Source organism: Streptomyces sp. NPDC088553, assembly GCF_044752965.1.
Classification (GTDB): domain Bacteria; phylum Actinomycetota; class Actinomycetes; order Streptomycetales; family Streptomycetaceae; genus Streptomyces.
In genome coordinates this window covers 57,537-114,610 of the sequence record NZ_JBIVMG010000016.1, presented here as the reverse complement: position 1 = coordinate 114,610, position 57,074 = coordinate 57,537, and the positions used below count along the sequence as shown (strand labels likewise).

General features: G+C 72.5%; 48 protein-coding genes (2 of these 48 cut by a window edge). 12 read left to right on the top strand and 36 right to left on the bottom strand.

Translation table 11 applies throughout. From position 1 onward, the window contains the following. Together ACIP8Z_RS36430 and ACIP8Z_RS36425 are read right to left on the bottom strand one after the other, a co-directional pair. Positions 1-438 carry the 5' portion of a histidine phosphatase family protein gene (locus ACIP8Z_RS36430; protein ID WP_402091075.1) on the bottom strand. Its footprint begins 222 nt before the window's first position, so the window shows 438 of its 660 coding nt (coding positions 1-438); its start codon is at positions 436-438; the stop codon falls past the left edge of the window. 33 nt (positions 439-471) lie between these two features. Next, a complete protein-coding gene (locus ACIP8Z_RS36425) occupies positions 472-2,082 on the bottom strand; it encodes an ABC-F family ATP-binding cassette domain-containing protein (protein WP_402091073.1) in 1,611 nt (536 codons plus the stop codon). 92 nt (positions 2,083-2,174) lie between these two features. On the opposite strand from ACIP8Z_RS36425, the gene ACIP8Z_RS36420 reads away from it, so the two are divergent. Continuing rightward, positions 2,175-2,804 (top strand): TetR/AcrR family transcriptional regulator, encoded by a 630-nt coding sequence (locus ACIP8Z_RS36420; RefSeq protein ID WP_402091071.1) that lies wholly within the window; start codon positions 2,175-2,177, stop codon positions 2,802-2,804. 40 nt (positions 2,805-2,844) lie between these two features. On the opposite strand, the gene ACIP8Z_RS36415 is transcribed toward ACIP8Z_RS36420, so the two are convergent. Both ACIP8Z_RS36415 and ACIP8Z_RS36410 read right to left on the bottom strand, forming a co-directional pair. Further along, entirely contained in the window at positions 2,845-3,450 is a 606-nt protein-coding gene (locus ACIP8Z_RS36415) for a YdbC family protein (RefSeq protein ID WP_319320523.1), read from the bottom strand. Positions 3,451-3,492: 42 nt separating this feature from the next. Further along, the gene (locus ACIP8Z_RS36410) at positions 3,493-4,353 is read right to left on the bottom strand and encodes an arylamine N-acetyltransferase (RefSeq protein ID WP_402091069.1); all 861 of its coding nucleotides are present in this window, start codon (positions 4,351-4,353) and stop codon (positions 3,493-3,495) included. Positions 4,354-4,465: 112 nt separating this feature from the next. On the opposite strand from ACIP8Z_RS36410, the gene ACIP8Z_RS36405 reads away from it, so the two are divergent. Then, positions 4,466-4,996, top strand: a complete 531-nt coding sequence (locus tag ACIP8Z_RS36405) for a TerD family protein (RefSeq protein WP_402091067.1) — start codon at positions 4,466-4,468, stop codon at positions 4,994-4,996. Between the two features lie 93 nt (positions 4,997-5,089). On the opposite strand, the gene ACIP8Z_RS36400 is transcribed toward ACIP8Z_RS36405, so the two are convergent. Together ACIP8Z_RS36400 and nrdR are read right to left on the bottom strand one after the other, a co-directional pair. After that, the gene (locus tag ACIP8Z_RS36400) at positions 5,090-7,984 is read right to left on the bottom strand and encodes a vitamin B12-dependent ribonucleotide reductase (RefSeq protein ID WP_402091065.1); all 2,895 of its coding nucleotides are present in this window, start codon (positions 7,982-7,984) and stop codon (positions 5,090-5,092) included. Positions 7,985-8,153: 169 nt separating this feature from the next. Further along, the gene (gene nrdR, locus ACIP8Z_RS36395) at positions 8,154-8,663 is read right to left on the bottom strand and encodes a transcriptional regulator NrdR (protein WP_030325324.1); all 510 of its coding nucleotides are present in this window, start codon (positions 8,661-8,663) and stop codon (positions 8,154-8,156) included. A gap of 434 nt (positions 8,664-9,097) precedes the next feature. Here nrdR and lexA point away from each other — a divergent pair, with 434 nt between their 5' ends. Further along, the gene (gene lexA, locus ACIP8Z_RS36390) at positions 9,098-9,886 is read left to right on the top strand and encodes a transcriptional repressor LexA (protein ID WP_402091063.1); all 789 of its coding nucleotides are present in this window, start codon (positions 9,098-9,100) and stop codon (positions 9,884-9,886) included. A 106-nt stretch (positions 9,887-9,992) separates the two neighbouring features. On the opposite strand, the gene ACIP8Z_RS36385 is transcribed toward lexA, so the two are convergent. The 5 genes from ACIP8Z_RS36385 to ACIP8Z_RS36365 form a co-directional block, all read right to left on the bottom strand. Further along, complete coding sequence (locus ACIP8Z_RS36385) at positions 9,993-11,966, bottom strand: ATP-dependent DNA helicase (RefSeq protein ID WP_319320506.1); 1,974 nt, start codon at positions 11,964-11,966, stop codon at positions 9,993-9,995. A 50-nt stretch (positions 11,967-12,016) separates the two neighbouring features. After that, the gene (locus tag ACIP8Z_RS36380) at positions 12,017-13,933 is read right to left on the bottom strand and encodes an IucA/IucC family protein (protein ID WP_402091061.1); all 1,917 of its coding nucleotides are present in this window, start codon (positions 13,931-13,933) and stop codon (positions 12,017-12,019) included. Positions 13,934-14,000: 67 nt separating this feature from the next. Next, positions 14,001-14,687 (bottom strand): GNAT family N-acetyltransferase, encoded by a 687-nt coding sequence (locus ACIP8Z_RS36375; RefSeq protein ID WP_402091059.1) that lies wholly within the window; start codon positions 14,685-14,687, stop codon positions 14,001-14,003. A gap of 55 nt (positions 14,688-14,742) precedes the next feature. Further along, positions 14,743-16,995: an IucA/IucC family protein gene (locus tag ACIP8Z_RS36370; RefSeq protein ID WP_402091057.1), complete on the bottom strand. Its 2,253-nt coding sequence runs from the start codon at positions 16,993-16,995 to the stop codon at positions 14,743-14,745. 38 nt (positions 16,996-17,033) lie between these two features. Next, entirely contained in the window at positions 17,034-18,632 is a 1,599-nt protein-coding gene (locus tag ACIP8Z_RS36365) for a diaminobutyrate--2-oxoglutarate transaminase family protein (RefSeq protein ID WP_402091055.1), read from the bottom strand. 316 nt (positions 18,633-18,948) lie between these two features. Here ACIP8Z_RS36365 and ACIP8Z_RS36360 point away from each other — a divergent pair, with 316 nt between their 5' ends. After that, positions 18,949-20,127, top strand: coding sequence for a trypsin-like serine peptidase (locus tag ACIP8Z_RS36360; protein WP_402091053.1), 1,179 nt, complete (start codon positions 18,949-18,951; stop codon positions 20,125-20,127). 230 nt (positions 20,128-20,357) lie between these two features. Next, positions 20,358-21,539 carry a trypsin-like serine peptidase gene (locus ACIP8Z_RS36355; RefSeq protein ID WP_402091051.1) on the top strand — a complete coding sequence of 394 codons (1,182 nt, stop codon included), beginning with the start codon at positions 20,358-20,360 and terminating at the stop codon, positions 21,537-21,539. Between the two features lie 138 nt (positions 21,540-21,677). Here the strand turns inward: ACIP8Z_RS36355 and hflX are convergent, their stop codons facing one another. From hflX to miaA, 6 genes are all read right to left on the bottom strand, one after another. Beyond that, positions 21,678-23,171 carry a GTPase HflX gene (hflX, locus tag ACIP8Z_RS36350; RefSeq protein ID WP_383864312.1) on the bottom strand — a complete coding sequence of 498 codons (1,494 nt, stop codon included), beginning with the start codon at positions 23,169-23,171 and terminating at the stop codon, positions 21,678-21,680. 203 nt (positions 23,172-23,374) lie between these two features. Then, a complete protein-coding gene (locus tag ACIP8Z_RS36345; RefSeq protein ID WP_402091049.1) occupies positions 23,375-24,865 on the bottom strand; it encodes a M1 family metallopeptidase in 1,491 nt (496 codons plus the stop codon). A 167-nt stretch (positions 24,866-25,032) separates the two neighbouring features. After that, positions 25,033-27,456 carry a RelA/SpoT family protein gene (locus tag ACIP8Z_RS36340; protein ID WP_402091047.1) on the bottom strand — a complete coding sequence of 808 codons (2,424 nt, stop codon included), beginning with the start codon at positions 27,454-27,456 and terminating at the stop codon, positions 25,033-25,035. 202 nt (positions 27,457-27,658) lie between these two features. After that, positions 27,659-28,537, bottom strand: coding sequence for a diaminopimelate epimerase (gene dapF / locus ACIP8Z_RS36335; RefSeq protein ID WP_402091045.1), 879 nt, complete (start codon positions 28,535-28,537; stop codon positions 27,659-27,661). A gap of 149 nt (positions 28,538-28,686) precedes the next feature. Continuing rightward, the gene (locus ACIP8Z_RS36330) at positions 28,687-29,187 is read right to left on the bottom strand and encodes a hypothetical protein (protein WP_402091159.1); all 501 of its coding nucleotides are present in this window, start codon (positions 29,185-29,187) and stop codon (positions 28,687-28,689) included. 108 nt (positions 29,188-29,295) lie between these two features. Beyond that, positions 29,296-30,234 carry a tRNA (adenosine(37)-N6)-dimethylallyltransferase MiaA gene (gene miaA / locus ACIP8Z_RS36325; protein WP_402091043.1) on the bottom strand — a complete coding sequence of 313 codons (939 nt, stop codon included), beginning with the start codon at positions 30,232-30,234 and terminating at the stop codon, positions 29,296-29,298. Between the two features lie 139 nt (positions 30,235-30,373). Here miaA and ACIP8Z_RS36320 point away from each other — a divergent pair, with 139 nt between their 5' ends. Together ACIP8Z_RS36320 and ACIP8Z_RS36315 are read left to right on the top strand one after the other, a co-directional pair. Then, entirely contained in the window at positions 30,374-30,691 is a 318-nt protein-coding gene (locus tag ACIP8Z_RS36320) for a hypothetical protein (RefSeq protein WP_402091041.1), read from the top strand. Positions 30,692-30,742: 51 nt separating this feature from the next. Next, positions 30,743-31,093, top strand: a complete 351-nt coding sequence (locus tag ACIP8Z_RS36315; RefSeq protein ID WP_402091039.1) for an antitoxin — start codon at positions 30,743-30,745, stop codon at positions 31,091-31,093. 103 nt (positions 31,094-31,196) lie between these two features. On the opposite strand, the gene ACIP8Z_RS36310 is transcribed toward ACIP8Z_RS36315, so the two are convergent. From ACIP8Z_RS36310 to miaB, 3 genes are all read right to left on the bottom strand, one after another. After that, the gene (locus tag ACIP8Z_RS36310; RefSeq protein WP_402091037.1) at positions 31,197-31,967 is read right to left on the bottom strand and encodes a class III extradiol dioxygenase subunit B-like domain-containing protein; all 771 of its coding nucleotides are present in this window, start codon (positions 31,965-31,967) and stop codon (positions 31,197-31,199) included. Between the two features lie 78 nt (positions 31,968-32,045). Further along, on the bottom strand, positions 32,046-32,324 hold the full coding sequence (locus ACIP8Z_RS36305) for a hypothetical protein (protein WP_402091035.1): 279 nt from the start codon (positions 32,322-32,324) through the stop codon (positions 32,046-32,048). A gap of 28 nt (positions 32,325-32,352) precedes the next feature. Continuing rightward, positions 32,353-33,882, bottom strand: coding sequence for a tRNA (N6-isopentenyl adenosine(37)-C2)-methylthiotransferase MiaB (miaB, locus tag ACIP8Z_RS36300; protein WP_319320469.1), 1,530 nt, complete (start codon positions 33,880-33,882; stop codon positions 32,353-32,355). 248 nt (positions 33,883-34,130) lie between these two features. On the opposite strand from miaB, the gene ACIP8Z_RS36295 reads away from it, so the two are divergent. The 3 genes from ACIP8Z_RS36295 to ACIP8Z_RS36285 all read left to right on the top strand — a co-directional run bounded on the left by ACIP8Z_RS36295 (position 34,131) and on the right by ACIP8Z_RS36285 (position 36,729). After that, positions 34,131-34,802: a DedA family protein gene (locus ACIP8Z_RS36295; RefSeq protein ID WP_402091033.1), complete on the top strand. Its 672-nt coding sequence runs from the start codon at positions 34,131-34,133 to the stop codon at positions 34,800-34,802. A 92-nt stretch (positions 34,803-34,894) separates the two neighbouring features. After that, a complete protein-coding gene (locus ACIP8Z_RS36290; protein WP_402091031.1) occupies positions 34,895-36,094 on the top strand; it encodes a sensor histidine kinase in 1,200 nt (399 codons plus the stop codon). Then, complete coding sequence (locus tag ACIP8Z_RS36285; protein ID WP_402091029.1) at positions 36,085-36,729, top strand: response regulator; 645 nt, start codon at positions 36,085-36,087, stop codon at positions 36,727-36,729. Before ACIP8Z_RS36290 ends, ACIP8Z_RS36285 begins: the two co-directional genes overlap by 10 nt. 57 nt (positions 36,730-36,786) lie before the next feature. Here ACIP8Z_RS36285 and ACIP8Z_RS36280 read toward each other — a convergent pair whose 3' ends face one another. Continuing rightward, positions 36,787-37,875, bottom strand: a complete 1,089-nt coding sequence (locus ACIP8Z_RS36280) for a CaiB/BaiF CoA transferase family protein (protein WP_402091027.1) — start codon at positions 37,873-37,875, stop codon at positions 36,787-36,789. Positions 37,876-38,027: 152 nt separating this feature from the next. On the opposite strand from ACIP8Z_RS36280, the gene ACIP8Z_RS36275 reads away from it, so the two are divergent. Further along, on the top strand, positions 38,028-38,444 hold the full coding sequence (locus ACIP8Z_RS36275) for an organic hydroperoxide resistance protein (RefSeq protein ID WP_402091025.1): 417 nt from the start codon (positions 38,028-38,030) through the stop codon (positions 38,442-38,444). A 122-nt stretch (positions 38,445-38,566) separates the two neighbouring features. Here the strand turns inward: ACIP8Z_RS36275 and hemL are convergent, their stop codons facing one another. The 13 genes from hemL to ACIP8Z_RS36210 all read right to left on the bottom strand — a co-directional run bounded on the left by hemL (position 38,567) and on the right by ACIP8Z_RS36210 (position 53,286). After that, positions 38,567-39,868 carry a glutamate-1-semialdehyde 2,1-aminomutase gene (gene hemL, locus ACIP8Z_RS36270; protein WP_402091023.1) on the bottom strand — a complete coding sequence of 434 codons (1,302 nt, stop codon included), beginning with the start codon at positions 39,866-39,868 and terminating at the stop codon, positions 38,567-38,569. Next, a complete protein-coding gene (locus ACIP8Z_RS36265) occupies positions 39,865-41,928 on the bottom strand; it encodes an acetate--CoA ligase family protein (RefSeq protein ID WP_402091021.1) in 2,064 nt (687 codons plus the stop codon). The genes hemL and ACIP8Z_RS36265 overlap by 4 nt, the downstream gene beginning before the upstream one ends. Continuing rightward, positions 41,925-43,400, bottom strand: coding sequence for a glutamyl-tRNA reductase (gene hemA, locus ACIP8Z_RS36260; RefSeq protein ID WP_402091019.1), 1,476 nt, complete (start codon positions 43,398-43,400; stop codon positions 41,925-41,927). Before hemA ends, ACIP8Z_RS36265 begins: the two co-directional genes overlap by 4 nt. Positions 43,401-43,404: 4 nt before the next feature. Beyond that, on the bottom strand, positions 43,405-44,424 hold the full coding sequence (gene hemB, locus ACIP8Z_RS36255) for a porphobilinogen synthase (protein ID WP_402091017.1): 1,020 nt from the start codon (positions 44,422-44,424) through the stop codon (positions 43,405-43,407). A 205-nt stretch (positions 44,425-44,629) separates the two neighbouring features. Beyond that, positions 44,630-45,430, bottom strand: a complete 801-nt coding sequence (locus ACIP8Z_RS36250) for an aspartate/glutamate racemase family protein (protein ID WP_055599433.1) — start codon at positions 45,428-45,430, stop codon at positions 44,630-44,632. Then, positions 45,399-46,661, bottom strand: a complete 1,263-nt coding sequence (locus ACIP8Z_RS36245; RefSeq protein ID WP_402091015.1) for an FAD-dependent oxidoreductase — start codon at positions 46,659-46,661, stop codon at positions 45,399-45,401. The genes ACIP8Z_RS36250 and ACIP8Z_RS36245 overlap by 32 nt, the downstream gene beginning before the upstream one ends. Beyond that, entirely contained in the window at positions 46,658-47,485 is an 828-nt protein-coding gene (locus tag ACIP8Z_RS36240; RefSeq protein WP_402091013.1) for an arylmalonate decarboxylase, read from the bottom strand. The genes ACIP8Z_RS36245 and ACIP8Z_RS36240 overlap by 4 nt, the downstream gene beginning before the upstream one ends. A gap of 198 nt (positions 47,486-47,683) precedes the next feature. Then, the gene (locus tag ACIP8Z_RS36235) at positions 47,684-48,103 is read right to left on the bottom strand and encodes a hypothetical protein (protein WP_402091011.1); all 420 of its coding nucleotides are present in this window, start codon (positions 48,101-48,103) and stop codon (positions 47,684-47,686) included. Positions 48,104-48,169: 66 nt separating this feature from the next. Next, positions 48,170-48,784, bottom strand: coding sequence for a LuxR C-terminal-related transcriptional regulator (locus ACIP8Z_RS36230; protein ID WP_319320433.1), 615 nt, complete (start codon positions 48,782-48,784; stop codon positions 48,170-48,172). A 105-nt stretch (positions 48,785-48,889) separates the two neighbouring features. Beyond that, positions 48,890-49,819 carry a DMT family transporter gene (locus ACIP8Z_RS36225; protein ID WP_402091009.1) on the bottom strand — a complete coding sequence of 310 codons (930 nt, stop codon included), beginning with the start codon at positions 49,817-49,819 and terminating at the stop codon, positions 48,890-48,892. Positions 49,820-50,036: 217 nt separating this feature from the next. Next, positions 50,037-51,104, bottom strand: a complete 1,068-nt coding sequence (locus ACIP8Z_RS36220; protein WP_402091007.1) for a LysR family transcriptional regulator — start codon at positions 51,102-51,104, stop codon at positions 50,037-50,039. Between the two features lie 32 nt (positions 51,105-51,136). Beyond that, complete coding sequence (locus ACIP8Z_RS36215) at positions 51,137-52,054, bottom strand: TIGR03619 family F420-dependent LLM class oxidoreductase (protein WP_402091005.1); 918 nt, start codon at positions 52,052-52,054, stop codon at positions 51,137-51,139. Then, the gene (locus tag ACIP8Z_RS36210) at positions 52,051-53,286 is read right to left on the bottom strand and encodes an MFS transporter (protein WP_402091003.1); all 1,236 of its coding nucleotides are present in this window, start codon (positions 53,284-53,286) and stop codon (positions 52,051-52,053) included. Before ACIP8Z_RS36210 ends, ACIP8Z_RS36215 begins: the two co-directional genes overlap by 4 nt. A gap of 196 nt (positions 53,287-53,482) precedes the next feature. On the opposite strand from ACIP8Z_RS36210, the gene ACIP8Z_RS36205 reads away from it, so the two are divergent. Next, on the top strand, positions 53,483-55,189 hold the full coding sequence (locus tag ACIP8Z_RS36205; RefSeq protein ID WP_402091001.1) for a glutamate--tRNA ligase: 1,707 nt from the start codon (positions 53,483-53,485) through the stop codon (positions 55,187-55,189). A gap of 46 nt (positions 55,190-55,235) precedes the next feature. Here the strand turns inward: ACIP8Z_RS36205 and ACIP8Z_RS36200 are convergent, their stop codons facing one another. Beyond that, the gene (locus ACIP8Z_RS36200) at positions 55,236-56,621 is read right to left on the bottom strand and encodes a hypothetical protein (protein WP_402090999.1); all 1,386 of its coding nucleotides are present in this window, start codon (positions 56,619-56,621) and stop codon (positions 55,236-55,238) included. Between the two features lie 18 nt (positions 56,622-56,639). Next, positions 56,640-57,074 carry the end of a hypothetical protein gene (locus tag ACIP8Z_RS36195; RefSeq protein WP_402090997.1) on the bottom strand. The gene runs 576 nt beyond the window's last position, so 435 of the gene's 1,011 nt are visible here — the last part of the coding sequence; its start codon lies beyond the right edge, outside the window — the gene reads right to left on this strand; it ends in the stop codon at positions 56,640-56,642.

Genomic DNA, 57,074 nt, shown 5'->3' with positions numbered 1-57,074 from the left:
CTCGAAGCTGCGGTAGAGGCTCTCCAGGAACGAGCCGACCCTGTCGTACACGTCCGCCCCCGACTCGCCCTGCGCGAAGCGGTAGAAGAAGTGCCCGTACGCGTCCCGATAGGCCTTCTGCAGGCGTACGTCCTCCCGCTCCTGCCAGTTGCCCCAGTCCTGCTCCCGCAGCCGGGGCTCCTCCCGCACCCTGACCTGCTCGGGAGGCAGCCGGAAGGCCCGGAGGGTCTCGTGGGTGCGGCGGTACGGCGAGACGTAGACGCTCACCGCCTCGTCCCCGAAGAGTTCCCGCAGCCGCTCCCCCGTCTCCTCCGCCTGCCGCCGCCCGGTCTCCGTGAGCCGCAGGGCATGGTCGGGCTCCCGTTCGTACACCGTGTCATCGACATTGCCCTCGGACTCTCCGTGCCGTACGAGAACGATGCGCCGCGGTCGTGCCATACCCCGACCCTAGATCGCCGGTCCTGGGCGGGCTCAACCGAGGAGGCGTCCGGAGTCCATCCGGCGTATGTGTCCGGTGAAGCGGCGGCGCAGCGCACGGTCGTGCGAGACCACCACAAGGGCTCCGGTCCACTGCTCCAGCGCCGCTTCCAGCTCCTCCACGAGCCCCAGGGCCAGGTGGTTGCCCGGCTCGTCGAGCAGCAGGAGGTCGGCGGGCCTGGCAAGCAGCCGGGCGAGCGCCAGCCGACGGAGCTGGCCCGCGGAGAGACCGCCGACCGGGACACTCAGGTCGGCCGGGCGGAACAGTCCGTACGACAGGAGCAGTTCGGCCCGCTCGTCCTCGGCGAGGGCGAGCCCGCGTCCGAAACAGGCCAGCAGCCGCTCCTCCGGGCGCCGCACCGTGACGTCCTGGGCCAGGTACCCGATCCGTCCGGCACGCCGGACGTCCCCGGCGTCGGGGTCGACCGCTCCTGCCATGACCCGCAGCAGTGTGGACTTCCCCGCGCCGTTGCCGCCGTGGACGAGCAGCCGCTCCCCGGCCCGCACGGTGAGCGTGTCCACGGAGAGCCGGTCCGCGACCCGAACACCGGTCAGGGTGACGAGCGCTCCCTCAGCTCCGCCGGCCAGGGGCCGGGCGGAGAAGGACAAGGGCGGAGGCGGCGGGGGCACGGGCTCCGCACGGAGTCGTCTCAGTCGCTCCCGCGCGTTGCGGACGCGCCCCGAGACCGAGGCCTGGACGCGGCCCGCAGCCCGGTCGAAGGCCATTTTGTTGTTGTCCTTCATCTCCCTCCCGGACGCGACCCCGTGCGCCGTGGTCGCGGCGTAGGCCTCCAGTCGCGCCGTCTCCTCGCACCACTCCTCGTAGGCCTCCTCCCAGCGCCGCCGCGCGGCTGCCCGTGCCGCGCGGTAGCCGGCGTATCCGTCCCCGTACCGCACGAGCGCACGCCGGTCGGCGTCCACCTCGACGATCGCGGTGGCGACGCGCTCCAGGAAGGTCCGATCGTGGGAGACGGCCACGACGGTCCCGCGGTGCGCGAGGAGGGCGCCCTCCAACCAGTCGAGCGCCTGCGCGTCGAGATGGTTGGTGGGTTCGTCGAGCAGGAGCACTTCGGGGCCGGCCGCGACCGCGCAGGCGATGCCGAGCCGGGCGAGCTCGCCGCCGGAGAGGCTGCCGAGTCTCCGGTCACGACCGGTACCGGCGAGGCCGAGTCCGTGAAGAGCCTTGTCGACCCGGGCGTCCGCCTCGTACCCGCCCCGCAGTTCGTAGGCGGTGAGGAGCTCGCCGTACGCGTCGAGCTCCCCACCGTCCGCCGCGTCGAGTCCGGCTTCGAGTGCGCGCAGCCGCCGCTCCATGGCGCGGAGCTCGGCGAGCGCGGCGTCGATCGCGTCACCGACGGTGGCTCCGGGAGGCAGCTCGGGCGTCTGGGCGAGCATCCGCAGGCCGCCCTCGGCGACGGTGACGACGCTGCCCTCGTCGGGCTGCTCCGCCCCGGCGAGGAGACGCAGCAGAGTCGATTTCCCCGCGCCGTTCTCCCCCACGATCCCGATCCGCTCCCCGGGGCGCACGGAGAGCGAGACCTGATCGAGGAGCAGTCGTTCGCCACGGGACACGACGACGTCGTGCAGTGAGATCTGAGTGGGCAACGGCGCCTCCAGAAGTGGACTGTCAAATGCAACATTGATTGCATTAAGGCGAGCGTGGCAGACTCGAAGCACTAATGCAACGGGAGTAGCAATTGAATGACTCGATCGAGGAGCGCCCGGCCCCGGCGCCCGGCAGCACGCGCCCCGGCGGCCGCACCGCCCGCACCCGGGCGGCCGTCCGCGACGCCGTCCTGACCGGCCTGTCCGAGCACGGCTACCCCGCCCTGACCGTGGAGTACGTCGCCGAGCACTCGGGCGTCCACAAGACGACGCTCTACCGCCGTTGGGGCAGCGTCGAAGGCCTCCTCGCCGACGCGCTCGACCTGGCGAACGAGGACGCCTGGACGCCACCGGACACGGGGAGCCTCTCCGGAGATCTGCGCGCACTCGCGCACGAGGTCGTCGACGCGTTCGGCGATCCCGCCACAGGCGCGGCCCCCACCGCGTTCATCGGCGCCGCGTTCCAGTCCCCGCGGGCAGCGGAGGCCCTGCACACCTTCTACACCGAGCGCTTCCGGCGCTGCGAGGCCGTCGTCACCCGGGCCGTCGACCGCGGCGAGGCACCGCGGGGCACCGACGCCGGCGCGGTCGTCCGGGCGGTCTCCGCACCCCTGTTCCTGCGGCTCTTCATCACCCGCGAGCCGATCGACGGCGCGCTCGCGGACCAGGCGGCGCGCGCGGTTCTGGCAGGGGTCGAAGCGGGCGCGTACGTCCCCGCGTAGCCCTTTCCCGGCTTCGACGCGGCGGGCGTCTCAGGCCCGCTCAGACCGTCCAGGCCGGCTCGAGCTGCACCACGTCACCGGCCAGCGCCGCCACGTCGGCCGCGGTCCTGGCCCGGAGTCCGAGCCGCTCGATCCGCTCGACCCGGTACTTCCCGTGCTCCGCGGCGGACTGCCACATCGACAGCACCAGGAACTCGCTGCCGGGCGCCTCGCCGAACAGTCCCCGCAACATGCCGGGGGACCCGGCCATCGCCGGGTTCCACACCTTCTCCTGCATCAGCGCGAAGTGCTCGGCGCGGTCCTCGTGGACACGGCAGTGCGCCACCCTCGCCACGTCGGCGTCCGAGAACTTCGGCTCGAACCCGGTCTTGACGTCGAAGCGGTGGTCGAACAGCTTGACCTGGATGTCTTTGTACGTGCCCATCTGCGCGGCCGCCAGGCGATCGTGCGAACGCGCCATGAACGAGTCGTAGAAGGCCCGGCTCTCCCAGAAGCCGAAGACATGGGCGACGTCCGGCCGAGCCCGGCTCCACCCGCCGCCCTGTCCCCGGAATCCCGGCTCACCGAGCAGCCCCGCCCATTTCCGCTGTCCCCGCTCGAACCCTCGACGGTCCATCACGGTGCAGCGAATCCACTTGACCAGCACCGCGCCATCGTACGGGCCCGGAGACCGCCCCGGCAGACCCCGTCAGGGTCCCGCCGGGTGCACGCGCTCGAGTCCCGTGCGCTCCTCGTCGTCCAGTTCGATCCCGAAGAGGCCCTCCAGCGTCGCGATCAACTCGTTCACGGGTACGGGACGTTCCTCGACGACTCCGTCCGTCCGTACCGTCGACAGCGTGTCGCGCACCAGTGCCCTGCGCTCGTCCTCCCCGGGCCGCTGGGCCACGACCTGGCCGAGGAAGCGCGACTGCGGATGGCTGGAGCTGTAGTGGTTCATGACGGTGAAGTCACCCGGGTAGAGGGTCTGCGGGGAGAAGGCGTACAGATCGGTCCACCCCTGCGGGCGCAGGGACCGCAGGACATGGATGCCCTCGTCCTCCACGGCCATCCCGAACGTCCAGCCGCTCTGCTCGACGCGCGCCCCGTCCCGCAGGGGCACCGGCTCCAGCGGCCCCTGCCAGCCGAACCCCACGTCGGCGAGCCACTGTTCGCCCTCGATCGCGACGACGAGCAGCGCGTGCGTGACGGGCGGAAGCGCCGCGCCGCGTGAACGGTTCCGCGCGCCGCGCCCGGTCACCGTGAAGCCGATCCGTTCGAGCACCGCGGCGAACAGGGAGTTCTGCTCGTAGCAGTAGCCTCCACGGGGTCGCTCGACGAGCTTGGCCTGAAGGCTCTTCAGATCCAGCGGGACAGGTCGCCCCAGGGCGACGTCGAGGTTCTCGAAGGGCACCGCTCGGACGTGCGCGCGGTGAAGAGCCGTCAATGTACGGAGATCGGCGGCGAGTTCCCCGTCCCGTTCGGCCTCGTATCCGATTCGAGCCAGATATGCATCGAGATCCAGCTCCTCACCACTCCACAAACCGCTCTCCCCCTCAACCCCCGGGTCCACTGTCGTAGCCCCATGACACCATGAGCAATCAGCCCACGACCAAGGGCTTTTGAGCGGGTGGACAGTTCGACGCGAGGCGTGCGCGGGGGCGTACGCGGAGAGGGGAAGCACCATGAGCGGACTCAACAAAGGGGTGGGCCGGGTCGAGGTGACGCTCAGGTGGGACCCCGCCCCGATCGGCGCGCCGGCCCACGACCTGGACATCGTCGCCGGCGTCTTCGCCGCGGACGACCCTCACGGAGCCCCGGTCCAGCTGGTGCACTTCGGCAGCCGGTCCCCCGACGGCACGATCACGCTCCACCGGGACAGCCGTACGGGCCAGGGATTCGGCTACGACGAGGCCATGACCCTGGAGCTCGACCGCCTGGCACCGCGGTACGCACGCGTGGTGGTGGGCGTCGCCATACAGCAGGGCGGCGGGCGGCGGTCCTTCGGCGACGTGGCGAACACGGGCATACGGGTCCGCGAGGGCTACACGGACCTGCTGGTCCACGACTTCGCGGACGTGCCGGACGCCCTCTCGGCGACGGTCGTGGAGTTCACCCGGGACGGCACCGACGGCTGGACGTACCGCCCGATCAGCCACGGATTCGACGCCGACCCCCAGGTGTTCGGCACCGTGCTGGGCTCCATACGCGCCTGAGGGTTCCCCACGCGCCCGAAGCCTGGACGCACGCGGACATGGCAAAGGGGACCGGCACGAGGCCGGTCCCCTTCATGAAGCACCTGGCGGATGTCAGCTGCAGCCGCTGGTCGAGCCGCAGCCCTCGCAGATGTAGCAGGAGCCGGCGCGCTGCATCTTCGTCCCGCAGGAGAAGCAGAGCGGGGCGTCGGCGCTGATGCCGAGCTGCATCTCGACGAGCTCCGCCGAGGTGTGCGCCTGCTTCGGGGCCGGAACCTCGATCTTCGGGGCCGGGGCCGCGACGGCCTTCAGCTCCTGGGCGCGGGGCGCGGACTGGGCCAGCGCCTCGACGTCGACCTCGTCCTCCTCGGACTGCTCGTACGAGCCGGTGTCCAGGTGGCGCTGACGCTCCTCGGCCGAGTGGATGCCGAGCGCGGAGCGGGTCTCGAAGGGCAGGAAGTCCAGCGCCAGGCGGCGGAAGATGTAGTCGACGATCGACTGCGCCATCCGCACGTCCGGGTCGTCCGTCATGCCGGCCGGCTCGAAGCGCATGTTGGTGAACTTCGAGACGTACGTCTCCAGCGGAACGCCGTACTGCAGACCGACGGAGACGGCGATGGAGAAGGCGTCCATCATGCCGGCGAGCGTCGAGCCCTGCTTGGACATCTTGAGGAAGACCTCGCCCAGACCGTCGTCCGGGTAGGAGTTGGCGGTCATGTAACCCTCGGCGCCACCGACGGTGAAGGAGGTGGTGATCCCCGGGCGGCCCTTGGGCAGACGCTTGCGGACCGGGCGGTACTCGACGACCTTCTCGACGGCCTCGCGGATCGTCGCCTCGGTCTTCGCGGTGACCTCGACCTTCTCCTCCTCCTTCTTCTTGGCGGAGAGGGGCTGGCCGACCTTGCAGTTGTCGCGGTAGATGGCGAGCGCCTTGACGCCCATCTTCCAGGCCTCGAAGTAGACCTCTTCGACGTCCTCGACCGTGGCCGTCTCCGGCAGGTTCACGGTCTTGGAGAGGGCGCCCGAGATCCACGGCTGGATGGCGGCCATCATGCGGACGTGGCCCATCGCGGAGATGGAGCGCTCGCCCATGGCGCAGTCGAAGACCTCGTAGTGCTCGGTCTTCAGGCCGGGCGCGTCGATCACATTGCCGTTCTCGGCGATGTGGGCGACGATCGCCTCGATCTGCTCCTCCTGGTAGCCCAGGCGGCGCAGGGCCTGCGGGACGGTGCCGTTGACGATCTGCATCGAGCCGCCGCCGACGAGCTTCTTGAACTTGACCAGGGCGAGGTCGGGCTCGAGGCCGGTCGTGTCGCAGGACATCGCGAGACCGATGGTGCCGGTCGGGGCGATGACCGAGGCCTGGGCGTTGCGGAAGCCGTTCTTGGCGCCGAGGCGGATCACGTCCTGCCAGGCCTCCGTGGCGGCGGCCCAGATCGGCGAGTCCAGGTCGTCCACACGGACGGCCTTGGTGTTCTCGTCGGCGTGCTGCTGCATGACGCGCTGGTGCGGCTCGGCGTTGCGGGCGTAGCCGTCGTACGCGCCGACGACCGCGGCGAGCTCGGCGGAGCGCTTGTACGAGGTGCCGGTCATCAGGGAGGTGATGGCACCGGCGAGGGCCCGGCCGCCGTCGGAGTCGTACGCGTGGCCGGTCGCCATCAGCAGGGCGCCGAGGTTGGCGTAGCCGATGCCGAGCTGGCGGTAGGCGCGGGTGTTCTCGCCGATCTTCTGGGTGGGGAAGTCGGCGAAGCAGATGGAGATGTCCATCGCGGTGATGACGAGCTCGACGACCTTGGCGAAGCGCTCGACCTCGAAGGCCTGGTTGCCCTTGCCGTCGTCCTTGAGGAACTTCATCAGGTTCAGCGAGGCGAGGTTGCAGGACGTGTTGTCCAGGTGCATGTACTCGCTGCACGGGTTCGAGCCGTTGATACGGCCGGACTCGGGGCAGGTGTGCCAGTGGTTGATCGTGTCGTCGTACTGGATGCCCGGGTCGGCACAGGCCCACGCGGCCTCGGCCATCTTGCGGAAGAGCGACTTGGCGTCGACCTCCTCGATGACCTCGCCGGTCATCCGGGAGGTGAGACCGAACTTCCCGCCGGACTCGACGGCCTTCATGAACGTGTCGTTCACGCGGACGGAGTTGTTGGCGTTCTGGTACTGGACGGACGTGATGTCGTCGCCGCCCAGGTCCATGTCGAAGCCCGCGTCACGAAGGGCGCGGATCTTCTCCTCCTCCTTGACCTTGGTCTCGATGAAGTCCTCGATGTCGGGGTGGTCGACGTCGAGGATGACCATCTTGGCCGCGCGGCGGGTCGCGCCACCCGACTTGATCGTTCCGGCGGAGGCGTCGGCACCGCGCATGAACGAGACCGGGCCGGAGGCGTTGCCGCCGGAGGAGAGCAGCTCCTTGGAGGAGCGGATGCGGGAGAGGTTCAGGCCGGCGCCGGAGCCGCCCTTGAAGATCATGCCCTCTTCCTTGTACCAGTCGAGGATGGACTCCATGGAGTCGTCGACGGACAGGATGAAGCAGGCGGAGACCTGCTGGGGCTGGGGCGTGCCGACGTTGAACCAGACCGGCGAGTTGAAGCTGAAGATCTGGTGCAGGAGGGCGTAGGCCAGCTCGTGCTCGAAGATCTCGGCGTCGGCGGGCGAGGCGAAGTAGCCGTACTCCTCGCCGGCCTTCGTGTACGTCTTCACGATCCGGTCGATGAGCTGCTTGAGACCGGTCTCGCGCTGCGGGGTGCCGACGGCCCCGCGGAAGTACTTGCTGGTGACGATGTTGACCGCGTTCACCGACCAGAAGTCGGGGAACTCGACGCCACGCTGCTCGAAGTTGATCGAGCCGTCGCGCCAGTTGGTCATGACGACGTCACGGCGCTCCCACGCCACCTCGTCGTACGGATGCACGCCAGGGGTGGTGTGGATGCGCTCGATACGCAGGCCCTTGCTCGTCGCCTTCGCTCCCTTGGAACGAGAACCACGTGCCGGACCGCTCGCCGTCTCTGTCATGCCGCCTCCCATATACGGGCAAAACACACTTTGGCACCCAGATAGTCCCAGGGCACCGTCTTCTGTACGTCGTTCTGTACTGCTGCCACGAGCGCCACGGGGGTCGCTCGGGGCACGTCTGCCAGGCCGCTCGGCGGCCGGCCGCCGGGCACGGGGCCCGGACCGCCGGTCAGTCGGCGGCGGTGGCGGGAACGGGGACCTCAGGGGTCGCACCGGTCCCGCGGTTCTCAGCGGGAGGCCGCACGCGGAGTTCCGCGATGGCGGCCTCGAAGTCTTCGAGGCTGTCGAAAGCCTTGTACACGGAAGCGAAGCGCAGGTACGCGACGAGGTCGAGCTCCTGCAACGGGCCGAGAATGGCCAGTCCCACGTCATGGGTGGTCAGCTCGGCGCTGCCGGTGGCGCGCACCGCCTCCTCGACCCGCTGGCCGAGCTTGGCGAGGGCGTCCTCGGTGACCGGTCGCCCCTGGCACGCCTTGCGTACGCCGGAGATGACCTTGGTACGGCTGAAGGGCTCGGTGACACCGGACCGCTTCACCACCATGAGCGAGCACGTCTCCACCGTCGTGAAACGACGGGAGCAGTCGGGGCACTGGCGCCGGCGCCGGATCGACGTCCCGTCGTCGGTGGTGCGACTGTCGACGACACGGCTGTCGGGGTGCCTGCAGAAGGGGCAGTGCATTGGTTCCGACCCTCCCTCACGGCACGACTGGTGAACCTCGCCCGACCGTCAAGGCCCTGCGAAGCGACCACCAGCATAGGCGATGTAGGCAGCCCCGGCAGACCGGGGACCACTACCCCTGGGTGGCCGGTGCCATCCAACCACTAGATCTTGGGTTGGCGGCGATTCCGGGCGTTCCGCGTGTCGCGACGTGTCGGCTCCCGCGATTCGAGCGCCCCGGATGCGACACTGAGAGGGTGCACCGCGCGCGACCCAGCGGCGAAGGCTACCGTGACGACCGATTCGGGACGGCGGCGCGAGAGTGCTCATACACCTGCATGCGTACACGCGTAAGGCAATCTGCGAATTTTCACTCGAACGTGTGTTTGGCGCAACCTTTCGAAAGCCACTACCGTTGTGCCAGCCAGGGAGACCATTCGAGAGGGGCCGACGACGTGACCACCACCGCAGACAGTGCCACCATCACCGCCCAGGACCGCTCCCAGGGCCGACTCGAGCCGGTGCACGCCATGAATGACACAAACATGAACGGTGAGGAGCCCGGGCGACCCGCCCGCGCCCTCCCCGGGCGACCTCCAGGCATCCGAGCCGACAGCTCCGGTCTCACCGACCGGCAGCGCAGGGTCATCGAAGTCATCCGCGACTCGGTCCAGCGGCGGGGCTACCCGCCGTCGATGCGCGAGATCGGGCAGGCCGTCGGCCTGTCCAGCACGTCCTCGGTGGCGCACCAGCTCATGGCGCTGGAGCGCAAGGGCTTCCTGCGCCGGGACCCGCACCGCCCCCGGGCCTACGAGGTGCGCGGCTCCGACCAGCCGAGCACCCAGCCGACGGACACCACGGGCAAGCCCGCCGCGTCGTACGTGCCCCTGGTCGGCCGGATCGCGGCCGGTGGCCCGATCCTCGCCGAGGAGTCCGTCGAGGACGTCTTCCCGCTCCCCCGGCAGCTTGTCGGTGACGGCGAGCTCTTCGTCCTCAAGGTCGTCGGCGACTCGATGATCGAGGCCGCCATCTGTGACGGCGACTGGGTCACCGTCCGCCGCCAGCCGGTCGCGGAGAACGGCGACATCGTCGCGGCCATGCTCGACGGCGAGGCCACGGTCAAGCGCTTCAAGCGCGAGGACGGCCACGTCTGGCTGCTCCCGCACAACGCGGCATACCAGCCCATCCCCGGCGACGAGGCGACCATCCTCGGCAAGGTGGTGGCAGTCCTGCGGCGAGTCTGACTCAGCTCGCCGGCTCTGACCGGGCCCCGGGACCCACTGCGCCGGTCCCGGGGCCCTGCCGTGTCCTGCCGAGCCCCGGGAGACCGGGGCTCGGCAGGGTGGAACCTCAGGCCTCCGCCGCCTTCGACGCGGCATCGATCGCCGCCAGCGACTTCCGCACCTGGTTGCGGTCGGTCGTGTACCAGAAGTCGGGCAGCGAGGCCTTCAGATAGCTGCCGTACCGCGCCGTCGCGAGCCGGGGGTCGAGAACCGCCACGACACCCCGATCGCCCGTGGCCCGAACGAGTCGACCGGCGCCCTGCGCCATGAGCAGGGCCGCGTGGGTCGCCGCGACCGCCATGAAGCCATTGCCCCCGGCCTCCTCGACGGCCTTCTGCCGGGCGCTCATCAGCGGATCGTCCGGGCGCGGGAACGGGATCTTGTCCATGACGACCAGCTGACAGCTGGCCCCCGGGACGTCCACGCCCTGCCAGAGCGACAGCGTGCCGAAGAGACACGTCTTCGGGTCCGCCGCGAAGTTCTTGATCAGCTCGCCCAGCGTGTCCTCGCCCTGGAGGAGGATCGGCAGCTCCGGGACACGGATCCGCAGCTCCTCCGCCGCCTGCTGGGCCGCACGCATCGAGGAGAACAGACCGAGGGTCCGCCCGCCGGCCGCCTGCATCAGCTCGGTCAGCTCGTCGAGCATGTCGCCCCGGTCCCCGTCCCGCGCGGGGCGGGAGAGGTGCTTGGCGACGTAGAGGATGCCCTGCCTGGGGTAGTCGAACGGGGAGCCGACGTCGATCCCCTTCCAGACGGGCAGGTCGTCCCCCGTGGTGCCCTCCGGAGCGAGCCCCAGCGAGGCGCCGACGCCGTTGAAGTCGCCGCCCAGCTTGAGCGTGGCCGAGGCCAGGACCACGGACCGCTCCGTGAACAGCTTCTCCCGCAGCAGACCCGAGACGGTGAGCGGCGCGACCCGCACCGAGGCTCCGAAACGGTCGTGCCGCTCGTACCAGACGACGTCGTACTCCGAACCCTGGGTGATCCGCTCCGCCACACCGTGGACGGTCTCCACCGAGGCCATGGCCTGCTTGCGCACGGCGTCCTCGTCCTGCACCGACCGGTCCCGGGTGGAGCCCAGGGCCGTGATCACCGCGCGGGCTGCGTCACGCAGCGCCATCAGGGCGTACGCGAGGTCCTCCGGGATCTCCTCCAGGCGTCCCGGCAGGGCCAGCTCCATGACCCGCTCGAAGCCCTCGGCGGCGGTCTGCAGCTGGTCGGCCACCTTCTCGTCGACCAGCTTCGAGGACCGGCGCACGGCACGGTTGACCTGGCCGGGGGTGAGCTCGCCGGTGGCGACCCCGGTGACCCGGGAGACCAGCTCGTGGGCCTCGTCGACGATCAGCACCTCGTGCTGCGGGAGCACCGGGGCGCCCTCGATGGCGTCGATCGCGAGGAGGGCGTGGTTGGTGACGACGACGTCGGCGAGCTTGGCCCGCTCGCGGGCCGACTCGGCGAAGCACTCCGGCCCGTACGCGCACTTGCTCGCGCCGAGGCACTCCCGGGAGGAGACCGAGACCTGGGCCCAGGCCTTGTCGGAGACGCCGGGCGTCAGGTCGTCCCGGTCGCCCGTCTCCGTCTCGTCCGACCAGTCCCGGAGCCGCATCAGGTCCTGGCCCAGCTTGCTGCTGGGCGCGGCCGCCTCGAAGGGGTCGAAGAGGCCTTCCTCCTCGTCCTGCGGGACCCCTTCATGGAGCCGGTGCAGACAGAGGTAGTTCGACCGGCCCTTGAGCATGGCGAACTGGGGGCGGCGGCGCAGCTGCGGATGCAGCGCGTCGACCGTGCGCGGGAGGTCACGCTCGACGAGCTGGCGCTGGAGCGCCAGGGTGGCCGTGGCCACCACCACCCGCTCGCCCTGGGCCAGCGCCGGCACCAGGTAGCCGAGCGACTTGCCCGTGCCGGTGCCGGCCTGGACGAGGAGGTGGGAATTGTCGTCGATGGCCTCGGCCACGGCCTCGGCCATGGTGACCTGGCCGGGCCGCTCCGTGCCGCCGACGGCGGTGACGGCGGCGTGGAGGAGGTCGGGGAGGGATGGCTTCGTCATAGCCCTTCCACCCTACGGGGCGCCACTGACAGCAAAGGCACGCGCGCGCGTCACGCGAGCGGGTTGGGCACGGTCCCGTGGACGGCCGCGTGGGGTCGCTCGGGACGGTCCCGGTAGCCGTCCAGGTGCAGACGGTTGCGGTTGAGGCAGAGCCGCTCGATCCGGGGGGTGAGGAGGTCGAAGAGCTCGAACCGTTCCTTCAGCTCGGGGAAGCGCGCCTGGTGGCGCAGGATCTCCGCGCGGACGAGGGACCAGAAGTCCGCCTCCGGCACACCGAGTTGCTCCTCGCAGAGCGGTGCCAGATAGCGGAAGACACCGACGAAGAGCCCCGAATGGATGAACTGGACGAGGAAGTCGGGCTCCTCGGTCAGGAGGACGGCGCGCACGTCGCCCGGCAGGGTGTCGTGCTCGGGAAGGGGCTGGGCGCTGATGTTCACGTCGTCGACGAAGTCCTTGATCGCCAGGCGTACGGGGACGTCCTCCCCGTCGTAGACGACGATGGCGTTCTCGCCGTGCGGGGAGAAGACCGTGCCGTAGCGGTAGAGGAAGTGCAGCAGCGGGGGCAGCAGCGCGGCGAAGAGGTGCTGGAGCCAGGCGGCCGGAGCGAGCCCGGAGCGCTCGACGAGTTCGGCGACGAAGGCCCGCCCGTCGGGGTCCGTGTGGAGCAGGGAGGCGAGGGTGCGGGCCCGCTCGCCCGGGGGCAGTCGCAGCGGTTCGCGCCAGATCGCGCCGAGGAGTTCCTTGTACTGGTACGGGACTTCGGGCAGCCGGTCGTACAGGGGGTGCTCGACGGTGACGGAGGCGACCTCGCCGAGGAGGATCACCCCGCACTCGTCCCGCAGGAACGGGTCGGCGTCGCGGAGGCCGTGGACCCATGCGGTGACGGCGGGAGCGGCGAGGGTGCGTTCGGTGGGCAGGCCGCGCCAGACCAGGGTGTTGAGCACGGACAGCGGGAGTTTGACGGTGTGCCGGTCGGGGCGGCTGGTGTTGAGGAAGGTACGGACCGACTGCTGCGGCAGCCGGAGGTCGCCGTCCGCGGAGAGCGGGACGACGGCCCCGGTGGCGATGGCCGGGGCATACAGCGGAAGCAGGATCTCGTCCCATTGCCAGGGGTGGATGGGCAGCAGGAGATAGCCGTCGGGTTCGTGGCCGCGGGCGGTGAGCTCGGCGCGGAACGCGGCGTGGACCTCGGGGTCGAGCTCCTGGGCGTAGAGACGGTCGGGGGTGCCGAGCCCGGACACGCCCCGGTAGGCGGCGAGGCGGTTGCTGACGGCGATCCACGGCAGCCGGGTGGCGCGGCGGGCCTCGGGTGCCCAATGGGCGGCGTCGGTGGCGGAGAAGCCGATGCGGCCCTTGTTGAGGACGAGCCAGGGGTGGCCGGTCTGGTGTCCTTCGAGCTCGGCGTAGGAGAGGGCGGCGAGCCGGGCGGCGGAGAGGGCGGTGTGGTCGAGGCGGGCATCGGCGGCGAGGGTGGCGGAGAGCTCGCGGATGAGGTGGCCGAGGGTGGCGCCGTCGAGCTGGAGGAGGCGGCGGGCGCGGACCAGGAAGTCGAGGGCGTCGGTCATGGGCCGGCCCTCGTGGGTGATCGAGTCGGCGGCGACGTACCAGCTGCCGTAGGCGCCTCGGCGGGCGCGGAAGGTGAGGGCGGTGCCGTCGTCGAGGCGCAGGGTGTGGAGGTCCGGTTCGTCCGCCACCGGTGCGGGTTCGACGATCTCCTCGTACGCGAACTCGGCGAGGGCCTTGGCGAGGAGCCGGGAGGAGGCCCTGGCCCAGGCGGCGGCGTTCAGCTCGGGCGGCGTGAGCAGCTTGGGCGGCGCAGGCGGTTCAGGGGACGCGAGCGGTTCGGCGGACGCGGGTGGCGGGGACCCGGGCAGTGCGGGCGTCGGCGCCGGTTCGGCCCTGGAGGAAGAGGCGGGAGCTGCGGCGGAGGGGGTGGGCTGTGCGGAGTCGTGGGGTGCAGGGGACATCGACACGAGGACTCCTCGGAGTGGGAACCGCTGTGGGTCGAGCGGTGTAGAGAAGACAGAGGGTTGTTCACAGAACGTGACGGAGGGCGCGGTCACGCATCATGAGCGCCGCTCGCTTGTCAGGGAGGTCGACTTCCGCCGCATAGCGGAAGCCGCCGCTGAGGAAGGCCGAGACGGAGGGGGTGTTACGGATGTCGGGTTCGGCGACGACGCGGGTACAGCGGGGACGGTGGTCGAGGACGAGATCGGCGACGGCGCGCAGCAGTGTGCTGCCGACGCCGCGGCCCCGGTCGGTGAGGCCTCCGATCAGCAGATGGATACCGGTGTCGTGGGGGCGCGCCGGATAGTGCCGGGCGAGCGGGTCGAGGTCGGCGCGGTAGATCTCGAAGTAGCTCATGGGCGTGGCGTCGAGCACTCCGAGGCAGGGGACGCTGCGACCGTCGCCTTCGAGTTGGGTCCGGATGTGCTCGGCGGTCACGGTCTCGGGTCCGGCCAGTTCCCAGAAGGCGGCGACGGCGGGGTCGTTCATCCATCGGGCGACGAGCGGCAGGTCTCGTTCGAGCCGCACGGGGACGAGCTGGAAGACGCCGGCGGACGTGTGGGCCGGGCTCCAGGAGGCGACGGAGTCCAGCAGGTCGCCGTCGAGGAGTTCGGCCTCGATGTGGCCGCCTTCGAGGAGGGTGACGAGTTCGTCGAGCCTCAGGTCGAGGGTGTCGTCACCGGGCGGGTCGGCCGGTGGGCGGGTGGGTGACACGGTGTCGCTCTCCTCTCGGCGGTGCGGTCGGGGCGTGGGTTCTCCGAAGGCGCGCTCAGGCGCGGAGGGGGTTGGTGACGGTGACATAGACGGACTGCGTGTCGACGGGTCCGACGAGTTCGTCCATGCCGTGCAGGCGGGTGAGGAGGTTGGCCTTGCTGCGGAGGGTCGCTGCTTCCAGGAGGCGGTGCGGCAGGGGTGAGCCGAGGCTGGTGGCGGAGGTGAGGAAGCTGCGGAAGGCCGCGAGCAGGACGCGCTCGTCGGCGAGGTGCTGGGCGCCGAAGGCGCCGATCAGGCCGAGGACGTTGTTGATGCCGAGGTAGTAGGCGAAGCGCTCGTCGGTGACCTGGTCGGAGACGAAGGTGTCGCTCTCGGCGCCGATGCCGGGGAGGCGGCTCTCCAGCTCGCTCCGGTGGGACTCGCGGAAGTAGTAGCCCTGATTGTCACGGTAGCGGCCGCCGACCGGCCAGCCGTCGGGGTCGAGGAGCACCAGGGTGTTCTGCTGGTGGGCCTCCAGGGCGATGCCGGCGTGTCCGTCGAGCCAGAGGACGGGGCGGACGACCTGGTCGAGATAGCGGAGGAACCACTCGGCGGAGACGGCCGTGGTGGGACGGCCGGTGCGGGCGGCGAGGCGGCCGATGACGTCGGCGAGGCGGGAGCGCATGGCGCTGGTTCCGGGCCAGGGCCGGGGAGCGGTGAGGGAGGCGATGCAGACGGCGTCGTCGCCGGGCCCGAAGGGGTTGTGGCGAATCATGAGGTCGAGGCCGGGGACGGGGGCGCCGTCCGGGGTGTCGACGGCGAGCCACGCGGGGTCGCGGACGATGTCGAAGCCGGGGTGGGCGGCCTGCCATTCGTCGACGAGGCCGGTACGGAGCAGCCGGTGGACCTCGACACCGCGGTGGAGCTCCTTGCGGAGGTTCTCGCGGCGCGAGTTGGTGATGCGCAGGCCGAGGGAGAGCTTGAGCATGGCCCGGGCGCCGGGGCGGTGCACGGTACGGACGGAGGAGGTGGGGTGCCACGGGCTGCCGTGGAGACCGAGGTCGTGGAGGAGGCCGGTGTCGATGAGGGCGCGGATGTCGGGGCGGTGCAGAAGTTCGCGGGCCTGCCAGGGGTGGACGGGCAGGGGCGCGGTTCCGGCGGGGAGCGCGAGCCCTTCGGCGAGGCCGATGGCGAGTTGCTCGGCGCTGACGGGGCGGCCCTGTTCGGTCCAGCCGGAGTCGGAGGCCAGGAGGGAGGAGTCGACGGCGAGCCAGTGGAGGGGGAAGGAGCCGTGGAGTTCGGGTGAGTAGAGCCGGGCCTCGGCTTCGGAGAGGCCTTCGCGGCTCTTGGGCGTGGGGTGGAGGGGGTGGCCGAGCAGCAGGGACTGTTCGGCGGCGAGGAAGAGGTCGGCGTCCGGGTGCGGTTGGGGCGAGCGGCGGCGCTCGGTGAGGAAGTCCGCGGTGCGGCGGGCCGAGTCGGCGACCCTGCCGACGAGTTCGGTGGCCTCGGGGCGGCCGGTCTCCCGGCTGAGCAGGGCGGCCACGGTCACGGCGTCGACGGTGGGGGCCGTGGCCGGGAGGCCTTCGAGGGCGGGAGCGCCGAAGCGGTGCCAGCCGGTGGGCGACCAGTAGCGGACGGGGACGAGGAGGGCGGTGCCGCTGGCGTCGAGGGGGATGCGCAGGGTGGTGGAGCCGGGGGCGGGCAGGTTCTTCTCTCGGACCCAGCAGCGGAGGAGGTTCTCGACGGCGGCCGCGTCGGCGGCGCGCTGCGGATCCGGGTCCTCCAGGGGGTCGGCGCCGGCCGGGCGGTGCGGGCCCGGGGCAGGGGCGCTCTGCGGGGCGGTGGCGTCGGACTGGCGGTGCGTTTGCGGGTGCGGGTCGCTCAGCGGGCTGGTTCCCGCGGCCGTGCGGTGCGGTCGGGGGTCGTACGGGCCGATGTGCTGGCGCGGGACCGTGGCATCGGCGGGGCGGGCCGCGGCGGCGGGCTCCGTGGCGCCGGGCTCCGAGACGCCGGGGACCGTGGCGCCGAGGACCGTCGGCCTGGACCCCGTGGCGCCGGGCTCCGAGACGCCGAGGTCCGTGGAGCCGGGAACCGTGGAGCCGTGGACTGCGGCGTCGGGAACCGTGGAGCCGGGCTCTGGGTCGGGGCGGGGGTCGGTGGTGAGGAGGTGGGACGGGGTCTCCGTGGCGGTGAGTGCCTCGGTGGCGAGGGACTCGGTTGTCAGCAGGGAGGGGTCCAGTGGCGTGGAGGCGAGGACCTGGGAGGTGAGTTGCTCGGCGGCGAGGGGGGCCTCGGTCTCGGGCGCCGGGGAGGGGGGCGTGGCGTTCACGGGGGCTTCCTTGGGGGGCGGGGCCGGGGCGGCCCGGGTCAGTGGGACGGCCCGGGAGCGGTCCGGGCGGCCGTGGGCCTGCGGGCGGCGGGCAGCTGGGGGGTGTGGGCCCGTTCGGCCGCGGCGAGGGCGTCGGCGAAGCGGTCCAGGACGGCGGTGGCCTGCTCGTCGGTGAGCGTGAGCGGGGGCAGGAGCCGGACCACGGCGGAGTGCCGTCCGCCGAGTTCGACGATGAGGCCGCGGGCGAGGCACTCCTGCTGGACGGCGAGGGCCAGGGCGGGGGCGGCGGGCGGTACGGGGTCGTCCGGTCCCGCCGCGTCGGGGTCGACGAGTTCGACGCCGATCATGAGGCCCCGGCCGCGGACGTCGCCGACGCAGGAGTGGGCGGCGGCGAGGCCCCGGAGTTGGCCGAGGATGCGGGCGCCGAGGATGCCGGCCCGCTCGGCGAGTCGGTTCTCGCGGACGTACGCGAGGGTGGCCGTGCCGGCGGCCATGGCGAGCTGGTTGCCGCGGAAGGTGCCCGCGTGGGCACCGGGTTCCCAGGCGTCGAGCTCGGACCTGTAGACGATGACGGCGAGGGGGAGGGAGCCGCCGATGGCCTTGGAGAGGACCATCACGTCGGGCACGATGCCGCTGTGCTCGACGGCCCAGAAGGCGCCGGTGCGGCCGACGCCGGTCTGGACCTCGTCGACGACGAGGGGGATGGAGCGGTCGGCGGTGATGCGGCGCATCCGGCGCATCCAGTCGTCGGGCGCGGGGATGACCCCGCCCTCGCCCTGGACGGCTTCGAGGATCATTCCGGCGGGGGTGGTGACGCCGCTCTTGGGGTCGTCGAGGAGGTTCTCGGTCCAGCTGGCGGCGAGTCGGGCGCCGCGGGCGCCGCCGACGCCGTAGGGGCAGCGGTACGAGTGCGGGTACGGCAGCCGGGTGACGCGGACGTCGGTCGCTCCGCCCGAGGCGTCGAGGGCGCCGGACGTCATGCCGTGGTACGCGCCGGTGAAGGCGAGGAGTCCGCTGCGGCCGGTGGCGGTGCGGACCAGTTTGAGGGCCGCCTCCACGGCGTCCGTTCCGGCCGGTCCGCAGAACTGGATGCGGGCGTCGTCGGCGAGTTCCCCGGGCAGGGTGGCGAACAGCTCGGAGGTGAAGGCGTCCTTGACGGGGGTGGCGAGGTCGAGGACATGGAGCGGGGCACCGGAGTCGAGGACCTTCTTGACGGCTTCCAGGACCACGGGGTGGTTGTGGCCGAGGGCGAGCGTCCCGGCCCCGGACAGGCAGTCCAGATAGCGGCGGCCGTCGGCGCCCTCGATGGTCAGCCCTCGCGCCCGCACGGGGACGATGGGCAGGGAGCGGGCGTAGGTGCGGGCGGCGGACTCCCGCAGGGACTGGCGGCGCAGGATGCCTTCGTACCCGCCACCGCCCCCCTGATCCGAGGCTCCCTGGGCAGAAGCCGCCCGATCCTGGTCACCTTGGGCCGGAGCCGCCCGGTCCGAAGGTCCTCGGTCCGGGGTGTCCCGGGTCGTCGGGGTGTGCGTCCCTGGGCCGGCCTCGTCGGGCGGTCCGGCGGCGGGCCCGTCGGGCGTCCGGGTCTGCGTCCGCGCGGCCGGTGGGACGGGCGGAGCTGAATCGGTCACGGCCACGGCTCGGTGTCCTCCCGCTGTAACAGTTGCGTTGCACATCGGGACGTCGTGGAGCCGCCGCAAGGGCCGCCCTGAACGCCACCGTTGTGTCCCCCGTACGTACCAACGACGCGAACTGCCCAGGATCACGGGCCGGAGGCAAGAACTTGGCGTGTCCCGGATCACGGCACGGCAACGACGGAACCATGGCAGGAACCGCCGACCGGCCGCGTACCGTCCCCTCCGGCACCGGCATAGTGGGGGCCGTCGGCCGCCGCCCGCACGGGCGCGGCCGCTGTCCATGCACAAGTTGACGTAGTCCCAGGGGGATCACGAGATGCGATCGATTCGTCCGCTGCTGACGGCGGCTTCCGCCGTCGCGGCGCTGACGCTCACCGTTACGGCCTGCGGACCGAGCGAGGAGAACGCGGGAGACAAGCCCAGCGCTTCCGCGACCGCCCAGAACCCGGTCGACAAGATCAAGATTCCGGAGGACCTGAAGGGTCGCCTGAAGGAGCACGGGATCGACGTCGACAAGTGGCGGAACGGCGAGTGGAAGAACTGGGACCGCGACAAGTGGCTGCGTGAGGCCCAGGACTTCGTCAACCCGATCATCGAGGACCTCTGGGACCCGGACCGGATGCGGGACGCCGAGCGCCCCGACAAGCCGGTCGAGGAGGAGGACATCTCGGGTGACGAGGGCGTGACCGACCCGACGCCGGCCCCGGTGCGGGCGAAGGCCGTGGCGGCGAAGTACCACGCCAACGCCCCGGAGTCCGGGAAGGTCTTCTTCGACGGCCCCGAGGGCTCGATGGTCTGCTCGGCCACGGTCGTGCAGGACCCGGCGCACCCCGGCAAGTCGAACATGGTGTGGACGGCCGGCCACTGTGTCCACAAGGGCAAGACGGGCGGCTGGTACCGCAACATCGCCTTCGTGCCCTCGTACAACGACTCCGCTCTGTCGACCGCCGACCTCGAGAAGGCGTCGCGGGAGCAGATCGCGCCGTACGGCGTGTGGTGGGCGGACTGGGTCAAGACCTCCGACCAGTGGATCGCCGAGGGCGCGTCCACGGGCGGTGCGGGCGCTCCTTACGACTTCGCGGTCATCAAGGTGACCCCGGAGAAGGGCGGCACGACCAAGTCCCTTGAGGAGACCGTCGGTTCGGCGCTTCCCGTGGACTTCAACGCGCCGGCGGTGCCGAAGATCGCGGCCATGAAGGCGACCGGTTACCCGGCGGCGCCGCCGTTCGACGGCCAGCGGATGTTCCAGTGCGAGGACAAGCCGGGCCGGCTGTCCCTGAAGGCGGAGCAGCCGACGATGTACCGCATCGGCTGCACGATGACCGGTGGTTCGTCCGGTGGCGGCTGGGTCGCCCAGGGCGGTGACGGCAAGCCGGCGCTGGTGTCGAACACCTCGATCGGCCCGTCGACGGCCGGTTGGCTCGCGGGTCCGCGCTTCGGTCCCGAGGCCAAGGCCATGTTCGACGAGGTCAGCAAGAAGTACGCCGGGCAGTAGGCGCGCGGGCGGGAGGCGGGGCCCTCGGGGCCTCGCCTCCCCCCATGCCCGGCCCCAGAGGGCTCTGCCCGGACCGGGAGAGCTCCCTGGTCCGCCCTTCGCTCGGCCGTTCGCGCGACCGGCATACTGTGCACCGCAAGTGACGCGTCCATGGCAACGTCAGGCGAGAACGCGCCGGAGACGCGGCCGCTTCCCGGACGCGGGAATCATCTTCAGGGGGAATTCACCACATGCGTTCCATACGACTCCTGCCCGCCGCTCTCGGCCTGGTCACCGCGCTCGCGCTGACCGCCACGGCCTGCGGCCCCACCGAGACCCCCGCGGCCGACAAGCCGGCCGCGGGAGCGAGCAGTTCCGCGTCGGGCACCGACGACGCGGCCACCGGAGACGGTGGCGCCGACCTCACCAAGGACCTCGCCGACAAGCTGAAGAAGCACGGCGTCGACCTGGACAAGTGGAAGGACGGCGAGTGGAAGAACTGGGACACGAACACCTGGCTGCGTGAGGCCGAGGACTTCGTCAACCCGGTCATCGACGGGCTCTGGGACCCGGCGCGGATGCAGTCCGCCAAGAGCCCCGACCCCACGATCACCGCGCAGGCCGGAGGCGGCGGCACCGACCCGACGCCCCGCCCCGTCAAGGCGCAGCGCGAGAAGACCCCGTACCACCGCAACGCGGCCCCGGTCGGGAAGATCTTCTTCGACTCACCGCAGGGCCACATGGTCTGCTCCGGCACCATCGTGAAGGACCCGCGCCGGCCCGGTAGGTCCAACCTGGTCTGGACGGCCGGCCACTGTGTCCACGCGGGCAAGAAGGGCGGCTGGTACCGCAACATCACCTTCGTCCCGGCCTTCAACGACCTGGGCAAGTCCCCCTCCGCGCTCAACAACGCGCAGGCGCACGAGATCTACCCGTACGGCCAGTACTGGGCCGACTGGGCCGTGACCTCGGGTGAGTGGATCAAGGCCGGTGGCACCAACCAGGCCTGGCCGTACGACTACGCCGTCCTGCACGTGCAGCCGCAGCGGGGCGGCAAGTCCCTGGAGGAGACCGTCGGTGCCGCGCTGCCGGTCGACTTCTCCGCCCCCGCGCCCGCGCAGTCCGGCACGATCGGCGCCTGGGGATACCCGCAGGCCGCCCCGTACAACGGCGTGATCATGCACAAGTGCCTGGACCGGGCGACGCGCATGACCACGGCCCCCGCCACTCCGGTGATGTACCGGATCGGCTGCACGATGACCGCGGGTTCGTCCGGCGGCGGCTGGTTCCGCGTGCTGCCGAACGGGAAGACGGCGCTCGTGTCGAACACCTCGATCGGCCCGGCCGGCAGCAACGGCTGGCTCGCGGGACCGCAGCTGGGCCGGGGCGCCAAGGCGGCCCACGAGATGGTCAGCAAGAAGTACGCCCGCTGACCCGTCCCGTCACGGCGCCCACCGTCATGACAGAAGGCGCCGGCCCCCTCCCTCGCGGGAGGAGGCCGGCGCCTTCGTCGTACGCGTCGGACCAGCGGTCCGTCGTACGTCAGGCCGAAGCCTGCGTCGTACGGCAGGTCAGTGCGCCGCGGGAACGTACGGAGCGAGCATCGCCGCCAGTTCCTCGTGCACCCGGGCCTTGAGCAGGGTGCCCTCCGGGGTGTGCTCCTCGGACTCGACCTCGCCCTCGGCGTGCACCCGCGAGACGAGACCGCCCTGCGTGTACGGCACGAGGGCTTCGAGCTCGACCTGCGGGCGGGGCAGCTCGGAGTCGATGAGCGCGAGCAGCTCCCGCATGCCCTGGCCCGAACGGGCCGAGACCACGATGGAGTGCTTCTCCATCCGCAGCAGTCGCTGGAGCACCAGCGGGTCGGCCGCGTCCGCCTTGTTGATGACGACGATCTCCGGCACGTTGACCGCACCGACGTCCCGGAAGACCTCGCGCACGGCGGCCAGCTGCTCCTCCGGCGCCGGGTGCGAGCCGTCCACCACGTGCAGGATGAGGTCGGAGTCGCCGACCTCCTCCATGGTGGAGCGGAACGCCTCGACCAGGTGGTGCGGCAGGTGCCGGACGAAGCCGACGGTGTCGGCCAGGGTGTAGACCCGGCCGGTGGGCGTCTCGGCCCGGCGGACGGTCGGGTCGAGCGTGGCGAACAGGGCGTTCTCCACGAGCACGCCCGCGCCGGTGAGGCGGTTGAGCAGGGACGACTTTCCGGCGTTCGTGTATCCGGCGATGGCGACCGACGGCACCTTGTTACGGCGCCGCTCCTGCCGCTTGATGTCACGGCCGGTCTTCATCTCCGCGATCTCCCGGCGCATCTTCGCCATCTTCTCGCGGATACGACGCCGGTCGGTCTCGATCTTGGTCTCACCGGGACCACGGGTGGCCATGCCGCCACCGCCGCCACCACCCATCTGACGGGAGAGCGACTGACCCCAGCCACGGAGGCGCGGCAGCATGTACTGCATCTGCGCGAGCGCGACCTGCGCCTTGCCCTCTCGGGACTTGGCGTGCTGGGCGAAGATGTCGAGGATCAGGGCGGTCCGGTCGACCACCTTGACCTTGACGACGTCTTCGAGGGCGATGAGCTGGCCGGGGCTGAGCTCTCCGTCGCAGACGACGGTGTCGGCACCGGTCTCGACCACGATGTCGCGCAGTTCGCGCGCCTTGCCGGAGCCGATGAAGGTCGCCGGGTCCGGCTTGTCACGGCGCTGGATCACGCCGTCGAGCACGAGGGCGCCCGCCGTCTCGGCGAGGGCCGCGAGTTCCGCGAGGGAGTTCTCCGCGTCCTGGACGGTCCCGGAGGTCCAGACACCGACCAGCACGACGCGCTCCAGGCGCAGCTGGCGGTACTCGACCTCGGTGACGTCCTCGAGTTCGGTGGAGAGGCCCACGACACGGCGCAGGGCCGCGCGCTCGGAACGGTCGAACTGGTCGCCGTCCCGCTCTCCGTCGATCTCGTGGCTCCAGGCGACGTCCTCTTCCATCAGGGCATCGGCCCGAAGGCTCTCGGTACGGCTCGTCTCCGCGAAGCTCTGCTCGTCCTGGGAAGGGGAAGAAGAGGAGGTCATTGGATCCTTACGTCGATTGCTTCCGTAGCGGCGCCGGTATCGGCGCGCCAGGGAGCGATGAGTCTTATGCCGTCACAACGCGTGAGGGCACGGGAAGATTCCCGGTCCGCCGGCCGCGTCGCCGACCTGAAGATGGTGACACGCCCCGGCGGGGCCCGTCATCCGGGTTTCGGGCCCGTCGTCCCCGCCGGGCCCGGGACCCGTCAGCCGTGCTTCGGGGCGGTCCGCGCGGTCCGGGCCGGGCTGCTGCGCCAGTCCGGGTGGCCGGGCATGGCCGGGGTCTTCGCCTCGTACAGCCAGCCGCGGAAGAAGGCGGTGAGGTCGCGCCCGGCGATCTCGCCGGCCAGGGCGACGAAGTCGGCGGTGGTGGCGGTGCCGTCCCGGTGGTCGGCGACCCAGCGCCGCTCCAGGCGCTCGAAGGCCTGGGTGCCGATCTCCTGGCGGAGCGCGTAGAGGACGAGGGCGCTGCCGTCGTAGACCACGGGCCGGAAGAGGCTGATCTTGTGGCCGGGCGAGGGCGGCTCGGGAGCGGCCGGGGGGCCGCCGTCGGCCCTCCACCCGTCGGAGGCGGCGTAGGCGGCCTTCATGCGGCGCTCCAGGGACTTGCCCGCGGTCTCCTCGGCGTACAGCGCCTCGTACCAGCTGGCGTGCCCCTCGTTGAGCCAGAGGTCGGACCAGGTCCGCGGCGAGACGCTGTCGCCGAACCACTGGTGGGCCAGCTCGTGCACCATGACCGAGTCGACGTACCACTCGGGGTAGCCCGGCTCGGTGAAGAGGCGGCGCTCGAAGAGCGACAGGGTCTGGGTCTCCAGCTCGAAGCCCGTGGTGGCGTCCGCGATGAGCACCCCGTACGTCTCGAAGGGGTACGGGCCGACCTTCCTCTCCATCCACTCCAGGTGGCCGGGGGTCCTGCGGAGCCAGGGCTCCATCAGCTCCCGGTCGGCGGTGCGCACCACGTCCCGTACGGGCAGGCCGTGGGGGCCCGACCGGTGCACGACGGCGGAGCGGCCGATGGACACCTGGGCGAGCTCGGTGGCCATGGGGTGGCTGGTGCGGTACGTCCAGGTCGTCGTGCCGCCCCGGGTGACCCGGCCGGTGGGCAGGCCGTTGGCGACGGCGGTGAGCTCGCTGGGGGCGGTCACGCGGAAGGTGAAGTACGCCTTGTCCGACGGGTGGTCGTTGGACGGGAAGACCCGGTGGGCGGCGTCCGCCTGGTTGGCCATGGCGAGACCGTCGCTGGTACGGACCCAGCCGCCGGTGTCGGCGGGACCGCTCGGGTCGCTGGTGTGGGTGACGGTGATCTCGATCGACTCGCCCTCGTCGATCGGCACGGCGGGGGTGACGACCAGGTCCTCGCCGCTGGTGGCGTACGTGGCGGCCAGGCCGTCGACGGTGACGGCGGAGACCGTGCCGTGGGTGAAGTCGAGGTTGAGCCGCTCCAGGTCGTCGGTGGCGAGCGCGTCGATCCGGGTCACCGCGGCCAGCGGCGCGGTGTTGACCCCGGGGTAGGTGAGGTCGACGGCGTACGACAGGACGTCGTAACCGGGATTGCCGAGGTGGGGGAAGAGCGGGTCCCCGATGCCGAGCGGCGCCGGGGCGGGCAGCGCGGCGGCGACCAGCCCGGCCGAGGCGGCGACCAGGACGGCGGAGCGGAGCCACCGCGCACGGGGCAGGGGCGTTCGGACGAGCGGCATGGGCCAGGCCTTTCCGGAGGACTGGCCCTACGGCTACCAGGGCCGCGCCCGCTCCCCCGGGCGGCGCGCTCGCCCGCCACTCGAAGGGGGACACGGCGGGGTCCGCCGCCGCGCCGGGCCGACGCCTCGCGGCACCGCCCCGCCCCCGGTGCATCGGGCCGGGCGGGTCAGGCCCGGCGGGGCTCCGGTGAGCGATGACGGGCGCGGCTCACGTCGTACACCCCGGGCACGTCCCGCATGGCCCGCATGAGGGCGGCGAGCCGGGCCACGTCGGGCAGGTGGAGGGTGTACGTGTGGCGGACACGCTGCTCGCTGGGCGGCTCGACGGTCGCGGAGACGACGGCGGCCCCGGCGACGGCGATGGCCTCGGTGAGGTCGGCGAGGAGGCCGGGCCGCCCGAAGGACTCCGCGACGAGGGTGACCCGGCCCTGGGTGGTGTCGCCCCAGCGGACGGCGACGGGTTCGCGGCCGAGCCGGCGCATGGTGTCGACGGCCGCGCAGCCGGTGCGGTGGACGGTGACGGATCCGCCGCGGACCCGGAAGCCGGTGATCTTGTCCGGCGGTACGGGGGTGCAGCAGCCGGCCGGACGGACGGAGGCGCGGGGCTCGCCCTCCAGGTCGGCGTGGAGTTCCGGACCGGAGCGGTGGTCGGCGGTGACGCCGGACTGGGGCCGGGAGCCGGTCGGGGCGACGGGCGGCGCGGTGCTCTCCGGATGGGCCTGGAGCCAGCCGGTGATCGCGATCCGGGCCGCGGGGGTACGGGCGTGGTCGAGCCACTCCGGGGACGGCCCGGAGACGGTGTCCTGGGCGAGCAGCAACTGGACGGTGTCCCCGTCGCCGAGGACGGTGCTGAGGGGGGCGAGGCGCCCGTTGACGCGGGCGCCGAGACAGGCGTGGGCGGCTTCGCCGTGCTGGGCGTAAGCGGCGTCGACGCAGCTGGCTCCGGCCGGGAGGCTGATCGTGCCGGGGGCGCTGCCGTCGGCGCGGAAGACGGTGATCTCGTCGTCCTCGGCGAGGTCGGCGCGGAGCGAGGTCCAGAAGGTGTCCGGGTCGGGGGCGGCCTGCTGCCAGTCGAGGAGCCGGGAGAGCCAGCCGGGGCGGGTGGGGTCGACCCGCTCACCGTCCTCGGCGACCGGCGCGCCGACGGAGGCGGGCGCGCCTGGTGCGTCTGATGCCTCTGGTGCGTCGCAGGGGGCCGGTGCGGCTGCCGATGTGGGGGCGGGTGCGGCTGCCGGTGCGCCTGACGTGGCGCGGGCGGCGGGCGTGATCCGTGCGGTGCGTGCGACGGGCGTGGCGCCGGCGGCAGCATCCCGTGCGCCGGCGGTTCCCTGGCGGCCGGTGTTCGCCGACGCCGAGGGACCCCCGACGGCCTGGGCGTCTCCGTCCGGGGTGCCGCCCGCCTGCGTCGCCGGCTCCTGCCCCACGTGGGGGTTGCCGAGGGCGACGACCCCCGCCTCCGCGACCGTGTGCATCCGGTGGGTGCGGATGAGGACCTCGGCCACGGCGCCGTCGGGGGCCGCGATGGCGGTGTGCAGGGACTGGTACAGGTTGAACTTGGGGGCCGCGATGAAGTCCTTGAACTCGGAGATCACCGGGGTGAAACAGGTGTGGAGCTCGCCGAGGACCGCATAGCAGTCGGCGTCCTCGGAGACCAGGACGAGGAGCCGCCCGAAGTCGCAGCCGCGCAGCTCACCGCGCTTGAGGCGGACGCGGTGGACGGAGACGAAGTGCCGGGGGCGGACGAGGACTTCGGCGCCGATGTCCGCCTCGCGCAGGACCGTCGAGACCTGCTCGGCGACGGCGGCGAGCGCGTCGCCCGCGTGCGGGTTCCCGGCGATGAGCGCGCGGGTGGTCTCGTACTCCTCGGGGTGGAGGATGGCGAAGACGAGGTCCTCCAGCTCGGTCTTGAGGGCCTGGACCCCGAGCCGTTCGGCCAGCGGGATGAGGACGTCCCGGGTGACCTTGGCGATCCTCGCCTGTTTCTCGGGCCGCATCACCCCGAGCGTGCGCATGTTGTGGAGCCGGTCGGCGAGCTTGATCGACATCACCCGGACGTCGTTGCCGGTGGCGACGAGCATCTTGCGGAAGGTCTCCGGCTCGGCGGCGGCGCCGTAGTCGATCTTCTCCACCTTGGTGACGCCGTCGACGAGGTAGGCGACCTCGACGCCGAACTCCCGGCGCACCTGATCGAGCGTCACATCGGTGTCCTCGACGGTGTCATGGAGGAGGGACGCGGTCAGGGTGGTGGTCTCCGCCCCGAGTTCGGCGAGGATCAGGGTCACCGCGAGCGGGTGGGTGATGTACGGCTCGCCGCTCTTGCGGAACTGGCCGCGGTGCGAGGACTCCGCGAGGACGTACGCCCGGCGCAGCACCGAGAGGTCGGCCTCGGGATGGTGGGCCCGGTGCGCCTCGGCGACATGGCTGATCGCGTCGGGCAGCCGGTCACGGGGGGCCGGTCCGGCGGTGGCGCCGAGCAGCGCGGCGCGGCCGATCCGGCGCAGGTCGATCCGGGCGCGTCCGCGTCTGCGGGCGGTCGCATCGGTGACGGCGGCTTCCGCCGCGCTCACAGGGTTGGTGGCCTCTGCGCTCATGGGGCACCTCCGGCAACGTCGACCGGCGGTGGGCGGGCCAGGCGTACCCGGGGGGCCGGTGCTTGATGCTACCGACCCCACCACGTGGCGCAGTCACCCTCTCGCTCAGCGTGAATCGGATCACCCATTCGAGCGACAAATCAGTCGTTGACTGTTTCGATTTCGTCGCTTCCTTCGATTCCCGCCGCCGCGGCGCTCGGCCTCAGCCGAGCCAGGCGGGGTCGACGGTGCCCTCGGCGACGATCACGGCGGGGCCCGTCATGTCGATCTGCCCGTCGGGGTGCTCGGTGATGACCAGCGTCCCGCCGAGCACGTCGACGGTGTACGTGACGGGGGTGCCGCTCTCGGCGGGGTCGGCGCCGTCCCGGCGGGCGGTGGCGACGGCGACGGCGCACGCGCCCGTGCCGCAGGAGCGGGTCTCGGCGGCGCCCCGCTCGTGGACCCGCATGGCGACGTGGCGGGGGCCCCGGTCGGCGACGAACTCGATGTTCACCCCGTCCGGGTAGACCGCGGCCGGCGTGTACGGCGGCTCGGTGAAGAGGTTGCCCGCGTGGCCGAGGTCCTCGACGAAGGCGACCGCGTGCGGATTGCCCATGTTCACGTTGCGCGCGGGCCAGCTGCGGCCGTCGACGGTGACGGTGACGCCGGCCTCGGGGAGGACCGCGCGCCCCATGGCGACGGTGACGGAGCCGTCCTTGTCGAGGTGGACGCGCTTGATCCCGCCGCGGGTGGCGACGGCGACCTCGCCGGCGGTGACGTGCCCGGCGTGCTCCAGGTAGCGGGCGAAGACCCGGACCCCGTTCCCGCACATCTCAGCGACCGAGCCGTCGGCGTTCCGGTAGTCCATGAACCACTCGGCCTCGTCGGCCATGTGCCGGGCCTCGGGGTGGGCGGCGCTGCGCACGACGTGCAGGAGGCCGTCGCCACCGATGCCGGCCCGTCGGTCGCAGAGGCGCGCGACGACGGCCGGGGGCAGGTCCACGGCGTTCTCCGCGTCGGGGACGATCACGAAGTCGTTCTCGGTGCCGTGGCCCTTGAGGAACCGGAGGGGCGGGAGCGGTGAGGTCTGCGCGCTGGTCACGAGATCAACTGTACGGGGTGGCCCCGACAGGCCGCCCATTCGTCCACAGGCCGGTCGGTACGCGGCCGTGGCCCCCGTCGCCCGGTCGGCTCCGTACAGGACCGCCCCGTCTCCCGGTCGGCTCCGTACGGGACCGTCCCGTCGTGCCGTCAGCGCAGGCGGGCGACGCGCCAGACCGCGAGGGCGACCAGCGCTGCGATCGTTGTCACGTACAGCGCGAGGTAACGCCAGTTGGGGCGCTCGCCCGAGCCGCGCTGCGGGAGGCCCGGCCAGGTGTAGCCGACCTTGCGGGCGGCCATCATGCCCCAGCCCGCCGCGCAGAAGCTGATCAGGAGACCCAGCATGGCGAGGACGGCGCCGCCGTCCCCCGAACCGAAGGCGAGGGGGAACGCGAACATCAGCGAGCCGACGGCCGCCAGACCCACGATCGGGGCGAGCTGCCAGATCCGCAGCCGGCGCTGGGGGCGCAGCTCGACCTCGACCTCGTCGGCGTCCACCTCGACGGCGGTTCCCACCGCGTCGTCGGGGCCGTCCGGGGTCAGCCCCGGGGCACCGCCCGGCAGGTCGTCGGTCGCATGGCCCGGTGTGTCACCCGTCGGGTCACCGAGCGCCGATTCGTGCTGTTCTCTGTCGCGAGGGCCGGCCTCCATCGCCACGCGCCCTCCCCACTCGGACTCCACTTGGTCGATCGATGCTCGATGATGGCACGCTCATGACCGCCGAAATGACGGGCGGGGCGTCCCGATGCCATCACGTGATCAGGCTGTAACCGCTCGTTCGACCAACGAGAGCGCCTGCCCAGGGAGTTCCCGCCGGTGATCCGCGGCTCCGCTGAGCCAGTGGACACGCGGGTCGCGGCGGAACCACGAGTCCTGGCGGCGGGCGAAGCGCTTGGTGGCGCGGACGGTCTCGGCGCGCGCCTCGTCCTCGGTGCACTCCCCCGCGAGCGCGGCGAGGACCTGCTGGTAGCCGAGGGCGCGGGCCGCGGTGCGGCCCTCGCGCAGGCCCTGGGCCTCCAGGGTGCGCACCTCGTCGACGAGGCCGGCCTCCCACATCCGGTCCACGCGCGTGGTGATCCGCTCGTCGAGCTCGGGGCGGCCCACGTCGACACCGATCTGCACGGTGTCGTAGACGGAGTCGGGGCCCGGCAGGTTGGCCGTGAAGGGCTTGCCGGTGATCTCGATCACTTCGAGGGCGCGGACGATCCGGCGCCCGTTGCTGGGCAGGATCGCGCGGGCCGCCTCGGGGTCCGCCTCGGCCAACCGGGCGTGCAGGACGCCGGGGCCGCGCTCCTCCAGTTCGGCCTCCAGCCGGGCCCGGACGGCGGGGTCGGTGCCGGGGAACTCGAGGGCGTCGACGGCGCCCCGTACGTACAGACCGGAGCCGCCGACGAGGACGGGGGTGCGGCCGGCGGCGAGCAGCCGGTCGATCTCGGCGCGGGCGAGCCGCTGGTACTCGGCGACGCTGGCGGCCTCCGTCACGTCCCAGATGTCGAGGAGGTGGTGCGGAACGCCTCCGCGTTCCTCCGGCGTCAGTTTGGCGGTCCCGATGTCCATCCCCCGGTAGAGCTGCATGGAGTCTGCGTTGACGACCTCGCCCCCGAGCTGCTGGGCCAGGAATACACCCAGATCGGACTTTCCGGCCGCTGTGGGGCCGACGACGGCGATGACCCGCGGGGCGGGAGCTGCGCTTCTCACCGCACCAGTCTCGCAAACCTCCCGGCCCGTCCCCGAATGAGCTACGTGACGGGCCTCATCCGGCTTCGTTGCCTGTTGCGAGGTTCCGGCCGTCGATCATCACGGAATCCGTCCCGTCCGAGTACGCTATGGAGTGAATATGGGCGTTTTTGCAATGTTTCGCCGTAAGAAGAAGGATGCGGCCGCGGTTTCGTCGGAGGAGACGGCGACCGGGGCCGTCGCTCCGGCGGCGGACGGCGACGCGGAGACGGAGTCCGGGACGGGCGCCCCGGAGGCCGTCACCGGAGCCGGGGCCGACTCGGCGGCGGGCGCGACCGCGGAAGCGGACGGCGTCGACACGGACGAGGTGGAGACCGCAGCGGTCGCCTCCGAGGTCGTGGAGGTCGTGGAGATCCCGAAGCAGCAGTCCGCCGAGGCCGCCGCGGACAACGAGGCCGGCGAAGGCGCCCGTAAGTAGGCAGCACACGGAACACGGACTCCTCGGGGGTCCTCGGAGGGAAGGTGCCCCATGGGTCTCCTGGATTCGCTGAAGGCAAAGCTCGCCCCGGCCAAGGACAAGGTCGCCGACCTCGCGCAGCAGCACGGGGGCAAGATCGATCACGGCATCGAGAAGGCCGCGAAGCTGGTCGACGAGAAGACCAAGGGCAAGTACAGCGACAAGATCCACTCCGGTACGGACAAGGCCAAGGACGCACTGGACCGGATCGGTCACAAGGACGACGGCACGCCGGGGAGCGGGGGCACCCCCGGGACAGGCCCGACGCCCGGCACCGGCCCCTTCCCCGGGACCGCCGGCCCCACGCCCGGCAGTGACCCCACGCCTGGCAGCGGCGGCACGACACCGCCGCCGAGCGCCTGACGGTCGGCGTCACCCGACAGTCCCTCCGCGCGGCGGACGGCCGCGGAGCACCTCGCTCCGCGGCCGTCCGCCGTTTTCGCAGGCATGTCTGCGTGCCGCGGCCTCAGGACCAGGCGGCCACGAAGTACCCCACGCCGTACGGGGCGTCCTCGAAGAGCAGCCGCCCGTCGAGGTCCGACCCCTCCGCGGCGCCCGCGAGGACCTGCCAGGGGGCGCGGCCTGCCGCCTTCAGCTCGTACGCGAGCTCCGGTTCCAGGGCGAGGAGTGCGGCCGCGTCCGCCGTGCCGAGGGCGCGGGCGGCCTCGGCGTCGAAGCCGGCGGCCCGCTCGTCGAGGTAGCCCGGGGCCTTCACGGTCCGGCAGGCGCTGCCGTCGCCCATCACCAGGAGGGCGACCCGCTCGGCCGAGTCGGCGAGGCCGCGGCCGATCCCGGCGCAGACGTCCGGCGTGGCCGTCGGCTCGACGCCCAGGCCCTTGATCGGCGCGTCGGCCCACGCGGTCCGGCCGAGGAGCCAGGCGCCGACGGCGAGGGAGGCGGGCAGGGGGCGGTCGGCGGCGGGCCGGCCCCCGCCGTCGTCGGCGGGGCCCCCGCCCTCGGCGGGCGATCCGCCGCCCGGGGGAACGGAGTCGCCGAGCCGTACGGAGAGGTCGACGCCGAAGCCCGCGAAGGAGCCGATCGAACCCGCCGGGAAGACGCCGTGGGCGCCTTCGTCGGCCGGCCCGACGACGTACAGCCGGTCGGGCCGCGCCGCGGCGAGCAGCCCGACGGCATCCGTACAGGCCGCCCGCGCGGCGTCCAGCTCGGGGGCGGCGCCGGTCGCGACCTCGGGCACGAGGAGCGGCGGGCAGGGGCAGACGGCGGCGGCGACAAGCATGATCGGCAGCCTACTGCGCGCCGCGGGCGGAGCCGGGCTCCCCGGGTCCGCTGACACGCCGTCCGCCGCGGCGCGCCGCTACTCGGGCGCCCCGGCCTTCGAGTCGTGGACCAGCTCGGCGATGCCCATCGTGATCTCGGTCAGCGTCACCGCGCCCTTGACGATGACCAGGTAGCTGTCGCCGCCCGGCATGCGGTACACCTCGCGCCACTTCTCCCGCATGGGCTCGCGGTACGTCCTGGTGGCGGCGAGCAGCGCCGTCCGGGCGTCCTCCCGGGTGCCGGTCACCCGGGAGACCACCTCGGTGAAGTAGGAGTCACCCGACCCGTACTGCGCGTAGACGATCCACTTCTCCATGCGTTCCCCCCACGGGTACGAACGGGTGTCAGTGGCTCCCGCAGGCCGGGACCTCGGCCGCCGGGAGCGGCTCCGGGACCCCGATCTTCGGCAGCCCGAGCAGCACGCCCGCCGGCTTCGCGGCGGCCGCGGTGGTGCGCTTCTCCCAGGCGTCGCCGGCGCGGGTGCGGCGCACCGCCGCGACGGCGCCCTCGGCGAGCAGGTGGTGCGGGGCGGCGTACGTGATCTCGACGGTCACGACGTCGCCGGGGCGGACGTCCTCGTCCGGCTTGGTGAAGTGGACCAGCCGGTTGTCGGGGGCGCGGCCCGAGAGGCGGTCCGTGGCGCCGTCCTTGCGGCCCTCGCCCTCGGCGACCATGACCTCCAGGGTGCGGCCGACCTGCTTCTTGTTCTCCTCCCAGGAGATCTCCTCCTGGAGGGCGACGAGCCGCAGGTAGCGCTCCTGCACGACCTCCTTGGGGATCTGGTTCTCCATGTCGGCCGCCGGCGTTCCGGGGCGCTTGGAGTACTGGAAGGTGAAGGCGTTCGCGAAGCGGGCCTCGCGCACGGCGTGCATGGTCTGCTCGAAGTCCTCCTCGGTCTCGCCGGGGAAGCCCACGATGATGTCGGTGGAGATGGCGGCGTGCGGGATGGCCGCGCGGACCTTCTCGATGATCCCGAGGAAACGCTCCTGCCGGTACGAGCGGCGCATGGCCCGGAGGATCGAGTCCGAGCCCGACTGCATCGGCATGTGGAGCTGCGGCATCACGTTCGGCGTCTCGGCCATCGCCGCGATCACGTCGTCGGTGAAGTCGCGGGGGTGCGGGGAGGTGAAGCGGACCCGCTCCAGGCCCTCGATCTGTCCGCAGGCGCGCAGCAGCTTGGAGAAGGCCTCGCGGTCGCCGAGGTCGGAGCCGTACGCGTTCACGTTCTGGCCGAGCAGGGTGATCTCGGAGACGCCCTCGGCGACGAGCGCCTCGATCTCGGCGAGGATGTCGCCGGGGCGGCGGTCCTCCTCCTTGCCGCGCAGGGCGGGGACGATGCAGAAGGTGCAGGTGTTGTTGCAGCCGACGGAGATCGAGACCCAGGCGGCGTACGCGGACTCGCGGCGGGTCGGCAGCGTCGAGGGGAAGGCCTCGAGCGACTCGGCGATCTCGATCTGCGCCTCCTCCTGCACGCGGGCGCGCTCCAGGAGGACGGGCAGCTTGCCGATGTTGTGCGTGCCGAAGACCACGTCGACCCAGGGGGCCTTGGAGACGATCGTCTCGCGGTCCTTCTGCGCGAGACAGCCGCCGACGGCGATCTGCATGCCGGGGCGGGTGGTCTTCATCGGGGCGAGCCGGCCGAGGTTGCCGTACAGCTTGTTGTCGGCGTTCTCGCGGACCGCGCAGGTGTTGAAGACGACGACGTCGGCGTCCCCGTCGGAGCCCTTGGGGGCCTTGACGTAACCCGCCTCTTCCAGCAGACCGGAGAGCCGCTCGGAGTCGTGGACGTTCATCTGGCACCCATAGGTGCGGATCTCATAGGTCTTGGTGCCGTCAACGCTCACTGCGGTGCTCCGGTCGCTGCTGCTCGTCATGCGTCCAAGGGTAGGCGGTCCTCGGAGAGCCTCGGGCCGGACCGGGAGCGGAGGCAGCGCCGGGCCGTCCGTCAGGAGCCGGGCCGCGCACCCGTGACCCTGCGGTTTTCCGCAGGGTCGGGCGTACGGAGAACCGCACCGTTGTGGGCGGGAACCCACATACCGGTGCTGAGCTGCGCTTCCTAGGTTCGAGGGAGAAGCGCGGGGCACCCGTCCCGCACCCTCCCGGCCGGCTTGGAGTCCTGTTCATGCACCTCGACCTCACGACCATCGCGATCGCCCAGCAGCCCGCCGACGGCGTCGCCGGCTGGGCCGCCGGCCTCGTCGACACGATGGGCGGCCCCGGAGCCGGCCTCGCCATCGCCCTGGAGAACCTCTTCCCGCCGCTGCCGAGCGAGGTGATCCTGCCGCTGACCGGATTCGCCGCCGGTCAGGGGGTGCTGAGCCTGGCTTCGGCACTGTTCTGGACGACGCTCGGCTCGGTGGTGGGAGCGGTGGCGCTCTACTGGATCGGGGTGCTCTTCGGCCGGGACCGGATGCACGCGCTCTGGCGGAGGCTGCCCCTGGTGAAGGCCTCGGACCTGGTCCGTACCGAGGAGTGGTTCGCCCGGCACGGCACCAAGGCCGTCTTCCTCGGGCGGATGGTGCCGATCTTCCGGAGCCTGATCTCGGTTCCCGCCGGTGTCGAGCGGATGCCGATGCCGCTCTTCATCATGCTCACCACGCTCGGCAGCCTCATCTGGAACAGCGTCCTCGTGGTGGCCGGCTACTGGCTGGGCGACCGCTGGGACGTCGTGGAGACCTCCGTGGGAGTCCTGTCGAAGGTGGTGCTCGGCATGGTCGCCGTCGCCGTCGCGGCCTATGTGGCGGTCCGGCTGCGCGGCCGCGGCCGAGCGGCCCAGCACCGGCGCGCGTCATGACCCTCGGCTCCCGCCCCACCGGTACGGCACCGCCTCCCGCGCGGCCCCGGCGATCTTGCCCGGGCTGTGCGGGCGCGTTAGGGTCGGGCCCCGTGCACGGGGACGGGGAGCCGGCGAGTACCGGGAACACCGCGGGTGGGAACGGGCCCGTCACCCGTACGACCGTCCCCTGGACCCGCCGCGGCCTCGGCACCCTCGTCGGCTGCGCGACCGCGCTGCTCGGCGCCCTCTTCTTCCTCACCGTCGGTACGGCCCTGGGCCCGTTCCTGCTCCAGCCGCGCAGCCGCGCCTGCGCCCTGGTGATCCTGATGGCCGGCGCACGGCGCCTGGCCACGGTCGAACGGGCCCGCCGCGCCGCCTTCTTCGGTGATCTCTTCCCCGGGCACTACAGGGCCTCGGACCAGAAGGTCCTGCGCTACCTCGCCGTCCGCTGCTGTACGGGACTCCTCTGCGCGGTCGTGATCGCGCTGCTCGTCTTCGGCGCCGTCCTGGCCGGAATCCTCGCGTACGGCGTGGGACGGGGCACCCTCGACTGGGACGAACTGCTCACCCAGGTGCTGCTCGGCGGTGTGCTGCTCTTCCTCGACGTCCAGGGCCTGCACTCACTGGCGGCGCTCGACGCCCGTACCGCCCGTGAGTGCTTCGGTCCCTCCGAGCGGGAGCTGCTCCAGCACCGTATCGACGAACTCGCCGCCAGCCGGGCCGCCGTCGTCGAGGCCGTGGACGCCGAGCGCCGGCGCATCGAGCGCGACCTCCACGACGGGGTGCAGCAGCGCCTGGTGGCGCTCGCCATGCTGATCGGGCGGGCCCGCAGAGGCCGCCATCCCGAGCAGGCCGACGCGCTGCTGCTCCAGGCGCACCAGGAATCCCAGAGTGTGCTGACCGAACTGCGCGAGGTGGCCTGGCGGGTGTACCCGTCGGCGCTGGACAGCCTCGGTCTCGAAGAGGCGATCGGCGGAGTCGCCGAGCGGAGCGGCATCCCGCTGCGGACCCGTTTCGAGGTCGCCGCGCCGTTGCCCCGGCCGGTCGAGACGGCCGCCTACTTCGTGGTGTCGGAGTCCGTGACGAACGCGGCCAAGCACTCCTCGGCCTCGGCGATCGCGGTGACCGTGGCTCTCGACGGAGCGCGGCTCACCGTACGGGTCGAGGACGACGGCACGGGCGGCGCGAGCGAGACGGGCAGCGGGCTGACCGGACTGCGCAGCCGGGTGGCCGCGCTCGACGGCGTGCTGCACATCCACAGCCCCCTCGGGGGACCGACCACCATCACCGCGGAGCTGCCGTGCGCGTAATCCTCGCCGAGGACTCGACCCTGCTGCGCGAGGGCCTGGTCAGGCTGCTCGCAGAGGAGGGCCATGAGGTGGTGGCGGCGTTCGGGGACGCGGTGACGCTGCTCAAGGAGGTCGAGGAGCGGCGGCCGGACGTCGTCGTGGTCGACATCCGGATGCCCCCGACGCATACCGACGAGGGGCTGCGGGCGGCCGTCGAGATCCGTGAGCGCCGGCCGGAGGTGGGCGTGCTCGTGCTCTCTCAGCACATCGAGCGCCATTACGCGGCCAAGCTCCTCGCGTCCAACGCCGAACGGGTCGGCTATCTCCTCAAGGACCGGGTGGCCCAGGTCGGGGAGTTCCTCGACGCGCTGGAGCGGATCCACTCCGGCGGGGCCGCCATCGACCCGGAGGTCGTACGGCAGCTGGTCGTCCGGACCACCCACGGGGATCCGCTCGCGCGGCTGACGCCGAGGGAGCGGACGGTCCTTGAGGCGCTGGCGGAGGGGCACACGAACGCGGCCATCGCGCAGAAGCTGCACATCTCGCTGAGTTCGGTGGAGAAGAACCTCAACACCGTCTTCGACAAGCTGGAACTGACCCACACGACCGGCTACAGCCGGCGGATCCTCGCGGTCCTCCGCTATCTGGAGTCGTGACCGGGGCGGCCGGGCGGCCTCGCCGGGGCGGTCGCCCGCCCCGGCGATCGGCCGGGCTCACCTCCGCCACTCGGCGAGGACCTCCTCCGTGTGCTCGCCGGGGAGGGGTGCGCGGTCCGGGGTCCCCGCGGGGGTGCGGTCGAAGCGAGAGGGCGGGGCAGGCTGGAGGACGGCGCTGTCGCCGATCGCCACGAAGGCCCCGCGGGCGGCGAGCTGGTGGTGTGCGGCGGCCTCCTCGGCCGTGAGGACCGGGGCGACCCCGGCGTCCACGGCGTCGAAGAGCTTCACCCAGTGCTCGCGGTCCCGGGTCGCGAAACGGGCCGCGATCAGCTCGCGCAGCGCGGGCCAGGCCGCCGGGTCGGAGCGGTCCGGGAGGCCGCCGTCCGTGAGGCCCAGCTGCTCCAGGAGGTTCTGGTAGAGCCGAGGCTCGATGGCGGCGACCGCGAGGTGGCGGCCGTCGGCGGCCCGGTAGAGCGAGTAGTGCGGGGCGTCGGTGACGGTGTGGTTGCCGGGGACCTCGCGCCACTGGTGGATCAGCGTGGAGATCAGGGCGGCGCCGTCCGCGAGCGCGGTGTCGACGACCTGGCCGCGGCCCGAGCGCTCCCGCTCGTGGAGCGCGGCGAGCAGCCCCTGGACATGGGCGTTGGCGCCGCCGGCGAAGCTGGAGAGGTACGCGGTCGGCGGCAGCACCGGGTCCCCGGTGGCCGGGTCGATGTCCAGAGCCCCGGTCAGGGCCAGGACCGCCAGGTCGTGGGCGGCGCGGCCGGCCCACTCGCCCCGCTGGCCCCAGCCGCTGACCCGCCCGTACACGAGGCGCGGGTTGCGGGCGTGGGCCGCCTCCGGCCCGATGCCGAGCCGGTCGGCGACGCCGGGGCGGAAGCCCTCGACCAGGATGTCCGCGTGCTCGACGAGCGACAGGGCCTGCTCGACGCCCTCGGGGCTCTTGAGGTCCAGGGCGACCGAGCGGCGCCCGCGGGAGAGCGGGTTCTCCGCCGGACGCGGCTCGTCGGGGCCCGCTTCCTTTCCGGCCGCCCGGTCGACCCGTACGACATCGGCGCCGAGCCCCGACAGGACGGTTCCGACGAACGCCGTCGGTGCCGAGCCCGCGAATTCCAGTACGCGTACTCCGGTCAGCGGTCCCGCCATGGCCAACTCCCTCGTGTCCAACGGTCTGTGATGCTTTCCACGCTATTTCGGGGGGCGGGGGAAGGGACTGCGGACATCCGTAGCGTCCGGAATTCGGCGGCGCCCGAGACTGGGGGAATTCCCCCTTTCCCGATGTCGAAAGGCATGACGAAATGGCCGTCGTCTACACCGCCGAGGTCACCTCCACCGGAGACGGGCGCAACGGCGCCGTGCGTTCCTCCGACGGGCTGCTCGACCTTCCGCTGTCGAGCCCCAAGGCCGTGGGAGGGTCCGGCACCGCGACCAACCCCGAGCAGCTCTTCGCCGCCGGCTACGCCGCCTGCTTCCACAGCGCGCTCCGGGTCTCCGCGCGCGAGTCCAAGGTCTCGCTCGCGGACGACACGGTCGTCGCCGAGGTGGCGCTCCACAAGGAGGAGAGCGGATTCCATCTGTCGGTCGTCCTCACCGTCGAACTTCCCGGACTCGACGCCGGCGAGGCCCGTCGCCTGGCCGACGCGGCGCACGGGCGCTGCCCGTACTCGAAGGCGATCCGGGGGAATGTCGAGGTGCGGGTGAACCTCGCCTCGTGACCCTCTTCTCATCGGTGCGGAGGTGAATCCGCACCGATGAGAATCCGTGCGGAGAGGAAAGGGGAAAGCCCCCGTGGTCCTGCCACGGGGGCTTTCCCTGTCTCTCGTCCGCGGCCCTGGCGTCAGGGCGTCGCCGCCGCTGCCGCCGCGGCCGCCGCCGGCAGTGCCTCGACCACCCGGCTCACCGCCCGGTCGTCGTGCGAGGCCGAGATGAACCAGGCCTCGAAGGGCGAGGGCGGCAGATAGACGCCGCGGCGCAGGAGCTCGTGGAAGAAGGGCGTGTAGCGGTACGACTCCGTGGCGCGGACGCCGTCGAAGTCGACGACCTCGTCCTCGGTGAAGAAGACGGAGAACATCGTCCCCGAGTACTGGACCCGGTGCGCCACGCCCTCCTTGGTCAGCGCCGCCGAGACCTCGCGGCCGAGCGTCGTCGAGACCTCGTCGAGCCGCTCGTACACCTCGGCGGTGCTGTGCCGCAGGGTGGCGAGGCCGGCGGCGGTGGCGACCGGGTTCCCCGAGAGGGTGCCCGCCTGGTAGACGGGCCCGGCCGGGGCCAGGTGGGCCATCACGTCGGCGCGGCCGCCGAAGGCCGCCGCCGGGAAGCCGCCGCCCATGACCTTGCCGAAGGTCAGCAGGTCGGGGGCGACGCCGTCCCGGCCGTACCAGCCGGAGCGGCTGGCCCGGAAGCCGGTCATCACCTCGTCGGAGATGAAGAGGGCGCCGTGGCGGGCGGTGATCTCCTTGAGGCCCGCGTTGAAGCCGGGCAGCGGCGGCACGGCGCCCATGTTGCCGGGGGCGGCCTCCGTGATCACGGCGGCGATCTCGTCGCCGATCTCCGCGAAGACCTTCTCGACGGAGGCCAGGTCGTTGTAGGGCAGGACGATCGTGTCGCTCGCCTGTGCCCCGGTGACGCCCGGGGTGTCGGGGAGGGCGAAGGTCGCCAGGCCGGAGCCGGCCGAGGCGAGCAGCGCGTCCACGTGGCCGTGGTAGCAGCCGGCGAACTTCACGATCTTGCCGCGCCCGGTGAAGCCGCGGGCGAGGCGGATGGCCGACATCGTCGCCTCGGTGCCGGAGCTGACGAGGCGGACCTGCTCGACCGGGGCGACCCGCTCGACGATCTCCTCGGCGAGCTCGACCTCCCCGGTGGACGGCGCGCCGAAGGAGGTGCCGAGCGAAAGGGCCCGGGTGACCGCCTCGACGACCGCCGGGTGCCGGTGGCCCAGGATCATCGGGCCCCAGGAGCAGATCAGGTCGACGTACTCGTTGCCGTCGGCGTCGGTGAGGTACGGGCCCTGGGCCGAGGCCATGAAGGGCGGGGTGCCGCCGACGGCCCCGAAGGCGCGCACCGGGGAGTTGACGCCGCCGGGGGTGACCCGGCGGGCCCGCTCGAAGAGCGCTCTGCTCGCGGTCCCTGCGCCGCTCATCGCCCGGCCTCCTCGGGGGCCTCGAAGCCGAGGGCCGCGTCGAGGACGACGGCGCCCTTCGGCAGGACGCGGACCGGGTTGAGGTCCAGGGCGAAGCCCGGAGGCCAGTCCTGCACCAACTCGCCGACCTTGTGAAGCAGTTCGGCGGCGGCTTCGATGTCCACCGCGGCCCGCCCGCGCGTCCCGCCGAGTATCCTCGCGCCGCGCAGTCCGGCGAGGAGTTCGGCCCCCTCGCCGGGAGCGAGCGGCAGGAGCCGGTGGCCGACGTCGTCCAGGACCTCGGTGAGGATCCCGCCGAGACCGGCGGTGAGCACCGGGCCCAGGTCGGTGGTGTGGACGCCGACGATCAGCTCGACGCCCTCGCCCTTCTCGTCGATCAGCTCCTCGACGAGCACCTGTCCGCCGAGGGCGGCGAGGCGGGCGTGGACCTCGGGCGCGGTGTCGGCGGTGACGCCGATCTCCACTCCCCCGGCCTCCGTCTTGTGGAGCAGGCCGGGTACGACGGCCTTGAGCACCGCCGTGCCGCCGACCTCGGTCACGGCGCGCGCCGCGTCCTCGGCGTTCTCGGCGATCCGGCCCTTCGGCACCGCGATCCCGGCCTCGGCGAGGAGCCGCTTCAGCTCGGGCTCGGTGGCCTCGGCGCCGGGGCCGGGCACGGTCCCGGGGCGCGGGGCGTCCGGCAGGGTGCGGGGGCGGCTGACCTCCCAGAGGGCGGCGGCAGCGCGCAGGGCGCGGGCCGGCGTCGGGTACTCGGGGAGTCCGGCCTCGCGCAGGTCGCGCGGGGCGTCGGGGGCGAGGAAGTCGGCGCCGGTGCGGGCGACGAGGATGGGCTTGCCGCCCTTCTCGGCGGCCCGGGAGAGGGCGTTGACGGCCTTCTCGACATCGGGTCCGGCCATCACGCAGAAGGCGGCGACGATGATGTCGACGGTGTCGTCGGCGATCAGGACGTCCAGGGAGCGGTCGAAGAGCGACGGGTCGCTGAGGACGGTGGCCGTGATGTCGACGGGGTTGTCGATGGCCCCGAAGGCGGGGACGATCTCGGCGAGCGCCTCCTTGCTGCGCGGCTCCAGGGCGCTGAGCTCCAGGCCGTGGGCCTCGACGGCGTCGGCGGCGAGGATGCCGGAGCCGCCGGAGGTGGTGACGACGGCGACGCGGTTCCCGGCGGGGCGCCGCTCGGACTCGAAGACCCGTGCCACGTCGAGGAGTTCGTCGATGTCGTCGACGCGGACGATGCCGAGGCCGCGCAGGGCCGCGTCCAGGACGCGGTCGTCGGTGGCGAGGGCGCCGGTGTGCGAGGCGGCGGCCCGGCCGCCGGCCTCGGTACGGCCCGACTTGAGCAGGGCCACGGGCTTGCCGGAGCCGGCCAGTTCGCGGAGCGTCCCGATGTCCGGGGTGTCCTCCAGGTAGCCGAGCAGACCGGTGACTTCGGGAACGGTGGCGAGTTCGCGGAGGACTTCGAGGGCGGTGACGTCGGCGTCGTTGCCGGTGCTGACGACCCAGCCGGGGCGCAGGCCGCGCTCCAGGGCGAGGCTGGCGGCCCCGAAGCCGAGGGCGCCGCTCTGGCTGACGAAGGCGAGGGTGCCGGGCTCGAAGGGTACGGACTCGGCGCCGAAGAGGGGGCTGAAGGTGGCGAGGACACGGTTCTCGTACCCGACGGCGCCGATGCAGTTCGGGCCGATGATCCGCAGACCGCCGGCGCGGGCCTTGGCGACGATCTCGTCCTGGAGGCGGGCGCCCTCCTCGCCCGTCTCGGCGAAGCCGGAGGAGGCGATGACGGCGAGCTTGACGCCGGCGGCCACGCAGTCGTCGACGGCGCCGGCGACCCGTTCGGCGGAGACCATGATCAGGGCCAGGTCGACGGGGCCCGGGGCGTCCTTCACGCTGGGGTACGCGGGGACGCCGAGGATCTCCGGGGAGCGCGGGTTGACCGGCAGGATGCGGCCCTTGTAGCCGTACCGGAGGAGGTAGTCGAGCGGCTTGCGGCCCAGGGCGCCGGGGCGCTCGCTGGCGCCGATGACGGCGATGGATTCGGCTTCCCAGAGAGCCGAGATGTCACTCATGCGATGGCCTCGATCTTCGTCTCGTTCTGTGCGTTCGGGTCGTTCGGGTCGTTCTGTACGTTCGGGTCGTTCGGGTCGTTCTGTACGTTCGGGCTCTTCTGTGCGTCCGGGTCGTTCTGTGCGTCCGGGCCGTGCGGGGTGGCGCTCGCGGCGCCGCCCTCGGCCTCCGCCGCCGCGAAGAGGCGGGTGAAGGCGGCGATGTGCCGGGCGCCGTCCGGGTCGGCCGCCAGCTCGCGCACCAGGACGGTGGGCTGGTGCAGGGCCTTGTCGACGATGCGCCGTACGCTGCGGTCGATCTCCCGGCGCACCGTGCCGTCGATGCCGTCCAACCGGCGCGCGAGCCGGTCGAGTTCGGCCTCGGCGGCCTCGGTGGCGGCGGTCCGCAGCGCGGTGAGGACCGGCTTGGCGCCGGCGAGCCGCAGTCCGGTGCGGAACTGCTCGACCTCCGCGTCGATCAGCTCGTGCGCGGCCTGGACGCTGGCCGCCGAGATCTCGTCCTCCTGGCCCTCCTCCGCGATCCGGCGGAGGTCGACGAAGGTGACGCCGGGCAGTTCGGCCGCGCCGGGCGCGATGTTGTGCGGCAGGGACAGGTCGAGCAGGAACAGCTCGCGGCCGTCCCGGGCGGCGAGCGCCTCCTCGACGTCCCGGGCGGAGACGAGGTGGCCGGTGGCGGCGGTGGCGCCGACGACCACGTCCACCTCGGTGAGCAGCCGGGGCAGGTCCGTCAGGTCGTACCCGACTCCCCCGGTGGTCTCGGCGAGCCGCTGCGCCTTCTCCGGGGTGCGGTTGGCGACGTGCACCCGGTCGAGGCCGGAGCGGCGCAGCGCGGCGACGACGACCCCGGCGAAGGCGCCCGCGCCGATGACCAGGGCGGTCTTGCCGTGCAGGGAGCCGACCCGGCGCTCGAAGAAGCCGAGTCCGGCGGTGGCGAGCGAGCGGCCCGCCTCGTTGAGCCCGGTCTCGTTGCGGGCCCGCTTGCCGACCCGCAGGGCGGTCTGCACGGCCTTGGCGAGGACCCGGCCGGTCCGGTCGAGCCGCTGGGACCGTTCGAGGCCCAGCTTCACCTGGCCGAGGATCTGGTCCTCGCCGACCACGACCGATTCGAGGCCGGAGGCCACGGCGAACAGATGGCGTACGGCTCCGTCGGCGTGGTGGCTGTAGAGGTGCGGGGCGATCTCGTCGTGGTCGACGCCGGTGTGCTCCGCGAACAGCCGTCCGAGTCCGGTCAGTTCGCCGGCGCCCGCCGGTTCGCCCGCGCCCCCGAAGCCGGTGGGGCCGCCCCGGGTCTCGGCGTAGATCTCCAGGCGGTTGCAGGTGGAGACGACGACGGCGGCGTCGATGCCGTCGACGGAGGTGACGTCGGAGACGAGGTCCTCGGCCGGGCGGTCGGTGCCGGCGAGTCTCTCCAGGAGGTCGAGGGGGGCGCTGGCATGGCTGATGCCGAGGACCAGCATGGTGGAGGACGGGCTCACCGGGTCACCGGTCCAGCGTCTGGGCGAACTCGGAGGCCCAGTAGGTGATGATCTGCGTGGCGCCCGCGCGGTGGATGGAGGCGAGGCTCTCGCGGACGACCTGGTCGCGGTCGATCCAGCCCTTGGCGGCGGCCGCCTCGACCATCGAGTACTCGCCGGAGACCTGGTAGGCGGAGACGGGCACCTGCACGTGGTCGGCGATGAGCCGGACGATGTCGAGGTAGGCGAGCGCGGGCTTCACCATCACCAGGTCGGCGCCCTCGGCCACGTCCAGCGAGACCTCCAGGAGGGACTCGCGGATGTTGCCGGGGAACTGCTGGTAGCCCTTGCGGTCGCCGCGCAGGGTGGACTCGACGGCGTCCCGGAAGGGGCCGTAGAAGTGCGAGGCGTACTTGGCGGAGTAGCCGAGGATCGCCACGGACTGGTGGCCCGCCTTGTCGAGCGCCTCGCGGATACGGCGGACCTGGCCGTCCATCATGCCGCTGGGAGCGACGATCTGGGCGCCCGCGTCGGCCTGGACGACGGCGGCCTGGGCGTAGAGCTCGATGCTGGCGTCGTTGTCGACGTCGCCGTTCGCGTCCAGGACTCCGGTGTGGCCGTGGTCGGTGTACTCGTCGAGGTTGATGTCGCCGATGATCACGGTGGAGTCGCCGACCTCGGCGACGACGTCGCGGAGGGCGACCTGGAGGATGCCGTCCGGGTCGACCGCGCCGGTACCGGTGGGGTCCTTGTGCTCGGGGATGCCGAAGAGGATGAGTCCGCCGACTCCGTTGGCGACCGCTTCGGCGGCGGCCTTGCGGAGGGTGTCACGGGTGTGCTGGAAGACGCCGGGCATGGAGGGGATCTCCCGCGCCTCGGTGAGGCCCTCGCGGAGGAAGAGGGGCTGGACGAGGTTGGCGGGACCGACGCGGGTCTCGGCGGCGAACCGGCGCAGCGCGGGCGTGCGGCGCAGCCGGCGGGGGCGGTAGTAAGGGGCGGCGGGGTCGGTGGCCGCGGTGTTGCGGCCGTAGGCGTCGTACGTCATGGGCGTGACTCCTTCGAGGGCGTGGCGGCGTGCGGAGACGGGGCGGTGTGAGAAGCCGGGGCGCGGTACGCGGACCAGGAGCGGTACGCGGACCAGGAGCGGTGCGCGGACCAGGAGCGGTGCGCGGACCGGACGCGATGCGGAGCCGGCGCGCAGGGCGGAGACGGGCTGAGGAGGGCGCGCGAGGCGGCGGACACGGCATCTCCTAGAGGGCCTCGCCGAGGAACACCTGCTCCAGGTGCTTGGCGACGGGCTCGTCCGGGCGGCTGAACCAGTAGCCGTGCCCACTGCGCTGGAAGAGCTTCAGCTCGCCGAGCTGGACGAGGGTTTCGGCGAGCTTGACGGCGAGCCCGGCCGGGTCGACGACGGGCAGGCCGTGGAGTTCGTGGATGCCGAGGTGCCAGAGGATCTCGTTGGGGATGCCCTCGGCGGGGATGATGACCTCCGCCCCGGCCCGCGCGGCACGTTCGGCGGCCGCCGAGTACACCTCGACGAACTGGTCGAAGTCCCCTTCCAGGGAACGGTGTACGGAGTCCCAGCCGCCGGGGACGACCTCGTACGAGCTGAGCGAGGACTCCAGGCGGTACTGCCGGATGTTGGCCCGGATGGGCTCCTCCAGGGGCGGCATGAAGCCGAGGACGCCGAAGCGCTGCCCGGTGAGCGCCGAGAGGAAGAAGGCCGTCTCTCCGTAGCCGAGGGTCGGGATGGAGGCGAGGTGGCGGGCGTCGCGCAGGCCGGGGTCCTGGCCCGCGGCGATCACCCAGGCGTCATAACCCTCCCGCTCCGCGACGAGGGCGGACTCGGAGAAGTGCCGGCTGAAGAGCACCTGGGCGGAGTGGTGCCCGACGAGCCCGAACGGTGTGGCGTCGGGGTAGGTGTCGGCCGGCAGGGTCTTGATGTCGATGGTGGTGCCGGGTGCGGCGATGGCGTCGAGGTGTTCGCGGTACCACTGGTCGAGCAGCGGCAGACGTCCCTCAACGGTGTGCTTGTGAAACCAGATCCGCATGTGCGTCACCCTTCAGTGGTCGTGGTGCGACGTCGAGAAGTGATGCCTTGAGCAGGTAGTCGACGGCCGAGCGCGGGTCGGCGGCGGTGCGCCTCAACGAGGCGAGCCGGGCCGGGAGTTCGGCCGTGCTGTCCAATCCGGCCGTGCGGGCCTCGCTGCGCGGGATGACCGCCGTCTCGACGACGGAACGCCGTCGTTCGAGGGCCGCGTCGAGCGCCGCCTCGCCCGGGGCGTCGCCCCGCAGGACGGCGGCGAGGGCCCGGCCCGTCTCCACGGCGTCGTGGATCCCGCAGTTCATGTTCAGTCCGCCGGCGGTGGACGTCAGATGGGCCGCGTCCCCGGCGAACAGCACCCGGCCGGCCCGGTATCGGGGCAGCAGGAACCGCGCGAGCCGGTAGGTGTGGGCGTCGGCGATCCGGACGGCCCGCCCGGCGGCGCCCGGCAGGGCCTGCTCGACCCTGGCCCGTACGGCTTCGGGCGCGAGCACGGCGTCACGGTCCGTGCCGCGCGGGATCCGGAAGATCAGCCGCCAGTGGTCGGGCATGCCCAGGGCGCTGAACGAGGCCCGGGCGTCGCGGACGTAGGAGAGCGGGGCGAGCCCGGGAACCAGCTCGTCGAGCCGTGTTTCGGTGACCACGCGGAGCGCGTAGTCCGGGTACTCCTCGGCGGTGCCGGGGAGCCCGGCGAGCTCGCGGAGCCGGCTACGGCTGCCGTCGGCCGCCAGGACGTACGGATGACGGGTGACGGTGACCCGCCCCGCGGCGTCCTTCGTGCGCAGCCGCACCCCGCCGCCGTCCCCGCCGCCGAGGTCCTCGGCCCCGGTGACGGTGGTCCCGAACCGTACGTCGGCGAGACCGGTGGCCGTCAGCTCGGCGAGCAACAGCGGGGTGAGCCGGGCCTGTTCGACATGGAGTCGGTACGGGTGACCGGTGTGCCCGTCGAGCACGGAGTAGTCCAGCTCGGCGTGGACGACGCCGTCCAGGTCGCGCCACTGGACGCGGTCGACGGTACGGCCCTGGCGGCGCAGCGCGGCGGCGACGCCGAGCTCGTCGAGGAGGTCGAGGGTGGAGGGGTGGAAGGTGGACGCGCGGGACTCGGTGGCCAGCGCCTCCCGGGACTCCAGAAGCGTCACGCGGACGCCGGTCCGGGCGAGGACGAGCGCGGCGGTCAGTCCCACGGGCCCGGCGCCGACGACGGCGACCGGCCCGCGGGAGCCGGTATCGCCGCTCACGACACGGCCACGGCGGCGTCGCGGCCGACCGCGGCGGCCGCACGGCCGGGCACCGCATCGCGACCGGCGTCCGGTGCGCCGGCCCTGGTACCGGTCCGCTCGGCGAGCCGGCGCAGCAGCGGGTGCGCGTCCGGTCCTTCGGCCGGCAGACCGAGGGTGTCCCGGGCCCACCAGGCGCTCGCCAGGTTGGAGGTGAGCAGGGTGCGCCCGCTGTCCCGGCCGAGCTCGGCGAGCGCGTCGAAGGTGAACATGCCGGTGCCGGTGAACAACAGCGTGGCGTCCTCGGGGAGCTCGGCCTCACGCACCTGTGCGACGAGTTCCTCGGTGGTCACGTCGTACGGGGAGAATCGGGCGCCGGCCCGGATCTTGACGATCCGGTCGACGGCGAGTCCGGCCGCCTCCCAGTAGGCGTGGGACAGTTCGGTGAGCCAGGGCTCGTACGGCGAGATGAGGACCAGCCGCTCGGAGCCCACCGCCCGCGCCGTGTCGAGGATGGCGAGCGCGGCCGACCGTACGGGGGCTCCCACGCGCTCGGAGAGCTCCGCGCAGAGGGCCCGGTCGCCGTCGGGCGTCAGAAGGTAGTGCGAGCCGGTGCAGGAGACGACGGCCGCGTCGAGACGCAGACCGCCGAAATTCCCCAGCACATCGGGGAGTACGTCGTTGTACTTCTCCAGCCGGCCGCGGAGGTCTTTTCCGGGAAGGACCGGGAAGCGTGAGGTGTGGACATTGAATGCGGGGCTGACGAGGCCGCCGATCTCGGGTTCGGCCGCGGCGTTTCCCGAAGGAACCACCACACCGAGTCGCGGCGCCGAATGCAGAGCCATGAACGAGTCACTCCCATCCGTCGGTGCCATTGACATCACCGTACGAGCGGAACGCACCGCACATCGATACGGGATTCCGCACCCGTGGCCGGATTCATCACCCCTGCAACAAAACGACGGCGCCGCACCGTGAATACGGTGCGGCGCCGAGGCCTCCGAAAGCGGAGACGAAAACGGAGACGAAAACGGAAACGGAATTCAGTGGGCCCTGGCGGCCTCGGCGACGAATTCGTCGATCTTCGCCCGTCGGGTCAGTCCGCCGTTCACGGCCCAGTTCCCCTCCGGGATCTCGTTCACGACGAGCCAGACGACGGTGTCGGGCGTGGTGGCCTCCTGGACGTGCCGGGTGACCTCGACCGAGAGCACTTCGTTGCGCTCGGGGGTGAGGAAGCCCTCCAGGGGCGTGACCACGACGAGGACGCCCGGGGCGGTGCCGGCCCCGGTGGTGGCGAACCCCTTGGCGGCCTCACGGACGTAGACCCAGGTGGCGGCGGCGAAGAAGTCGGTGCGGGGCAGCTCCATGGCCGTCAGCACGGAATCGGCGACCTGCTGCTGCAGGACCTCCGCGGCGGCCTCGGACAGGGTCCCCTCGGGAACGGTTATCTCGACGAGCGGCATGGCGAACTCCCCCAAGTGGATGCGTACGGAACAGGAACGGGAACGGGACCAGGCGCGGCGGACGGATCAGCAGGCCAGCGCCGCCTCGAACCGGTCGATGGCGGCGGCCAGTTGGGCGCGCCGACGGATGTCGAGCTTGCGGTAGATGCGGGTGATGTGCAGCTCCACGGCCCGGGTCGACACCGTGAACGACTCGGCGATCTGCTTGTTGGTCAGGCCGTCGAGCATCATCGTGGCGATGCGCCGCTCGTGGGCGGTCAGTTCCTCACGGACGGCGATCTCCTCGCGTACGGCGGCCACCTCACGGACGGCCGGCGGGGCGGGCGCCGCGACGCCCCCGCGTATTCGCTCATGGGTCCCCGCACCACCGGTGGACCGCTCCAGACCGGCGAGCACCACGTGCCCCATGACCGCGTTCCATTCACGGACCCGTAACTCGCCGATGACCTGCGCCTGGGCGTACGGGTCGGCGTAGAGGACCCGTAAGAGGGTGCCGCGGTCCCTGGCCTCACAGACCAGGAGTTCCCCGGTACCGTCCCGCCAGGGTCCGCCGCCGAGCAGGATGCCGCGGGCGGCCATCCTTTTCCAATAGGTCCGGTGAGCCTCTCCGAAACTCAACCGGTCCGTCTCATTGCCACGGAAAACGAGTTCGACCACAAAAGCCACGTACGACTCCCCCATAAAGGCCGGGTGTTTCCACTCGTGACGCTACCACCCATCACCCGCCCCATGAATGAACACAATGTTGCGGGCGGCGGCCCGGCATTTCCTGAGGGAATGGGGCGGCTAATCGGCCGCCGCTGGCGTGGGTACGGGGGCGGCCTCGGGGGCCGGTTCGGGCGCCGGGCGCGGCTTGCGACGGAGCAGACCCGTGGCCGCGAGGACCGCGACCGCCCCGAGCCACACGGTCCAGCCGAGGGGCTCGTCGAGGACGACGGCGCCCAGGACGACGGCCACGGCGGTCATCAGATAGGTGACCGTGGAGGCCACGGTGGGCCCGTCCTTGATGATCAGCTCGAAGTTGAGCAGCGCGGCGAAGCCGGTGCAGACCACACCGAGGATGAGGACGGAGATCACCGAGTCGGTGCGCCAGGTGATGGTCTGGAGACCCAGGAAGGGGAAGGCGACCAGGAGGAGGAGGGTGGCCGCGCTGAGCTGACCGCCCGCGAGCATCAGGGGCGGAATGCCCCTGCCCACCAGGTACTTGCCCATGTACGCGAAGCTGGCACCGAAGCTGATGGAGCCGAGGACGAAGCAGAGGATGCTCCAACCGGTCCCGGCCGAGGACGAGTTCCAGGGTGAGGCGATGAGCGCGGTGCCGCCGAGGCCGAGCAGCACGCCGCCGGCCTTGAAGCCGGAGACGCGCTTCTCCTGGCCGAGCAGCAGGGCGGCGGCCAGGGTCCAGATCGGCGCACTGCCGTTGACGACCGCGGCGACGCTGCTCGATCCGTGGATCTCGCCCTCGGCGTAGAGGGTCCACGGGATGGCGTTGCCGAGCAGCGCGGCGACGGTCAGATGACCCCAGGTGGCGGCTTCCTTGGGGAGCCTGAGCCCCTTGGCGTAACCGATGGCGAGGATGACGACGGCCCCGAGGGCGAGCCGGATCAGCACCATCTGCACGGGTGAGAAGCCGTACCCGGCGATCTTGATCCACAGGAAGACGGAGCCCCAGATGAGACTCAGCGCGGCCAGCCGCGTGTAGGTGGCTTTGGACATGGGTTTCCCGCTCTCCGAAGGCAGACAGGGCTCGGCAAGGAGTTGGAAGAGGAAAAGTGAGGGGACGCGCGGAGCTCTCCGCGGTACGGGATCGAGCCTCGCACCGGCGGTCGGACGGGTCCAGCAACGTCTGCTGGACGGTACCGTCCACGAGCCGTGGCGAATCGCGTTCCCGCAGGTCGGGGGCGACGCGTCAGGTGTCGCCCGCGGTGCCCGCTCAGCCGGCGACGGCCGCCCTGGCGGCCGACCGCAGCGCGTCGAGGACGGCGGCGATCTCGGGGGACGTCTGGCTGCCCTCGCGCACGGCCGCGAAGACCGTCCGCGAGGGAGCCCGCTCGCTGAACGGGCGGATCGTCACCTCGGGCCGCGGGACCGGCTTGGCGAGGCGCGGCACGAGTGCGACCCCGAGGCCGAGCCGCACCGCCGCGAGCGTGGCGTCCCAGTCGCCGATGGCGTGGGAGGCCTGCGGGGTGAACCCGGCGGCCGTACACGCGGCGACGCCGATGTCGTGACAGAGGCCGGTCGTGGCGAAGATCCAGGTCTCGTCGGCCAGGTCGGCGAGGAGCAGCCGTTCGCTGTCGAGGAGCCGGTGGCCGGCGGGGAGGGCGATGTCGAAGGGGTCGTCGCAGAGCACGACCCGGTGGAACCGCCCGTCGAAGCGTCCCTCGGAACGCCCATCGGAGCGGCTGTCGGAGGGTGCGGGAGCGCCGGTCAGGCCGTCACGCGATCCGTCGGGACGCCCCTCCTCGCTCCCGGAGCGCTCCGAACCCCCCGAGCCGCCCGAACCCCGCGAACCCCCCGCACCTCCCGAGCCCGCCGCGGGCCTGGTCGTGTCCGCGGAGATCACGACATCCGCCTCCCCGCGCTGGAGCAGGGAGAAGCTCTCCGGCGGGTCGACCTCGGCCAGCGAGGTCCGCAGCAGCGGCCGCGTCTCCCGCAGTCGGGCCACGGCGGGCAGGATGAGCGCCGAGAGGGTGGTGGAGAAGCCGGCGACCGCCACCTCGCCCCGCTCGCCGCTCTGGTGGGCGGCGAGTTCCGCGCGCATCTGCTCGACCTGGGTGAAGACGGCCTCGGCGTGCCGGAGCACGATCCGCGCGGCCCCGGTGAGCCGCAGCCGGCGTCCGGAGGGTTCCGTGAGCGGGACGCCCAACTCCCGCCCCAGGGCGCTGATCTGCTGCGAGACGGCCTGGGGGGTGAGGTGGAGGGCCTGGGCGGCCGCGCTGACGGTGCCGCGCTCGCTGAGTTCCCTCAGCACCCGCAGCTTCCGCAGGTCCGGATCGGTCATGTCACGCGCCCCCTCCCGCTGCCGCCGTTCGGTCATCGTACGCAGCCGGCGTCCACGTCGATGACCTCCTTGGCCAGTGTCTCCAGGACGTCGAGGTCGCGGGCGGTGCGCCCCGCCTCGCGCCGGTCGCCCGGGTACGTGGGGTCGAGGACGACGGCCCGCGCGCCCAGGTCCTGGAGGAGTCCGAGGTCGTCGGCGATCTGCGCCTGGGTGCCCTCGCCGAGCAGCCGCCCGGGGCCCAGCGGCCGGGAGGTGACGCGGAGTTTGATCCGGGGGCAGAGGGCGGGGACGGGCCGCTCGTGTTCCTCGGCGACCTGGCGGAGCGCGGGCAGTCCGACGCCGAGGAGCCAGTCGCCGGAGACGGAGGTGGGGTGCCAGGCGTCGCCGAGCCGGACGGCCCGGCGGAGCGCGCCGTAGCTGTGGCCGCCGACCCAGACGGGCGGGCCGGGCCGTTGCACGGGCAGCGGCCCGGTGTGCACCTCGCGGAAGGAGACATGGGCGCCGTCGAAGGAGGCCACGTCGGTCGCCCAGCAGGCCTTGATCGCGGCGAGGTACTCGTCGCTGATCGCCCCGCGCTTGCGGTACGGGACGTCGAGGACGGCGAACTCCCGGGCGGCCCAGCCGGCGGCGGCGCCGAAGACGAGCCGGCCGTTGCTGAACCGGTCGATGTTGGCGGCGACGCGGGCGGTGTGCACGGGATGCCGGTACGGGAGGATCGTCACCGTCGTCCCGAGCCCCACGGTCCTGGTGACGCCCGCGAGCCAGGCGAGGGTCGCGAAGGGGTCGTAGAACGGGGCGGGGAAGAGGTGCTGCACGTCCGGGGTGAGCGCCACGTGGTCGGAGACCATCGCGTAGTGGTAGCCGATCGACTCGACCCGCAGCGCCCAGTCGGCGAGGGCGTCGGGGGTGGCCTCGGGCCCGTAGTTGGGCAGATTGACGCCGAATTTCATGGCGTGTTCCTTTCCAGGGCCTCGGCCGCGGTCGCGCCCGCGGCTCCGGCCCTGTCTTTGTCACGGTGTCCGGCCCCGGCCTCGCGCCTGGCGAGCGCGCGCACCGCGGTGAGGTGGAAGAGGACTCCCGCGAGCGCGACCCCGGCGGCGGGGAGCGGGAGCCAGCGGGCGTCGAGCCCGTGGGCGAGGGCGAGGCCGCCGAGCGCGGAGCCGACGGCGCCGCCGAGGTAGGTGGCGGAGCTGTTGAGGCCGACCGCGGCGGCTCCTCCCTCGCCCTCCCGCGCGAGCAGCCGGTGCTGCTGGGGTACGACGAAGGCCCAGCCGACCGCTCCCCACACGATCAGGGGCAGCAGGACGAGCCCGGGTACGGATCCGGTCCACGGCAGCAGGGCCAGGGCGGCGCCGAGGGTGCCGAGCAGGGCGACCGCGAGCAGGGCGGGTCTCCCCGTCCGGTCGACGAGGGTCCCGGCGAGGAGGCTGCCGCAGACCCCGCCGATGCCCCAGACCCAGAGGTACGGCACGGCGCTGCCGACGTCGGCGACGCGGTGGAGGACCGGTTCCAGATAGGTGTAGAGCCCGAGGCTGGCGACGGTCTGGGTGAAGGTGACGGCGACGACCACGGCGACTCGGGGCCGGGTCAGGGCGCCGAACCGGGCCCGCAGCGAGGGCGCCGCGGCCCCGCGGACCGGCGGAAGGGCGGTGCCCACCCCGGCCAGGGCCACCACCCCGAGGCCGGTGATCAGCCACAGGGCGGTACGCCAGCCCGATGCGGCCGCCACGAGCAGCCCGAGCGGCACGCCGAGCACCGTCCCCGCGCTCATTCCGCCGAGCACCAGGCCGAGGGCCCGGCCGCGCCGCTCGGGCGGTACGAGCGCGACGGCCGCGGTGGCCGCCGCCGGGGTGAAGAGGCCCGCTCCCGTGCCGGCCAGGGCCCGGGTGCCGAGGAGTCCGGCGTACGAACCGGTCAGCGCGGTCCCGGCGTTGGCGACGACGAAGACCACGAGCGCGGTCACCAGGACCGTACGGGTGCCCCAGCGGGCGAGAACGGCCGAGAACAGCGGCGCGGCCAGGGCGTAGCAGAGGGTGAAGGCGGTGACGGACTGCCCGGCGAGGGAGACGGAGACCCGCAGGTCGGCGCCGATGTCCGGGAGCAGCCCCGCCATCGCGTAGGCGTCGGTCCCCATGGCGAAGGAGCCGAGCGCGAGCAGGGCCACCGCACGCGTGCCGCCCATCACACCCCTTTCTGTTCCGCGTCCGCCCGTGTCGTACGGATCGGCCCTCAGGACGCTACTGACCGTGCGCGCCGCTCGGGGCCCGCACCACCGAAGAGGGTTCGGAGTCCCGCAGCCTCGCGCCCCCGCCCGGCTCGAATCGGCCGGTCACCGGCCTACGGTGGATCGATCGAGGAACCCCAGGAGGGAGTCCACCGTGCTCGACCTGTCCGTCATCAACGCGATGTTCCCGCCCGATCTCCCGGAACCGGACGACTGGGAGCGCCGGTTCCGGCCGCGCACCCTGCCGGAGGGCGCCGAGGTGACGCGCTTCGCCCCGAGTCCCACCGGACATCTGCACATCGGCGGCCTCTACACGGCGGCCGTGGCGCGCGCCCTGGCCCACCAGTCGGGCGGTACGCATGTGCTGCGCGTCGAGGACACCGACCGGTCGCGCCAAGTGGCCGGCGCCGCGGAGGAGTTCTCCCGGCTGCTCGCGGCCTTCGGGCTCGCACCCGACGAGGGCGGGGTGAGCGGTGCCGGGGAGTGGGGCCCGTACCTCCAGTCGGAGCGCCGGGACGTCTACCTCAGCCATGTGCGCGAACTGCTGCGGCGGGACCGCGCGTACCCCTGCTTCTGCGACAAGGAGCGGCTGGCCCGCAGTGCGGAGGAGCAGCGCGCGGGCCGCTCGCCGATCGGCTACTACGGCCGGTGGGCGCCGTGCCGGACGCTGGCGCCGGAGGAGGCGGCCCACCGGATGGCGGCCGGTGAGCCGTACGTCGTGCGGTTCCGCTGCCCGTACGAGTTCCCCGGCCGGGTCCGGTTCACCGACCGGATCCGCGCCGCCGTCACGATGCAGGACAACGGCAACGACATCGTGCTGCTCAAGTCCTCTCAGGAGGAACTCCCCCTGCCGACCTATCACTTCGCGCATGTCGTGGACGACCATCTGATGCGGGTGTCGCTCGTGGTGCGCGGCGAGGAGTGGCTGTCCTCGACGCCGGTCCATCTCCAGCTCCACGCGGCGCTCGGCTTCGATCCGCCCGCGTACGCGCATCTCGCGCCACTGATGAAGGCCGAGGGGCCCTCGCGGCGCAAGCTCAGCAAGCGCAAGGACCCCGAGGCGTCGGTGGACTACTACCTGTCCGCCGGGTATCCGCCGGCCGCCGTCCAGCACTATCTGCGCGGTCTCGCCAACATCCGGCTCATGGACGTCCCCACGGCCGAGGCGCTCGCCGCGCCCGTCCGGCTCGACGGCATGCGCCCCTCGGGCCCGCTGCTCGATCTGCCCAAACTGCACTCCCTGAGCCGGGAGTTCATCGCCTCGCTCACCCCCGACGAGCTGTACGGCCAGCTCCTCGCCTGGGCGCAGGAGTACGACCCGGAGCTCGGGTCCGTCCTCGCCCGGCAGCGGGAGCTCGCCCTCGCGGCGGTGGCGGCGGGCCGACCGGAGGGCGCGCCCGCCCGGAAGGACCTGGACCGCTGGTCCTGCTTCCGCGACCGCTACGGCTTCTTCTTCGCGGAACTCTTCGGCGCGCCTCCGGCGGCCGACGACGACCGCTACGGCGGCCTGGATCCGGACCTCGTGCGCCGGATCGCCGGCGAGTTCGCGGCCACGTTCGCCGCCGGGCTCACCGTCGATCCAGTCGTCGGCTCCGACACCGCTTCCGGCACCGCTTCCAGCGCCGAGTCCGGCGCCGAGTGGTACGGCGCGCTCCGCGCGCTGGCGGCGCGGCACGGCTACGCCCCCGACACGGCCTCCTGGCGCCGGGACCCGGAGCGCTGGGCGGGCCCGCCGAGGGAGGTCGCGAACGTGATCCGGGTCGCGCTCACGGGCGCCACCCGCAGCCCCGACCTGTTCGCGGTCGCCCGCGCGCTGGGCCGGGACGAGGTGCTGCGCCGCCTCACCGCCGTGGCGGGGTGAGGCGGCGCAGGCTCGCACCGGTCCGGTCGGGCGTACCGGCGTCGTGTCAGTTCAGCGGCACGCTCCGGAGCCCGGCCCGGGCGCCCGCGGCCGTCGGCGCCGGGGCCTTGAGGAGGCCCTTGTCGCTGGAGCTCGCGGGCGCGTCGGCGCCGACCGGGGTGGTGGTCATGGGCCGGGCGGCCACGCAGCGCTGCTTCTCGGCCTCCGACATGGGTCCGGTGCGCTGGAGCAGCCGGTCGGGCACGGCCCGCGAGGGTCCGTCGACGACGGCGTGCAGCCGGTAGTCGTCCTTCTTGCTGACGAACCAGCCCTCGACCCGCTCGCGGCTCGGCTGCATCTCGACCCAGCTCACCTCGCCGGGCTGGATCTTCTCCACGACGGTGCGCTGGTCGCTGCTGAACCACTGCCAGGGCCGCTGCCAGACCTTCTCGTGGGCGAGGGCGAACTGGGCGGCCATCGGCCGCTCCTTGAGCCGCTTCTCGTCCTCCGTCCGGTCTCCCGAAGTGGGCAGCCTGGCCACCTCGTTGAGCGCGAGGCCCGCGTCCGCGTAGGTCTGGGAGATGCTGTCGTGCCCGCGCTCGGAGTACGACAGGAGCCGGGAGTGCTCCAGGGCGTTGCGGGTGCAGTTGACGAAGGCCTCGCCGACGACCCGTGCCCGGTCGTAGTAGCGGAAGGAGGTGCGGGTGTCGGGCCGGAAGGTGCAGGCGTTCTCGCCGTTGCAGGCGGCGGCGGCGTTGTGGAGGGTGCTCTCGCGTTCGTTGCCCTTGTACGCCTCCGAGGTCCCGAGCGCGGTCTTGCTCACCGTCTTGTCGACGTCCGGCGGCACCTCGACCGCGCGGATCCGGGCGATCATCGGCGAACAGGTCACATGGGTGCGGGAGTCGGTGACGCGCGAGGTGAAGGTGAGCAGCGGCTCGTTCTCGCTCGCGGTGAAGACGTAGGCGCGACCGGTCCAACGCCCTTTGCCCGGCGTGCCCTTCACCCGGTCGGGGTCGCCGGCGGTGGTGGCCTCCTGCACCGGGCCGCCGGAGGCGACGACGGCATAGGGCTGACCCGCGACGACCTGTTCCCCGGTGCACTCCTTGGAGACGGCGGGGCTGTCCTCGTACCTCACGGTGACCTTGGCGCCCGCGCGGACTCCGCGCAGCCGTTGCTGGAGGGTGTTGCCGTCCTTCTGGAGGGCGACGCCGTGCGAGGCGTCGGTGCGGCCCGAAGCGGCGGGCGAGTAGCGCTGGTTGGAGCCGGTCCAGTGGTCGATGCCGACGGTCGTGGGGCCGTCGCCCTTCATGACCGGGTCGGCGAAGTCGCCGTTGAGGACGGGGACGGCCTGCTCGGCGGCGGCGGCCGAGGCGAGGGAGGAGAGGGGGACGACGGGCAGCAGCAGACCGGCGGCCCCGAGGACGACGAGGGCCGGGAGGGCGGTGCGGTTCATGGTGGTGCTTCTCCCGGGTCAGTGGGCGGCGGGCAGGACGACGACGTGCTTCGGCTCGGCGCCCGGAGGCACGGCCCGCACGGCGGGGACCTCGGCGGCGGAGACCGGACCGGGGCCGGGAGCAGGGTTGGGGCCGGGAGCAGGGTTGGGGCCGGGAGCAGGGTTGGGGCCGGGAGCCGGGTTGGGGCCGGGAGCCGGGGTGGGGGCGGTGTTCCCGGTGGGCCGCGTGCCGCTGCAGACGCCGGCGGGCGCGGCGTACGTCTGCGCGACGAACGTGCTGTTGGTGACCGTCGAGGGGCTGTCCACGACGATGCCGACGATCCGCTGCCCGGTGTCGGCGACGAGGCTGCCGGCCACGCGCCGCATGGCGGCGCTCGCACCGAAGACGAGCATGTCGTGCGGCTTGACGGTGGTCTTGTAGGCGGTCTCCTCGGTGTTCTCGACCGTCCACGA

Coding starts and splice junctions, on each gene's coding strand:
- ACIP8Z_RS36405 (WP_402091067.1), top strand. CDS start 4,466: ATGAGCGGACTCAACAAAGGGGTGGGCCGGGTCGAGGTGACGCTCAGG.
- ACIP8Z_RS36400 (WP_402091065.1), bottom strand. CDS start 7,984: ATGACAGAGACGGCGAGCGGTCCGGCACGTGGTTCTCGTTCCAAGGGA.
- nrdR (WP_030325324.1), bottom strand. CDS start 8,663: ATGCACTGCCCCTTCTGCAGGCACCCCGACAGCCGTGTCGTCGACAGT.
- ACIP8Z_RS36385 (WP_319320506.1), bottom strand. CDS start 11,966: ATGACGAAGCCATCCCTCCCCGACCTCCTCCACGCCGCCGTCACCGCC.
- ACIP8Z_RS36380 (WP_402091061.1), bottom strand. CDS start 13,933: ATGTCCCCTGCACCCCACGACTCCGCACAGCCCACCCCCTCCGCCGCA.
- ACIP8Z_RS36360 (WP_402091053.1), top strand. CDS start 18,949: ATGCGATCGATTCGTCCGCTGCTGACGGCGGCTTCCGCCGTCGCGGCG.
- ACIP8Z_RS36355 (WP_402091051.1), top strand. CDS start 20,358: ATGCGTTCCATACGACTCCTGCCCGCCGCTCTCGGCCTGGTCACCGCG.
- hflX (WP_383864312.1), bottom strand. CDS start 23,171: ATGACCTCCTCTTCTTCCCCTTCCCAGGACGAGCAGAGCTTCGCGGAG.
- ACIP8Z_RS36345 (WP_402091049.1), bottom strand. CDS start 24,865: ATGCCGCTCGTCCGAACGCCCCTGCCCCGTGCGCGGTGGCTCCGCTCC.
- ACIP8Z_RS36340 (WP_402091047.1), bottom strand. CDS start 27,456: ATGAGCGCAGAGGCCACCAACCCTGTGAGCGCGGCGGAAGCCGCCGTC.
- ACIP8Z_RS36330 (WP_402091159.1), bottom strand. CDS start 29,187: ATGGAGGCCGGCCCTCGCGACAGAGAACAGCACGAATCGGCGCTCGGT.
- ACIP8Z_RS36320 (WP_402091041.1), top strand. CDS start 30,374: ATGGGCGTTTTTGCAATGTTTCGCCGTAAGAAGAAGGATGCGGCCGCG.
- ACIP8Z_RS36315 (WP_402091039.1), top strand. CDS start 30,743: ATGGGTCTCCTGGATTCGCTGAAGGCAAAGCTCGCCCCGGCCAAGGAC.
- ACIP8Z_RS36310 (WP_402091037.1), bottom strand. CDS start 31,967: ATGCTTGTCGCCGCCGCCGTCTGCCCCTGCCCGCCGCTCCTCGTGCCC.
- ACIP8Z_RS36305 (WP_402091035.1), bottom strand. CDS start 32,324: ATGGAGAAGTGGATCGTCTACGCGCAGTACGGGTCGGGTGACTCCTAC.
- miaB (WP_319320469.1), bottom strand. CDS start 33,882: ATGACGAGCAGCAGCGACCGGAGCACCGCAGTGAGCGTTGACGGCACC.
- ACIP8Z_RS36295 (WP_402091033.1), top strand. CDS start 34,131: ATGCACCTCGACCTCACGACCATCGCGATCGCCCAGCAGCCCGCCGAC.
- ACIP8Z_RS36280 (WP_402091027.1), bottom strand. CDS start 37,875: ATGGCGGGACCGCTGACCGGAGTACGCGTACTGGAATTCGCGGGCTCG.
- ACIP8Z_RS36275 (WP_402091025.1), top strand. CDS start 38,028: ATGGCCGTCGTCTACACCGCCGAGGTCACCTCCACCGGAGACGGGCGC.
- hemL (WP_402091023.1), bottom strand. CDS start 39,868: ATGAGCGGCGCAGGGACCGCGAGCAGAGCGCTCTTCGAGCGGGCCCGC.
- ACIP8Z_RS36265 (WP_402091021.1), bottom strand. CDS start 41,928: ATGAGTGACATCTCGGCTCTCTGGGAAGCCGAATCCATCGCCGTCATC.
- hemB (WP_402091017.1), bottom strand. CDS start 44,424: ATGACGTACGACGCCTACGGCCGCAACACCGCGGCCACCGACCCCGCC.
- ACIP8Z_RS36250 (WP_055599433.1), bottom strand. CDS start 45,430: ATGCGGATCTGGTTTCACAAGCACACCGTTGAGGGACGTCTGCCGCTG.
- ACIP8Z_RS36240 (WP_402091013.1), bottom strand. CDS start 47,485: ATGGCTCTGCATTCGGCGCCGCGACTCGGTGTGGTGGTTCCTTCGGGA.
- ACIP8Z_RS36235 (WP_402091011.1), bottom strand. CDS start 48,103: ATGCCGCTCGTCGAGATAACCGTTCCCGAGGGGACCCTGTCCGAGGCC.
- ACIP8Z_RS36230 (WP_319320433.1), bottom strand. CDS start 48,784: ATGGGGGAGTCGTACGTGGCTTTTGTGGTCGAACTCGTTTTCCGTGGC.
- ACIP8Z_RS36225 (WP_402091009.1), bottom strand. CDS start 49,819: ATGTCCAAAGCCACCTACACGCGGCTGGCCGCGCTGAGTCTCATCTGG.
- ACIP8Z_RS36220 (WP_402091007.1), bottom strand. CDS start 51,104: ATGACCGATCCGGACCTGCGGAAGCTGCGGGTGCTGAGGGAACTCAGC.
- ACIP8Z_RS36215 (WP_402091005.1), bottom strand. CDS start 52,054: ATGAAATTCGGCGTCAATCTGCCCAACTACGGGCCCGAGGCCACCCCC.
- ACIP8Z_RS36210 (WP_402091003.1), bottom strand. CDS start 53,286: ATGGGCGGCACGCGTGCGGTGGCCCTGCTCGCGCTCGGCTCCTTCGCC.
- ACIP8Z_RS36200 (WP_402090999.1), bottom strand. CDS start 56,621: ATGAACCGCACCGCCCTCCCGGCCCTCGTCGTCCTCGGGGCCGCCGGT.